The following is a 56911-nucleotide window of genomic DNA, read 5'->3' on the forward strand; positions in this document are numbered from 1 at the left end:
CGGCTTCCGCCTCGCGACCTATGCGATGTGGTGGATAAAGGCTTCGATCCAGGAATTCATCCTGCGCAGCTGGTCGCTCGTGAAAATGGGCACCACCGCCGCGCAAAAGAAGCTGTTCTTCAACCTGCGCCGGATGAAGAAGCAGCTCGAGGCCTACGAAGACACCGACCTGTCGCCCGAGGACGTGACCAAGATCGCGACCGATCTGGGCGTGCCGGAGCAGGAAGTCGTCAACATGAACCGCCGGATGATGATGGGCGGCGACGGCTCGCTCAACACGCCGATGCGCAATGGCGAGGAAGGCTCGGGCGAATGGCAGGACTGGCTGACCGATGACGGTCCGCTGCAGGATGAAATGGTTGCCGACGCCGAAGAGGCCGAAGTGCGCCACGACATGCTGGTCGAAGCGATGGATTCGCTCAACGACCGCGAGAAGCACATCCTGACCGAACGCCGCCTGACGGAAAAGCCGCAGACGCTCGAAGAGCTGTCGCAGGTCTATGACGTTTCGCGTGAGCGCATCCGCCAGATCGAAGTGCGCGCGTTCGAGAAGCTGCAAAAGGCGATGCAGCGCATCGCTGGCGAGCGGCTGTTGCCGGGCGTCGCATAACGCGAAACCATACATTGCGGCGAAAGCCACAGTTGAATAACCTCCCGTCGCGCTAACGCCGCTTCGGGAGGTTTTTCATATGTTCGCACGTTTTCGTCTGGCCGCTTTTGCGGCGCTGGTTGCCGTTGTCGGCGCCGGATCCCCTGTTGTGGCCCAAGGCGTGGTTGCCAACGCGCCCGACCCCTATGTGCATAAAGGCGTCGCGGTGGAATTCCCGGAAACGGCGGGCGAATTCGAACGCCACAAGGTCACCGAATTCAACGCAGATGGTACCGATGTCGGCATCGGATACAGCATTGCGGGACTTCCGGGTGAGATCACACTGTACCTCTACCCTGCGCGGGGGGTCTCGTGCCAGGATGAGTTCGACGGAGCAAAGACTGCGATCGAACGACGCAACGGCAAACTGGTGAAGAATGCGCCGGAACTGACGATCCCGGGCTTTCCTGGCGCGACCCAGAAATCCGCGCAGTTTTCAGTCAAACAGAACGGCTATGGTTTCGAGCACCCGAAACTGATCTCGTTCCTGTGGGTCGGATGCATGGCCGACGGCAAATGGCTCGCGAAATATCGCGGCTCGTTCTTCGACCGCGACACCGGGAAGCTCGACGGCGTGGCCGAGCGCCTGTTCTCGCAGATTGACTGGTCGGCGCTCACCGCGCAGCAGCCCTAAAGCTGCTGCTACGCCTCACTCGGTCGGAGCCAGATCCGTGACCGCCGCGATCATCGCGCGGGTGCCCAGCGTCACGCTTGGTTTTGGCGCAATCTTGAACAACGGGCTGTGGTGGCTCGGCACCGGCGGACCACCGTTCTCGGCTGCGTCGAAGGCCTCCTGCGGGGTACCGCCAACCGCGAAATAGTATCCCGGCACGTCGAGTTCCTCGGTCACGAAATAGGCGAAATCCTCCGCGCCCATGCCCTTCTGTTCGAACGGCATGAAGGCGTCTTCGCCCAGTTCGCGCTTCATCACGCCGTTCAGCCGCTTGGCGAGCCCGGGATCGTTGTTCGTGACCGGCGTACCCTCGCTCACGGTGACCTTGACCGGAAGCTCGTCGGGCAGGCCGTGGGCCTTGCCGATGCCGACCGCGATCCGCTCGATCGCCTCGAGCAGTTGCGCGCGGGTTCCTTCGTCGTTCGCGCGAACCGTCAGCTGCAGGTCGGCGCGGTCCGAAATGATGTTGTGCTTCGTCCCCGCCTGGAACGCGCCGACCGTGATCACGGCAGGCTTCAGCGGCATGACCTCGCGGCTGACGATCGATTGCAGCGCGGTGACGATCTGCGAGGCGATGTAGACCGGATCGCGGCCCGTATGCGGGCTCGCGCCGTGCGCGCCGACGCCGGGGACCATGATGTCGACGCTGTCCGCGCTCGAATACTGGATGCCCTCCGAGGCCGAGACCTTGCCGGTCGGGAATTGCGCAGCGACGTGAAACGCGAGCGCGTAATCGGGTTTGCCGAAGCGGTCGTAAAGCCCGTCCGCGATCATCGCCTTGGCCCCGCCGACGCGCTCCTCTGCGGGCTGGACGACAAACATTACGGTGCCCGACCACGCATCCTTGTTGCCTGCCAGCCAGCGCGCGGTGCCGACCATCGAAGTGATGTGCACATCGTGACCGCAGGCGTGCATCACCGGGTATTCCTTGCCGTCCTGCCCGACCTGCGTTGCGGTGGACGCATATTCGAGACCCGATTTCTCCGGCACAGGCAACCCGTCCATGTCCGCGCGCAACAGGATCAGCGGCCCTTCTCCATTGCGCAGCATCCCGACCACGCCGGTCCCGCCGACGCCTTCGGTGACCTCGACCCCGGCCTTGCGCAGTTCCGCGGCCATGCGCGCGGCGGTCTTCGTTTCGAGGAAGGAAAGCTCGGGGTTCTTGTGGAAGTGGACGAACAGGTCCGCGAGATAGCCTTCGTAATCGGCGGCGATCGCATGCGCGACGTCGTGATCGTCGGCAATGGCGGGTGCGGCAACGGTCGCTGCAGCCAGCGCGAGGGCGGCGGTGGCGGAACGGAACAGGCGCATCGGATTCTCCTCGTGGATGTTCTTGGCACGCTTCCAAGCACGCTGCGCCCTCTACCGCAAGACATGCGCGATTGCGCCCTCGCAAAAGCGGCAGTAAATGCGGGCTCGCAATGCGCCGCGCCCTTTCCCTCACAACCCGATTCCTGGCCAAGGCTATCCTGTGGTTCGTCGGGATCAGCCTGATCCTCGTGATCGTCTTCAAATGGGTGCCCGTGCCCGTCACAGCGACCATGCTGATGGACGAAAACGGCATCACCAAGGATTGGGAAAGGCTCGACAATATCGATCCCAACCTTGTCGCGGCGGTGATCGCGGCGGAGGATTCGAAATTCTGCGAGCACTGGGGGTTCGACACCGAGGCGATCGAACAGGCGATGGAAGAGAACGCGCGCGGCGGACGCATCCGCGGCGCTTCGACGATCAGCCAGCAGACCGCCAAGAACGTGTTCCTGTGGCAAGGCGGCGGCTATTTCCGCAAAGGGTTGGAAGCGTGGTTCACCTTCTGGATCGAAGCGGTCTGGGGCAAGGAACGGATCATGGAGGTCTATCTCAACGTCGCCGAGACCGGGATCGGGACCTACGGTGCCGAGGCCGGAGCGCAGCGCTATTTCGGCAAGTCCGCCGCGCGGCTTTCGCGCGACGAGGCAAGCCGCATGGCGGTCGCCCTGCCCAGCCCCAAGACCCGCTCGGTGGTCAATCCCGGCGGCTGGCTCGCTCGCCACGGCAATTCGGTCGAACGCCGGATCAACGTCGTGAAGGGTGACGGGCTCGATTCATGCGTTTATGACTGACCCCGGATGGGTCATTCGCACGCACATCATCATTCCCACGCGCCCGGTCGCGGCGACGGCGATACCGATTGTCACGGGCTGCACGACCATCACGGCCACCATCACGCACCCAAGGATTTCGGCCCCGCGTTCCTGATCGGCGTCGTGCTCAACACCGGCTTCGTCGTGGTCGAGGCCCTGTTCGGCTTCCTCTACGGCTCGATGGCCCTCGTGGCCGACGCAGGCCACAACCTCTCCGACGTGCTCGCACTCCTGCTTGCATGGGGTGCCAATATCGCGGCCAAACGCCCGCCAAGCGAGCGCTACACCTACGGCTTCAAGAGCTCGACCATCCTTGCCGCGATCGCCAACGCGTTGCTGCTGGCGGTGGCGATCGGAGCGATCCTGTTCGAGACAATGCACCGCCTGCTCGAACCGAGCGAGCCGCAAGGCGAGGTGATGATGATCGTCGCCGGGATCGGTGTCATCATCAACGCCGGCACCGCCATGCTGTTCTTGCGCGGGCAGGAAGATCTCAATATCCGCGGTGCCTATCTGCACATGGCCGCCGATGCGCTGGTTTCGGTCGGCGTCGTGGTGGCGGGTCTCGCGATCGTTGTCTCGGGCCTGTGGTGGATCGATCCGCTGGTCAGCCTAGCCATTGTCGCGATGATTGCATGGGGCACGTGGGGCCTCGCGAAAGACAGTATTCGCATGGGGTTACTTGCAGTTCCTGCAAGGATTGACGTGAGCGAAGTGCGCGGCCATCTGGCGGGTCTCGAAGGGGTGAAAGCGGTGCACGACCTGCATATCTGGCCGATGTCGACAACCGAGACGGCGCTGACCGCGCATCTCGTGATGCCCGGCGCCCCTTGCAGCGACCAATTCCTGCACGAGATCGCCCATTCGCTCGAAGACCGTTTCGGGATCAATCACGCGACGATCCAGGTCGAACGCGGCGAAAAAGACGATTGCGGGACCGGCTGCTGATGGCGAATTCGCCGACCCCGGCCTCGCCAGAGGCCCGCGAAGCGCTGCGCGCGGCCATGGTTCGGCTCGCCGAGGGTGACACCGCCGCATTGGAGCAGGTATACACCGCGACCCGAGTGAAACTCTTCGGCATTTGCTTCCGTATCTTGGGCGATAGGAAGGAGGCAGAAGACGCCTTGCAAGACGTCTACGTCAATCTGTGGCAGCGGGCCAACCGCTACGACCCCGAACGGGCGAGCCCGATTTCGTGGCTGGCGACGTTTGCGCGCAACCGCGCGATCGACCGCCTGCGCACCGGCAAGGTGCGGGGTGGCGCCGTCCCGGTCGAGGAAGCCGCTCCGCTGCCAGATGCCGCCCCGCTGGCCGACCAGTTGCTGATCGACGGCGAGCGGGCGGCACGCGTTCACACATGCCTCGAGACACTGGAAGAGAACGCGCGCGACAACATCCGCGCGGCATTCTTCGATGGAAAGACCTATGCCGAACTCGCCGAGGAGCGGGACGTCCCGCTCGGCACGATGAAAAGCTGGATCCGGCGCGGGCTCATGAAGCTGCGCACATGTCTGGAGGCGGGCGAATGAGCGGCGGGGACGATACCATGCGTGACGACGCGACGCTCGCGGCCGAATATGCGCTCGGGCTGCTCGAAGGCGAGGAGCTGCTGTCGGCGCGCGGACGCGAGGCAACCGACGTCGCGTTCGCAGCGCAAGTGGCGCAGTGGGAAGCGCATCTCGCTCCGCTGCTCGATGACGTGCGGCCGGTGGAGCCGACTGCCGACATCTGGCCCCAGATCGAAGCGCGCATCGATGGTTTGCGCGCAACCCAGGCCGAAGTCGAGCTCGCGGGCGGTGGAGGCTCCGCCGCCAATGTGATCGAGCTGCAGACGCAGGTGCGTCGCTGGCAATGGGCCGCGGGACTCACCTCCGCAGCGGCAGCCGTGGCGCTCGCTTTCCTGGCTTTCGGTGGCGGCGGCGGTTCACCCGTCCCCGGACCGACCGACGCGCCTGTGCTTGCGAGCGCGGAGCCGCTGGTCGCGACCGTGCCGATCGGCGACACCGGGCTGCGGCTCGACGTCACCTACATTCCCGAAAGCGACAGGATGCTCGTCGCCGCGATCGGCCTGACGCCGGATGGCTTGCACGATCACGAGCTTTGGCTGGTGCCCGCCGACGGCGGCGAATTGCAGTCGCTCGGCGTGGTCGCGCCGGGCGAAGTGAAAGCCATGGAATTGCCCGAGACCATTGCGCGCAACCTTGGCGACGGGGTGCAGATCCTGCTGACCCGCGAGCCGATCGGCGGGAAGCCCGAAGGCGTCGATGCCGGACCGGTCGTGGCCGAGGGCGCGTTCTCCAAGGTCTGAGCCTGGCGCGCTCGTCTCAGCGCCGAAACCCCGCCTTTCATCCATTGTTTCAAGATTTTGCGATTTTCCCGCATCCGGCTCGCCGCGCGCTGCGTAGCTGTGCATGCAAGATCTGGGAGGGGCTTGCAGGAAAAGGAGATACCAATGCCTGTAACCCCGAATTCATTCAAAGCCGCAGCCTTCGCTGCTCTCGCCGCAACCACCGGCTTCGCCGCTATCGGCGCGGCTCCGGCCATGGCCGGACACCACAAGGAAGCCGCAAAATCGGCTCCGAACATCGTCGAAACCGCGCAGAGCACCGGCGTGCACAATACGCTCGTGACCGCCGTAAAGGCCGCGGGCCTCGTCGATACGCTTTCGAGCCCCGGCCCGTTCACCGTTTTCGCGCCGACCGACACCGCCTTCGCCAAGCTGCCCGATGGCACCGTCTCGACGCTGGTGAAGCCTGCGAACAAGGGCACGCTGACCACCATCCTCACCTATCATGCCGTCACGGGTAACGTGACCAGCGGCGACCTGGTGAAGCTGATCAAGAAGCATGGCGGATCGGCGACGATCGACACCGTCGCGGGCGAGACACTGACCGCGCGCCTCTCGGGCGACACGATCGTGATCACCGACGGCAAGGGCCGCGCGACCGCCGTGACCCAGGCCGATGTAAGCACGTCGAACGGCACGATCCACGTGACCGACGGGGTGTTCCTCCCGGCCTGAGCGAAGCCTACAACTTAGCGCCGCTCCACCGTTCCCCACCCCTCCCATCCGGGGCGGCGCAAACAGCGACCCCGTCCGGCCACTCCAGTGCCGGGCGGGGTTTTGCATTTTCGGAGCTGGTAAGCCTATCGGCCCTGCGCGGATGCTTCGGAATGGAGCGCCCGGAAATCGCTCGCAGTCATACTGGAAATGGCGTCATAGGCGGGCTTCGTAAGCGCCTTGTCCCCCTTACCTTCGCCGTAGACCTTGTAAGTCCCGTCCTTGGGATAGACGAGAAAGTAGAATTGCAGGTCTGCGGGAGACTTGGGGCCGGTAAAGAAGACAAGGCTTGCTTCGTCTTCGCATGCAAAGACATACCACTGGACGTTGTCGAAGTACCGTTCCACCGGACCGCGTTCACACTTCATGGGTGCGGGCTGGGACCCGGCCGCGTCTTGCGCAGCGAGCGGTGAGGCCAGCGTCAGCGCTCCCGCGCCGAGCGCTGCGAGCGAACTCAAGCAGCCGCTTCCTTCTTGCCCTCGTCATCGTTGGCGACGACGCGGATCGGGTCTTTCTTGCCCGCCACCACTTCATCGTCGATCACGATCTCGCTGACATTCTCCATATCGGGCAGTTCGAACATCGTATCGAGCAGGATGCCTTCGACGATCGAACGCAGGCCGCGCGCCCCGGTCTTGCGCTTGATCGCGCGTTCGGCGATCGCCTTCAGCGCTTCCTCGGTGAAGGTCAGCTCGACGTCCTCAAGCTCGAACAGCTTGTGGTACTGCTTGACCAGCGCGTTCTTCGGCTCCTTGAGGATCGTCACCAGCGCATCGACGTTGAGATCGTGCAGGGTCGCGATCACCGGCAGGCGGCCGACGAATTCGGGGATCAGGCCGAACTTGAGAAGGTCCTCCGGCTCACTCTTTTCGAGCAACTCGCCGACCTTGCGCTTGTCGGGATCGGCGACGTGCGCGCCGAAGCCGATGCTGCGTTTCTGCAAGCGGTCGGCAATAATCTTGTCGAGACCCGCAAACGCGCCGCCACAGATGAACAGGATGTTGGTCGTATCGACCTGCAGGAATTCCTGCTGCGGATGCTTGCGTCCACCCTGCGGAGGGACGCTCGCCGTGGTCCCTTCCATCAGCTTGAGCAGCGCCTGCTGCACGCCCTCGCCCGACACGTCGCGGGTGATTGAGGGGTTTTCCGCCTTGCGGGTGATCTTGTCGATCTCGTCGATATAGACGATGCCGTGCTGCGCCTTCTCGACATTGTAGTCGGAAGACTGGAGCAGCTTGAGGATGATGTTCTCGACATCCTCGCCCACGTAACCGGCTTCGGTCAGCGTGGTGGCATCGGCCATCGTGAACGGCACGTCGAAGGTGCGCGCGAGCGTTTGTGCGAGCAGCGTCTTGCCGGTGCCGGTCGGACCGACCAGCAGGATGTTCGACTTGGCGAGCTCGACATCGCCCGCCTTGCCCGAGTGCTTCAGCCGCTTGTAGTGGTTGTGGACCGCGACCGAGAGGTTCCGCTTGGCGGAATTCTGGCCGATGACGTAATCGTTGAGCGTCTCGAAGATTTCGCGCGGCGTGGGGACTTCGCCTTCCTTCTTGCCGGCGATCCCCGCTTTCGTTTCCTCGCGGATGATATCGTTGCACAGCTCCACGCATTCATCGCAGATGAAGACGGTGGGCCCCGCGATAAGCTTGCGCACTTCGTGCTGCGACTTCCCGCAGAAGCTGCAGTAGAGTGTGCTTTTGCTGTCAGTTCCGCTCAATTTCGTCATCCTGTAGTCCTCGAATCTCCCGCAGTGCACACATCGTGCTCCCGCAGGGGATTCGCCGAATGTAACTTGGGCGCCGTATGAATCAACTCATAGGCACGCTTTTTAGGTCCGCACAGGTGACTAAAATCTGACCTGAGCGGCGCAAAACCGGGTTCGTTCTTGCCCCTGTCCCGCATCGGGGCGGGTCCGGGCGGGGAGATGAAGGCCTGTTGGACCGGTTACTCGGGCGCGCCGCCCGATCCCTCTTCATTGCCCGTTTCTTCGTTTTCCGGGCGCGTTTCGAACACCTTGTCGACGATGCCGAATTTCTTGGCTTCTTCGGCTTCGAGGAAGGTGTCGCGGTCCATCGCCTTTTCGATCTCGTCGAGGGTCTGGCCCGTGTATTTCACATAGAGGTCGTTCATCCGCGCCTTGATGCGCAGGATTTCGCGGGCCTGGATCTCGATGTCCGAGGCCATACCGCGCGCACCGCCAGAAGGCTGGTGGACCATGATTCGGGCGTTCGGCAGCGCGACGCGCATGCCCGGCTCGCCCGCAGCAAGAAGGAAACTGCCCATCGATGCGGCCTGCCCCATGCACACGGTCGAAACGCGCGGCTTGATGTATTGCATCGTGTCGTGGATCGCCATGCCCGCGGTCACCACGCCGCCCGGTGAGTTGATGTACATGCTGATCGGCTTCGAAGGGTTTTCGCTTTCGAGAAACAGCAGCTGCGCGGTGATGAGCGATGCCATCCCGTCCTCGACCTGTCCGGTCACGAACACGATGCGTTCGCGCAGCAGGCGCGAAAAAATGTCGAAGCTGCGCTCGCCGCGGCTGGTCTGCTCGACCACCACCGGCACGAGTGCGCCGGTAAGCGGATCGCGCGTGAACTGGCCCTGGGTGCCGTAGGTTTCGCCGTTATTGCCGAGCAGGTCGATCATGTGGGGTATTTCCTCTTTGATGTCGGATGGGCAATGTCGGAGCACCGCTGGCAGGATTCAAGGGGTTTAACCATTCGCCTTGGGGAAAGCTCCTTCGTCCTGTGGCCAGCCTCGGACGAATCCAGCATGCGCGCACTTGCGCTGTCGGCAAAATCGCGCAATCCGTCGCGCATGAAAATGAGCGCACTCGCTTCGACCACCGGCCTCGCAGCCCTGCTTGCTGCCGGTTCCATAGCCCTTGCCGACGATCATTCCAGCACCGGCTTCGACGCGGTGACGGATGTTGCCGAACGGATCGAGCGGATCGAAACCCATGACAGCGGCCCGCACGGTCTCAACGCCGTGATCGTCTATTCCAAAACCGCCGGGTTCAAAGCGCGCGAGCTGGCGGATGCGGGTATCCTAAAGGGCCGCAGCGTGCTGGTGAAAGACAATATCGAAACCGAGGAATGGGCGACGACGGCGGGCAGCTATGCGCTGCTCGAAAACTTCACCCGCCGCGACGCACCGCTGATCGCCAACCTGCGCGAGGCGGGCGGGCTGGTGCTCGGCAAGGCGAATCTGTCCGAATGGGCCAATATCCGCTCGAACGATTCGACCAGCGGATGGAGCGCCGTCGGCGGGCTGACCCGCAACCCGCACGCGACCGACCGCAATGCGTGCGGCTCGTCGTCGGGCAGCGGATCGGCGGTGGCGGCGGGTTTCGCATGGGCTGCGATCGGAACCGAGACCAACGGGTCGATCACCTGCCCTGCATCGATCAACGGCATCGTGGGTTTCAAGCCAAGCGTCGGCCTGGTCAGCCGCACGCATGTCGTGCCGATTTCGAGCACGCAGGACACCGCCGGGCCGATGACGCAGAACGTTCATGATGCCGCGCTGCTGCTGAGCGCGATTGCGGGCGAGGATCCGGCGGACGCTGCGACCCTCGGCGTGCCCCGCATCGAAGACTACACCGCAGGCCTCGATACATTCTCGCTCGAAGGCGTGCGGATCGGCGTGATGCGCAACCAGATCGGCAATCGCGCGGACGTGCGTGCTGTTTTCGAAACGGCGCTCGGCGATCTCGAACGCGCGGGCGCCGTACTGGTCGACATCGAATTCGAGCCGAACCGCGAGATGTATGGCGACAGCTTTACGGTGCTGATGTTCGAGCTGCGCGAGGAAATGGGCAAGTATCTGTCCTCGATCCCGGAGATGCCCGGCGGCAAGACCCCGCGCAGTCTCGCCGACCTGATCGCCTTCAATGAAGAAAACGCCGATATCGAGCTGCGCTTCTTCGGACAGGATCTCTTCGAGCAGGCGGAAGCAACTACCGATCGCGAGGCCTATGAACAGGCGCGCGAGAATGCGGTGCGGATCGCGGGCGAAGAGACGCTCGACACGCTGTTGGCCGACAACGACGTGCAGTTCCTCGTCGCTCCGACGCGCGGACCGTCATGGGTCAGCGATCTCGTCAACGGCGATAATTTCAACGGTTCGATCGGATTCGGCAGCCCGGCGGCGATTGCAGGCTATCCGCACCTCACCGTGCCAATGGGCGCGGTCGAGAAGCTGCCGGTGGGGATCAGCTTTTTCGGAGCGAAATGGGCCGACCACGATGTCCTGAAAGCCGGCGCTGCATATGAAAGGGCGCGGACAGCCACGCTGCCCGCGCCCACATTCGAACCCTGGTCACCCGCGGAATAAAATTCCGCTGCGCCGGTCGATTACTTCTTCGCCGGTGCCTTCTTCGCAGCAGGCTTCTTGGCGGGAGCCTTCTTTGCAGCCGTGCTCTTGGCAGCGGGCTTCTTGGCCGGAGCCTTCTTCGCGGGCGCCTTTTTCGCGGCGGGTTTCGCCTCGGCGTCTGCCTTCTTGGCCGGAGCTTTCTTCGCTGGGGCTTTCTTGGCCGGTGCCTTCTTAGCGGCAGGCTTCTTGGCAGCAGCCTTCTTCGCCGGAGCCTTCTTCTTCGGCGCAGCCTTGGCCTTTTCGGCTTCGGCCTCGTCCTCGGCTTCGATCGCCGCTTGCAGCTCTTCCTGCGTCACTTCACGCTCGGTGACTTCTGCCTGATCGAACAGGAAGTCGACGACCTTGTCCTCGTATAGCGGAGCGCGCAGCTGGGCAGCCGCCATCGGCTCCTGCTGGATGTACTGCATGAAGCGTTCGCGATCCTCTTCGCGATACTGCGAGGCGGCCTGCTGGATCAGCATCTGCATTTCCTGGCCGGAAACCTCGACGCCGTTGGCCTGGCCGATCTCGGACAGCAGCAGGCCGAGGCGCACGCGGCGTTCCGCGATCGCCTTGTAATCGTCCTTCTCGTCCTCGATCTGCTTCAGAGCCTCTTCGGGGTTCTCCTCGTTCGCGGCTTCCTGCTGAAGCTGCGCCCAGATCTGCTCGAATTCGGCATCGACCATCGATTCCGGCACGGCGAAGTCGTGGCCCGCAGCCAGCTGGTCGAGCAGCGAACGCTTCATCTGCGTCCGGGTGAGCCCGGCGGTCTGCTGTTCGAGCTGGCCCTTCAGGATTTCTTTGAGCTTGTCGATGCTATCGAGGCCGAGCTGCTTGGCGAACTCGTCGTCGATCTTGGTGTCGGTTTCGACCTTCACCGCCTTCACAGTGACGTCGAAGGTCGCTTCCTTGCCGGCGAGGTGCTCGGCCTGGTAATCTTTGGGGAACGTGACGGTGATGGTCTTCTCGTCGCCGGTCTTGACACCGACCAGCTGCTCCTCGAAGCCGGGAATGAAAGTGCCCGAACCCAGCACCAGCGGTGCATCCTCGGCCTTGCCGCCTTCGAACTCTTCGCCGTCGAGCTTGCCGACGAAATCGATGATCAGCTGGTCGCCCTCGGCGCCTTTCTTGGTCTTGGCGGCGTCCTTGTAGCTCTTGTTCTGGCCGGCGATATTCTTGATCGCCTCGTCGATCTGGTCGTCGGTGACCGGAACGACCAGCTTTTCGAGCTTCAGGCCTTCGACCTTCGGAGCCTCGATTTGCGGGAGCACTTCGAGCTCGACCGTAACCTCGGCATCCTTGCCTTCTTCATAGCCTTCGCCGAGCGAGATCTGCGGCTGCATCGCCGGGCGCAGTTCCTCGTCCTTGATCACCTTGTCGACCGATTCGCGGATCAGATCGTTGACGGTCTGCGCATGGAGCTGCTCGCCGTGCATCTTCTTGACGAGATTCGCGGGCACCTTGCCCGGGCGGAAGCCGGGCATCTTCACCTGCGGCGCGATCTTCTTGATCTCGCTGTCGACTTTCGCCGCCACTTCATCGGCGGTGATCGTGATCACATAGGCCCGCTTGAGCCCTTCGTTCGTGGTCTGCTTGGTTTGCATGGGGTTCTAACTGGAGCCTTCTTGAGCAATTCGTGTGTAGGGTATCCTCATCCGGGCTGCGACAGGGACGAGGAATTGGTGCGGGCGAAGGGACTCGAACCCCCACATCTTGCGATACCAGAACCTAAATCTGGCGCGTCTACCAATTTCGCCACGCCCGCATGCCCGAACGAAGCCGCGCGGGAAACCCGAAGGACCCCCGCGCGCATCTGCGCAGCGCCTCTATCCCGCCTCTGGCAAAAGGGCAAGCGTAACGCGCTTGTTTCTGCGCGAACACCCGACTAAAGGGCCGCGCATGTCAGACGATACCAAAAACGACGTTCCGCCCGATCACCTCTCGGTCAACCCGCGCAGCCCGGCATTCGACGCCGAAGTGCTGCAGCGCGGCGTGGGCATCCGGTTCAAAGACCGCGTGCGCACCGATATCGAGGAATATTCGATTTCCGAAGGCTGGGTGCGGGTGCAGGCAGGCAAGACTGTCGATCGCAAGGGCCAACCGCTGACGATCAAGCTGACCGGCCCGGTCGAGGCATGGTACGAGGATCTCGGCGACAATCCTCCGGTTGCCAAGAAAGGCTGATCCCGTCCGCTGCTTGCCATCGCGGCTCGCAGGGGCCACTTGGCATCCAGCATGAAGCCTCAGGTCATCATCATCGGTCGCCCCAATGTGGGCAAGTCGACGCTGTTCAACCGGCTCGTCGGCAAGAAGCTCGCGCTGGTCGACGATCAGCCGGGGGTCACGCGCGACCGTCGCATGGGCGACGCCGAGATCGCAGGGCTCCAGTTCACCATCGTCGATACCGCCGGGTGGGAGGACGAGGACGAACTCTCGCTCCCCGGACGGATGCGCAAGCAGACAGAAGCCAGCCTCGAAGGCGCGGATGCGGCGCTGTTCGTTATCGACGCGCGCGCGGGCCTGACCCCGCTCGACGAGGAAATCGCCCGCTACCTGCGCGAACATGACGTCCCTATCGTGCTGGTCGCCAACAAGGCCGAAGGTGCAGCGGGCGAGAGCGGCGTGCTCGAAAGCTATTCGCTCGGCCTCGGCGAGCCGGTGCCGCTTTCCGCCGAGCACGGCGAAGGCATCGCCGACCTGTTCGGCGGGCTCTGGCCGATCATCGGCGAAAAGGCCGAAGCAGCCGAGGCCGCCGCCGAATTCGCAGAAAGCGAAGACGAAGACGCTCCGCTCGGCCCGCTGAAGCTGGCGATCGTCGGGCGCCCCAATGCGGGCAAGTCCACCCTCATCAACCGGCTGCTGGGCGAAGACCGCCTCCTGACCGGACCGGAAGCGGGGATCACCCGCGATTCGATCGCGATCGACTGGAAATGGACCGATCCCAAGACCGGCGAGGAGCGCGACATCCGCCTGATCGATACCGCCGGCATGCGCAAGAAACGCAATGTGGTCGAGAAGCTCGAAAAGCTATCGGTCGCCGATGCCCGCCGCGCGGTTGATTTCGCCGAGGTGGTGGTCCTGCTGCTCGATGCGACGCAGGGCCTCGAACACCAGGACCTCAAGATCGCCAGCATGGTGCTCGAAGAGGGGCGCGCGCTGATGGTCGCGATCAACAAGTGGGACGTGGCCGAAGACGCCTCCGGCCTGTTCAACGGCATCCGCGCCGCGCTCGATGACGGGCTTGCACAGGTGCGCGGGCTCCCGCTGCTCGCGGTCTCGGCCAAGACCGGCAAAGGGCTCGACCCCATGCTCGGCGCGGCTTTCGAACTGCGCGAAAGCTGGTCGCGCCGTGTGCCGACCGCAGCACTCAACCGCTGGTTCGACGACGCGCTCGAAGCCAACCCGCCCCCTGCTCCCGGAGGTCGCCGGATCAAGCTGCGCTATATCACCCAGGCTAGCACCCGCCCGCCGCGCTTCGTGGTGTTCGGCACGCGGCTGGACGACTTGCCGAAAAGCTATGAGCGCTATCTCGTCAACGGCATCCGCGCAAAGCTCGGCTTCGAGGCTGTTCCGGTGCGTGTCGTGCTCAAAAGTCCCAAGAACCCCTACAACGCCAACAAGGGCGGCGGGGGAAACTATTCTGGCGGCAAGGACCGGTCGTGATTGTCGAATTCATTGCATCGACCAACATCGCCGAGGACTTGCTGCAGCGAACAGCATCAACCCTGCGCGTGCAGGAAATCGTTCGCCTCAGTCTCGCCCCGGCCTTCCTTCTTGCCGCAATCGGCGCGGTCATGAACGTCATGATGGCTCGCCTGATCTGGATCGCAAATCGCATCGAGCGGCTTGAGGAGAAAATGGCAGACGTGCGCACCGAAAAAGATACGCGCGAACTTGCCCGTCTTCGTCGGCGACGCAAGCTCTCGCAGCGTGCGGTCATGCTGAGCACGCTTGCGGCTTTGACGATCTGTGTGGTGATCGCGCTGCTCTTTATCAGTGCATTCATTACCCCGCAGATCGGAACCATCACCGCCATAGCGTGGATCCTGACAATGGTTTTCCTGATTTCGGGATTGGTCAATTTCGCAGCGGAGACTTACGTCGCGGCGAGCGGACAATCGAAAACCGGTGCCGAGGACGAAGGCAGCTGAGGAATCGAAAGGGGCGGAGCATTGCTGCCCCGCCCCGTCCAAACTCACCGCAAGCGCGATTACATCTTCATCTCAAGCTCGCGCAGGAGATAGGTGCCCTTGATCTTGCGGATCTTGTTGTAAAGCTCGCGCACCGTCTTGCTGCTGCTTTCCTGGTTGGCCTTGCCCCAGGCCTCCATGAACTTGTCGTATTCGGCCTTGTCGGCATTGAGCGCGGCCATGTTCGGATAGTTGACCCGCAGTACAAGGTTGACCTCGTTGCTGCCGAATGGAACGACATAGATGCCATAGTCGGTGATCTGACCGACCGATTTGGCCGCTTCATTGGCTTTGACCCAGGTGTCCCGCAGCCCTTCGAGATAGAAATCGAGCTGGCCTTCATCGACCTTCACATAGGTGAGTTCGATGACCGTTTCCTGCGGTTCGTAGTCTTCCCAGACCTGCAGTTGCGCCGTGGCCGGTGTCGCCATGGCCAGAACAGCTGCTGCAACGCCACCAGCGATCGTTTTTCCAATAAGTGTCATGTAGTACCCCCAATAGTCGAGTGGATATGCGACCCAATCGATTTGGAAGGCGTGCGACCCCTCAAAAGGCGCGACCGTGTTGTGATTAGCCCCTGATTTCCCCGCTCCCATGCAAAGGCTTGCTCCTGCAGGCGCGCAAAGTCAACGGCGCGAAGGAGGCAGCGATCTGCCGGCGCGACTGTCGATCAAATGGCGAGCGGCCCGCAAACGAGATTGCGGGCCGCTCCTGAATATTCGTTTGTGCGAGCCGGACACTGCCGGCCGGGCGGTCAGCCCTCGCCCTCGCCGGCCGCCTTGCTTTGCAGCTGGACGTAGTTCTGCAGGCCCATCTTCTCGATCATGTCGAACTGGGTTTCGAGGAAGTCGACGTGCTCTTCTTCGTTGTCGAGGATCATCGCGAACAGATCGCGGCTGACATAGTCGCGCACCTTCTCGCAGTATTCGATCGCATCGCGCAGCAGCGGGATCGCGTCTTCTTCCAGCGCCATGTCGGCCTTGAGGATTTCCTCGACCGTCTCGCCGACACGCAGATTGTGGATCGCCTGGAAGTTCGGCAGGCCGTTCAGGAACAGTACGCGCTCGGCGAGCTTGTCCGCATGCTCCATTTCTTCGATCGATTCCTTGCGCTCGTATTCGGCAAGCTTGGTCACGCCCCAGTCGTCGAGCACGCGGTAATGCAGCCAATACTGGTTGATCGCGGTCAGCTCGTTGGTGAGCGCCTTGTTGAGGAATTCGATGACTTTCGGATCGCCCTTCATGGCGGTTGGTTCCCTTGCTTTCGGGCCGCGGCAACGCGCGGCGAATGTGATGATGGAGCACGCACAATATGTGCGCCCTCGCCCCCGCAGGCAAGGTCTGTAGGGAATATTTTTCTTTAGGAATCAGCTATTTGCGAGGCATTCGCAGTAGCGGTCGCGCAATTTAGATTGCGACTTTTTCGCAAGAAGGAAGCCCCCCGGCGAGAGCGCGTTCCTGGTCGATGATTTCGCCCGCCTTTCCAAGGCATTGCCCGCAATTGGGCCGCTTGCCGAGAGTCGCATAGGTTGCCTCTGCATCGCCACCGGAGCCCAGGGCCGCCTTGCGAAGCTCGTCTTCGCGAATTGCATTGCAGATGCAGATGTACATGGCGCTTTCGAATCACTCCTGCGAAGCGTTTGCAAAAGCAATTTATGCGAACAATTCTCAATAGCAAGGAAATTAGCGCCTGATGGGAAACTTTTTCCCATAGGTCAGACAGCGCCATAACCATTCGAGCGGGCCGTACTTGAACCGATCGAGCCACGGCTTCGACCACAGCAGCATCACGATGCATCCACCCAGCGTTACGAGATAGAGCTGCGGGCGGCCGAGTTCGCCATAGAGGCCCAGCGCCCAGCCGTGGAACACGAACAGCATCAGGATCGAGGTGCCGAGATAGTTGGTGAAGGCCGCCCGGCCTGCGGCAGCCACTCGCTGGCCGAACCAGCCGGTCCACGAAGGCGAATAGACCACCATCAGCGCCGCCAGCCCGAGGATCATCGGCAGTCGCGGGAAGGCCGACCCCGCGATATATCCCAGCATCGCCGCCAGCACGTCGAAATCGGTCGAGCGGACCCACAACCCGATCGCCAGCGTGCCGAGCGCTCCGCCGATCACGCCGAGCCAGCCCCACAGCACCATCTTGCGGTGATCGAATTCGCCGCTGAAGAAGCCCATCCGCAGCAACGCCATTCCGATCAGCATCAGCCCGATCGTCTCGACCATCGCCTGCGACAGCGTGGAAACCGGCATGAGCAGGTTTTCGGTGAAATTGGCGCCGACGAAAGCGAAATAATCGCCCGACTGGATGGCGGCGGCCATCTGCGTATCCGCCTCCATCCCGGCCAGCATCTTCGACTGCATTTCGGCGGCTTCGCCTTCGCCCATCGCCCCGGAGCTCGCGAGCCAGTACAGCCCGCCGAACAAACCGGCGAAAATCAGCGCGCTGATGAAATACCCCAACAGGCCCAGGATCAGCTGGTTCACCGGCTTCAGTGTGTAGAACGCCAGCAGCGCCAGCCCGCTGACCGCGTAGAGGAACAGGATGTCGCCGATCCAGATGAAGTAGAAATGGATGAGGCCGAACATGCCGAGAAAGGCGAGCCGCCGCACGGCAAGGCCGGTCGTCGCTCCGCGCTCGGTCGCCTTTTCGATGAAGAGATACAGCCCCGCGCCGAACAGCACGGAGAACAGTCCGCGCATCTTTCCGTCAATCAGGACGAACTGCGCGATCCACCACCAGTGATCGGAATCGCCGTCGGCGGAGAGGAATGCAGGCGGATAGATCGTCGCCATCAGTGGCTGACCGAAAGCGATGATATTGGCCGCGAGGATGCCCATCACCGCGATCCCGCGAATGAAGTCGAGGCTCGCGATGCGAGCGCCCGCTGTTACGGGAGCCAGTTCGTCCGGCGTGCTTCCCTCTCCGAAGACCGCTTCCGCATCACCGGCGGGCGATTTGATAGCCATGCTTGTCCCTTGGTTCGACCACGTGCGGCAAGCCTAGCACCCGCACGGTCCAGGGGAAGCGGAAATTGTCGAGCGAAATCAGCCTTTGGTCACGAGGCAGCCCTGGCCCTGTCGCTTGAGCTGCGCGCAGGCGGATTGCGCCTCTGCCTTACTCGAAAAGCCTTCCGCCATAAGCCGGGTCACCTTGCCGGTCGGGACGAGCAACTTGCTGGTCCCGGAGAGAGCAGCATTGCCGGAAAGCCTGGCCCACAAGCGGTCGGCATTTCCGGCAACGCCGAAGGCTCCGAGCTGGACTTTCCAGTCGCTCCTGGCCTTCGGCTTGGTTTGCGACGCGGGAACGGGAACGGGCTGGATCGACTGCGGAACCTTGCGAGCCTCCGGAACGGCGGTTGCGACGCGCGCAGGCTGCACCGACGGTTGAGCAGCGTCTTCGACAGCCGGACGCGCACCGAGATCGATGGCCGCGAGTTCCGCGGCGCGGCGCTGCGTTGCCTCCGCCTCGAGCTTGCGGGCAAGCAGCTGCGCTTCCTGGCGCTGCTCGGTCGGAATGTATCCATCCATCTGGGCGATGGCATTGACCGCCTGAGGCAGCCCGGCCGACTGCGACAGCGTCAGCAGCGCATAGGCGCGCACCCAGTCCTTCTCGGCAAAGTCCCCGTTGAAGTGGGCGAGACCCAGGACGTATTGCGCGCGCGGATCGCCGCGGTCGGAGGCAGCGCGGATGAGCGGCATCGCCGATCGCTTCTCGCCCTGCTGGAACAGCAGCAGGCCGAAATTGTCGGCAGCCTTCACATGCCCTCGCTCCGCGGCCTGGGCATACAGCTCTTTCGCGCGCGCGATGTCGGCCTCGACCCCGCGCCCCAGACGATAGGCCTGGGCCAGATTGAACATTGCATCGGCATCGCCCGCCGCAGCGGGTCCCTGCCATTCGGCAACCGCGCGATCGTAATCACCCGCGCTCCACGCATCGACGCCGGATTTCACATCGGCCAATGCCGGGCCAGCCAGCCAGACCAGCGTCGCCGCTCCGGCAGCGAAGGCGCCACGAATCATTGCGTTTCGGTCGGTAGAACGATTTGCGACACGGGTGACCATTGGCATCAAACTCCTTCGCACGCAGGCCAAGCCCTTGAATGGCTAGGCAATAATTTTTCACCGCCGGGCTTATAGTGAACGAACGGTTAGGAAATCGTTGCCCGCACGGCGTCGCCAAGGCCGGAAACAGAATTCTGCCGCTTTCCGACCCTGTTAACCCAAAATTAGGGGTATCCTGCGATCCCATGGTCACCACGCCGCAATCGTGCGGCATCCAAAGGTTCAAACCAGGGGGACCAGGCGTTGCGTGTACTCGCTTTGGCATCGCAGAAAGGCGGATCGGGGAAAACGACCCTGTCCGGACACCTTGCCGTCCAGGCACAGCGCGCAGGCGCTGGCCCGGTCGTCTTGATCGACATCGACCCACAGGGATCGCTGGCCGATTGGTGGAACGAACGTGAGGCGGAATATCCCGCTTTCGCGCAGACCACCGTTTCGCGCCTCGCAAACGACCTTCAGGTCTTGCGTCAACAGGGCTTTAAGCTCGCGGTGATCGACACTCCGCCCGCAATCACCATGGCTATCCAGTCGGTGATCGGCGTTGCCGAGCTGATCGTGGTCCCGACCCGCCCCAGCCCGCACGACCTGCGTGCTGTCGGCGCAACGGTCGACCTGTGCGAGCGCGCCGGCAAGCCGCTGGTGTTCGTCGTCAACGCGGCAACCCCCAAAGCCAAGATCACTTCGGAAGCCGCCGTCGCGCTCTCGCAGCACGGCACGGTCGCTCCGATCACGCTTCATCACCGCACCGATTTTGCTGCCTCGATGATCGACGGTCGCACGGTCATGGAAGTCGAGCCCGAGGGTCGCAGCGCGGCGGAAATCACCGCGCTTTGGAAATATATCTCGGACCGCCTTGAAAAGAACTTCCGCCGCACCGTGTTCGCCGCTCCCGGCAGCCCGGCACAAGCAGTCGGTGGTGCTTCGCGTCCCGGTGGCGGCTTCGGTCGCCGCGTGGCCCAGTAAGGAGCTGAACGGGTGATGTCCGAAGCAAGCTTTGCCTCACTCAACCCGGCATTGCTCGCTCGCAAGGGCGGCGCAAAGCCCGCCATGCGTCCGCAGGTCGCGCCGATGCCGCAGGATGCTGCGGCGATGGCGGCGTTGGCCGACGAACAGCTCGAGGACCTCGGCTGGAACGACATGGGCTCGGACGACGAGACCGAAGGCGCCGAGATCGTTTCGATCACCGGCAAGGCTGCCAACGAGGACGCCTCCGAATCGGATAGCCCGATCGTACGCCGCCAGCAGAAAGACCTTTCGGAGCGTGTGCTAGCGGAAGCCGCAATGCCGGCAACGCACGATGCGGATGCACCGAAGAAGCAACACAAAAAGAAGAGCGCGGCAAAGGACGGCAAGCGCGCCGCCTTTACCCTGCGCCTCGACGCCGACCGCCATCTCAAGCTCCGGCTTGCATCGACCATGCAGGGCAAGAGCGCACAGGTCCTCGTGACCGAAGCGCTCGATGCCATGCTGGAACAATTCGACGAACTCGACGCGCTCGCCGAGCGCATGAAACGCGACTGAAATTCTTAGAGCGATACGAAACAGGGGATTTAGGACCATGGATCGCAGCACAAATAGCCGCATGAGCGCGCCGAAACTCGGCCTCATCATGACCACGGCGCTTGCCAGTGTCGCTCTTTCGGGCTGCACGACTTCGTCGGCAGCACCGGCGGAGACTTCCTTTGCGAAAGCGCAGGTCGCGCTGGAGAAGGGTCAAGTCGACAAGGCCATCACCCATGCCGAGGCTGCAGTTCTCGCCGAGCCGCGCAATGCAGGCTTCCGTGCCATGCTGGGCGCTGCCTATCTCGAATCGGGCCGGTTCAATTCGGCCGCCACGAGCTTTGGCGATGCCCTCGAACTGGGTGACGAAGATCCCCGCACCGTGCTGAGCTACGCGCTCGCCAAGGTCGCCACCGGCGACAGCGCAGCGGCGCGTGCGAAGCTCGGCGAATGGGAAGGCGCGATCAACCCCGCCGATCTTGGACTGGCCTATGCTCTCGCAGGCAATCCGGAGCGCGGGGTTCACATCCTGACCAACACGCTGCGCGGCGGCGAGAACACCGCCAAGGTTCGCCAGAACCTCGCCTACACTTATGCCCTGGCCGGCAACTGGCCTGCAGCCCGCGTCATGGTCGCAGAAGACGTACCGGCCGGACAGGTCGATGCTCGCCTTTCGGACTGGGCATCGATCGCGCGTCCGGAAGATTTCCAGGTTCGCGTCGCGTCGCTGCTCAACGTGACTCCGGTGAGCGATGGCGGCCAGCCGCAATATCTCGCTCTGACGAACTTCCCGAGTCAGCAGATGATGGTCGCCGAAGCCGAAGACCAGTCTCCCGAGGCGCTGGCCGTTGCCGCGCCGGAAGTCGAAACCGTTCCCAACACCGCTGCATCGATCGCGATCGGCCCGGACGGCGTTGAAAACGCCGAGTCCACCGATGCAAAGGTCGCTCGCATCGCAGCGGCAACGGGTGCCAAGCCCGCCGCGCCGAAGAGCGACACCGCAGCGGCCAAACCGGCTCCGAAAGCCGGATCCAAGCGTCCTGCCGGTGTCCGTTTCGTCTCGAACGAAGTGATCCAGAAGGTACCGGCAACGGCCAAACCGACCGCCAAGAAGGCTCCGACCCGTGTGGCCAGCGCATCTTCGCAGCGCCGCATGGCGGTCGCTTCGGGCGCCTCGGCCACCCATCTCGTCCAGCTCGGCAGCTTCGACAGCCGCGCTGTCGCCGAAACGAAGTGGGAAGAACTGCAGCGCAAGTTCCCCTCGCTCAAAGGTCGCGATGCCGTGATCACCGAAGCCGAGGTGAACGGGAAGACCTATTTCCGCGTCGCCGCGACCGGCTTTACCGGCAAGAGCGCGCGCTCGATGTGCTCGACCGCCAAGTCGAAGGGCACCGGCTGCTTCGCCTATGCCGCTTCGAGCCCGCCGGCTGGCGCGGTCAAGCGCGACGTCCGCGTCGCCGCGCGCACCCGCTAGGATTTCTCCACTCGCATAGAGTTTCAGCGAGACTGCCCCCGGAGCCCATCGCTCCGGGGGTTTTCTTATTGTCTGCGCAGCGCATCCGCGCCGCGATTTCCTCGCTCATGCGACCTGAAAGTCGGGTGGCCTGACGGCCATCTTCGCTACGCTTCGATTCCGCTGCGGGCGGGCGGTCGCCCTTGCGGCTTCTTCGCAGTCGACCAATCGAGCAAAGAGGCTAGGATTCTATCTTCACGCCGCCTTTGTAGAGCACCCTCACCCGGCCCTGGACGCCCTGACGATCGAACGGCGTGTTGTCGGCGGTGGCTTCCATCTTGGTCCGGTCGACGAACCAGGGGGCGTCTGGATCGACCAGGGCGATGTCGGCTTCGTGCCCCTCGACCAGTGCTCCGGCGTCGACGCCGAGCAACCGTGCTGGATTGGTCGCGAGCAGTTCGAAAGCCCGCTTGGTATCGATCACCCCGTCGCGCACCAGCCCCAGCGTCAACGCCAGCAACGTCTCCGCACCGGCCATCCCCGGCTCGGCATCGGCAAATGGCAGCCGTTTGCCTTCCGGTCCGCGCGGGTCGTGCCCGCTCGATGCGACATCGACCACGCCCTCCCCGATCGCCGCTATTGCCGCCTGACGGTCGCTCTCGCTGCGCAACGGCGGCGAAAGGCGGGTGAATGTGCGGAAATCGGCGGTGGCGAGATCGGACAGCATGAAATGCGCGGGCGTGATACCGCAGGTAACCGTGACGCCGCGCGCCTTCGCCTCGCGCACCAATTGGAACCCGCGCGCTGTCGTGACCTGCCGGAAGTGCACCCTCGCGCCGCTCATCTCTGCCAGCGCGATATCGCGCGCGAGCGCCAGCGTTTCGGCTTCGGCGGGCGCGCTCGGCAGGCCGAGCCGGGTTGCAATCTCGCCCGCGGTTGCAGCCGCTTCGCCCGCAATTCCGCCATCCTCGGCATGAACGACCACGACAAGGTCAAGCATCGCGGCATACTGCAGCAGCCGCAGCATCACGCCGCTGTCGGCGATCCACTTGCGCCCGGTCGCAATCCCGCGCGCCCCGGCTTCCTTCATCAGCGCGACTTCGGCGAGTTCTTCCCCGCCCAGCCCGCGTGTCGCAGCGGCCAGCGGGTGGACCCACAGGTCGGGCTTGCCGCTCTTGGCGATGTAGTTGATGCGGCTCGGGTAATCGAGCGGCGGCGACTGATCGGGCATGAGCGCCGCTCGGGTGATCCCGCCAAAGTGGAACGCGGGCTTGTCGACCGAGAAGACCCCGAGATCGACCAGGCCGGGGCCAACGAGCATACCCTTCGCATCGACCGTCTCGTCGCCATCCTGCGGCGCGACATCGCCACCGATTGCCGCAATGAGCCCGTTTTCGAGACGGATCGCGCCATCGATGACGCCTTCGGGCGTAACCAGCTTGCCGCCGGTGATGGTAAGGGCGCGCAACTGCTTCATTTCCAGCCCTCCACCCCGCGCGCGCTGCGCGTCAGGATGTCGAGCGCCGCCATGCGGATCGCGACACCCATTTCGACCTGCCTCGTGATGATCGAGCGGTCGAGCATGTCGGCGACTTCGCTGTCGATCTCGACGCCGCGGTTCATCGGGCCGGGATGCATGACGATGGCGTCGTCCGCGGCGAGCGCGAGGCGTTTCATCGTCAGCCCGTAAAGGAAGTGATACTCGCGTGCCGACGGGATGAACTGGCCCGCCATCCGCTCGGATTGCAGCCGCAGCATCATCACTACGTCCGCGCCATCCAGAGCTGCATCGAAGATCTGGAACGGTTCGACCCCGAGCTGTTCGATGCCCGACGGCATCAGCGCAGGCGGCGCGCACACACGCACTTTCGCCCCCAGTGCCTGAAGGCACAGGATGTTGGAGCGCGCAACGCGGCTGTGGAGGATGTCTCCGCAGATCGTCACGGTCAGCCCGGTGAAGTCCTCACCGCTGTCGCCGCGCTCGCGCAGCTTGTGCCGCAACGCCAGCGCATCGAGCAGCGCCTGCGTCGGGTGTTCATGACTGCCGTCGCCCGCGTTGAGCACCGGGCAATCGACCTTGTCGGCGATCAGCTGCGTCGCGCCGCTCGACCCGTGACGGATCACGATCGCATCGGCGCGCATGGCGTTGAGGGTGATCGCGGTATCGATCAGCGTCTCGCCCTTCTTCACCGAGCTTTGCGCCGCGTGCATGTTGACGACATCCGCGCCCAGCCGCTTGCCCGCGATTTCGAACGAAAGCAGCGTGCGCGTCGAATTCTCGAAGAAGGCATTGATGATCGTCAGCCCTTCGAGCAACCCTGCGTGCTTCGTGCGCTGGCGATTGAAATCGACCCATTCCTCGGCCTGGTCGAGCAGATAGAGGATTTCGTGCCGCTCAAGCTGGCCGATGCCGGTGATGTCGCGATGCGGGAATGCGAGGCGCCCCGCCGGAAAGCGGCCCGATCCCGAAGAAGTTTGCGTCGATGTCATTAAAGCAACGCCCTTAGTCGAGCGCTGTCGTCTGCTCAACCCATTGCTTGCGCGCTTCTCAATGGAAAATTCGTACCAGAGCCCCTAAATCGGGTGCAACAAGCGGGGTGCAGACCCACGCGCAGCAAGGACACACGGTTACATGAGTTTTATCGGCAAAGTCTGGAAGGTTCTGGTCGGGATCAAGGATGGTCTCGTCCTCGTCTTCATGCTGCTGTTCTTCGTTGCGCTGTTCAGCATCCTGTCGGCCAGCCCCAACCCCGGCCAGGTCCGCGAAGGCGCACTCTACATCGACATGTCGGGTTATGTGGTCGAAGAACGCTCGCGCGTCGATCCGATCGCAGTCCTGCTGAGCGGCGAGACGCCGCCGCTGGAGCACCAGGCTCGCGATCTCGTTCGCGCGCTCGATTCGGCTGCCGGGGACGACCGGATCAAGGCGGTGGTCATGGATCTCACCGCCTTCATCGGCGGCGGTCAGGTGCACATGCAGGAAATCGGCGAAGCGATGGACCGGGTGCGCAAGGCGGACAAGCCGGTGTTCACCTATGCGCTCGCCTATGGCGACGACCACATGCACCTTGCCGCGCACGCGAGCGAAGTCTGGGCCGATCCGCTCGGCGGTGCGGTGATTGCCGGACCAGGCGGCAGCAATCTCTATTATGCCGACCTGCTCGACCGCCTTAGCGTCAATGCCCGTATCTACAAGGTCGGCACCTACAAGGCCGCAGTCGAACCCTATTCGCGCAATTCGATGTCCGATGCCGCGCGCGAAAACATCTCTGCGCTCTACGGCGCGTTGTGGGAAGAATGGCAGGCCAACGTGAAGAAGGCGCGCCCTGCGATCGATCTCGACCGCGTGACCCGCGATCCGGTCGGTTGGGTGCAGGAAAGCGAAGGCGATCTCGCCCAGGCCGCGCTGGCGGCAGGGCTGGTCGACAAGCTCGGCGGCCGCGTGGAGTTCGGCGAGCGCGTGGCCGAAATCGCCGGTGAGGACGATTGGAGCAAGGCCCCCGGCGCCTACGCCAAGAGCGACTTCGCGCCCTATCTCGCCGATACCAGATCGAGCCTGAGGAGCCTCGGCGGCACCGACAACCAGATCGCGGTCGTGACGGTTGCCGGCACCATCGTCGATGGCGATGCCGGCCCCGGCACCGCAGGCGGAGAACGGATTGCAAAACTGCTCGACGACGGGCTCGGGGACGGATTCAAGGGCCTCGTCGTACGGGTGAATTCGCCCGGCGGATCGGTGCTCGCATCGGAAGAAATCCGCCGCGCGATCGAACGCTACCGAGCGAAAGACATTCCGGTGGCGATCTCCTTTGCGAATGTCGCTGCGAGCGGCGGCTACTGGGTCGCGACCGCCGGCGACCGGATCTTCGCCCAGCCCGAGACGATCACGGGTTCGATCGGCGTCTTCGCGGTGCTCCCGACCTTCGAGAACGCGACCCGCGAAATCGGCGTCAACGCCGATGGTTTTCGCACCACGCCGCTTTCGGGCCAGCCCGACATCATCGGCGGACTGACACCGGAAGTGGACGCGATCCTGCAAGCCTCGGTCGGCGATACCTATGCCGACTTCCTCGAGCGGGTGAGCACGTCGCGCGGCAAGTCTGCGGAAGAAATCGACGCCATCGGCCAGGGGCGCGTTTGGGATGGCGGCTCGGCGCGCCAGAACGGACTGGTCGACCAGTTCGGCGGGCTCGACGATGCACTCGCTTGGGTGGCGGGCGAAGCGGGCCTCGAGGACGACGACTGGCGGGCGACGTTCCTCGGTTCGCAGGCGCCCAACTATGACTCGCTGATCCGGCAATTGCTCGGCGGCTCCTCGGCACCGGCGGCCAAGAATGCAGACCTGTTCGCCATGGCTGCGACCAATCGCGAAGCGACGCTGTCGCGGCTCGCGGCCGATGCGGAACTTCTCGCCGGCACGCGCGGCATCCAGGCCTATTGCCTCGAATGTCCTGCGGAGCCGCGCCCGATCGGCGCGAGGCGGGCGGCGAGCCTGTTCGAGACGCTGCGGGCTGTGCTGGCAAAGTAGTAAGACCCTCCGCGAGAGCACTTGCAATGCGCCGAGGCCCGCAGTAGATGCGCGCCCCTGCCCTTGCGAGGATGCAACGGGGCGGGCGCGTAGCTCAGTGGTAGAGCACACCCTTCACACGGGTGGGGTCGCAAGTTCAATCCTTGCCGCGCCCACCATTTTTTCAATGACTTAGAAGAGATGGCGCTCTGATTGCGGGCGAAATTGCTGGAGCGATTGCGTCACGAAATTCGCAGTGGAGTGGAAGTGCCCGCACAAATCCGCGCGGCGGGCGCCAATCCGGGGTAACCCGAATGACCCAGAATTCCAGACGCTGCGCCAATTGCTCCCGGTCACTCGGAAGGTTTAGTCTCGGATCGGGCCGAGGCTGCTTTTCTCGGCGAGAGGTCACAGAAAACTGGGTCGCCGCAATACAATATTTTGACGCGGGAATTGGCAATTCCCCTGCAAAGCTGAGGCGGTTCCGGATGGCAAGGACAGGACAGAAAACAGGCCGCACCTCGCGTGTGTGGCGGCATCGCTCCGAAGTACCGCAGCGGGCAAGCGCATGAAGCCCGTCTTCCTCGCACTCGCGCCAATCGGAGCCATATCCATCGGCGCGACGGCGCTGGCGTCGACAGCGCACATCCAAGCCCTTTCTTCCCCTCTGCCGATGCTGACCATGCTCCTGCAGTCCTCGCTAATCGCGATCAGCACCCGGATCGAAGTCAAGCGCTGGGTTTCGGTAACCGCGAGTCCCGGCGGCGCGACAGTCGATCTCAAAGCTCCTGGATCGCTCGGAACGGTCGTGGGAGGACCGGTCACAACGGCTAGCCGTGTCTGGTGGAACGTCGATTTCGACGACGGAGCCGACGGATGGGTCCCAGACAGCCATATCGGTACCAGTACCCAGCCCGGGCCCACCCCGTCACCATCACCAACTCCGTCTCCCAGTCCGACGCCCACGCCTTCACCGACGCCGACGCCGACGCCGACACCCACACCAACTCCCACTCCTACTCCTACTCCTACTCCTACTCCCACACCGTCACCGTCACCGTCCTGTGCATCCTTTGCCGTAGCCTGTGATATCGAGGTGGCCAGTCATGTCTGGGTCCGGTCCAATCCGGGCGGAGCGCGGCTTGAACTCAAGGCTCCGGGGGCGACCGGGTCAATCACGGCAGGACCGTTCTCGCAGGATGGAAATACCTGGTGGCAGGTCGATTTTGCGACAGGCGCGGACGGTTGGGTGACGCAGAGCAACCTCATTCTTTCAGGGGCCGTGACACCGACGCCCACACCTACACCTACGCCTACGCCAACACCCACACCTACACCTACGCCCACACCAACGCCGACACCGACACCGACACCGACTCCAAGTCCCACTCCCAATCCTACTCCGACACCGACACCGGGTCCGACCCCCGGATCAGCGTTTTCCAATCCGGACGACGGGGATATTCCTGATTCTGCGCAGCATCCCCTGGCATTCCCGACCGCGATCGGGTTCGGTGCCCAAGCCTCGGTTCGTTCACCGAATGCGGTCGTGTACAAGATCAACAGTCTCGAGGATTCCGCCATCCCCGATGATGGCAAGATCACCTATCGTGAATGCGCCCTCGCACTCGAAGTCACCGCTCCCTACGCCATCCCCGCAGGGCGACCGAGATATTGCGTGTTCGAGGTGTCAGGTGCGATCACTCTGCAAAGTCCTGCCCAGATCAGCCAGCCGAAGATTTACATCGCTGGCCAGACATCGCCGGGCGGGATCGAGTTTCGTCTAGGTTCGCAGTACAGTCCGGTGGATTCGCTCATCGATACGCGCGGTGGAGGCGACCATGCCGTCGTCCGGCACATTCGCGCGAGGCTGGGAGAGCATCCTGGCCGGATGTCCGACAATGGGGATGCGGTTCGGACCAATGGCACGAGCTTCCAGATATTCGATCACGTGTCGGCGATGTTCGCCACCGATGAGAGCCTGAACCTTGCGGGATGCGTGAATTGCACTGTGCAATGGTCGATCATCGGGCCCAACATCTGTGAAGATGCTGGCCATAGCGAAGGCCAGCACTGCAATTCGCTCTTCATCAAGCCAGCCGACTACGTGACCGTCGCCTACAATCTGAGCCAACATGGCGAACGCCGCGGTCTCAACATTGCCCCCGGCGTGGAGGCTCCCGTGCGCGGAACCAGTTCGCAGGCCGACCTCATCGGCAACTTCCTCTACAATTTCGTGGAAGAAGGCGGTTTGCTCTCCAACGGCTCGGGAGCGGTCTATGCCAATTACATCTCGAATTCGTTCTTCGAGGGTCCGCGCTTCAACAACAACAACGGCAATTACCTGGGTGCGCTCTACATCCTGGAGGACCGGATCGGCTTCGGGTTCTCGATCCATGCACGCGACAATATCAGCCCCTGGAACAGCGATCCGGCCGATTTCCAATCGCCTTTCGGACTGTTCGGCGCGACGACGCCGTGGACGGTCTGCACGACCAGCCCATTCCTTGCCCGGGATTGTTCGACAACCGGCCTCGACTTGATCCAGAATAATACGCTGGTGACCGCGCCCGGCGCGCCGACCAATTGGCTCGAGAGCTGGATGATCGTTTCCGCCGAGCAAGCGCGTCGTAACGTCCTCTCTTTTGCCGGCGCCGACCTGTGCCGCGATGGCGCCTGCCGCGACAATGTCGACCGGATGTTTATCGAAGATGTCCAGACATGCGACGCGGCGCCGCGCCTCTTCGAGAATGCGTGGACCTCGACTGTCGCCGCGACCGGCGGCTATGCGCAACTGACAAGTACCGGACCGGCCTTGCTAGACAGCGACAATGACGGGATGCCTGATACTTGGGAGGCCCAGTACAGTGCGACCGATCCCAATGTCTGGGATGCCAACGATGATCCCGATGGCGACGGCTATCCCAATATCGAGGAATATCTCAACATGCTGTCGCTTGAGGATACTCGCTATCGCGGCATCTACACTGCAGGCGACGCGGCCTCGCCACCATACAATTGCGGACAACCCCAACGGTAGATCGGCATGAGGAGATGATCGCATGACTCTTGATCGTTGCATCTCCTGCATGGTTCTCCTCGCGCTGTGCGCATGCGGCCCCGACGAGACGCAATCCAGCCCTGCGGTAGCGATGTCGGCGGCCGACAGCGAGCCCGCACCTGCACAGGTATCGGTATCTCCGGTGGTTGATCCGTGTTTCGAGGACGCGGATGGCTTTCATGTGGATCACGACGGTTCCATCGTCGACGCCTCCGGCCAGAGGCTCATTCGAATGCCGCTGACCAGCGAAGCGGATGATCTTGCTGCGTCGAGCAAGGACTTTTGCGGGAAGTGGTCCAGCGAGACCCAGCTCGATACCGGATCGTACCACTATGTCTTCAGGACCAACGCGGACTGCCCACGCAGAGCCCTTCCCGGCCAATTCGTCCATCTTGGCTTCAATGCGGATTCGGTAGCACCATTGGAATTTGTGAGGAATTTCGTCACCTGCGACGAGACAAGCGACACGCCATTGTCGGGCGGAGTCAAACAGGAGGAAAGAGCCGACAACACGATCCTTGTTTTCGATCAATCGACACGCAATTGAGCAAATGTCCCAACCCTGACCTCTTGGCCGCTGCGCAGTCCCAGGACTGGGAATGTATCAAGTCGCCAATCTGATCATCTGTCGCTTCGGCAAGGTTGGCGATGTCCTGCAAAACTGGCGTATCCAGGATCAGGCTCGGCGAAAGAGAGATGGTGCCGAGTGACGTCAAGACGGCGAGGTGTTCGCTGGCACCATCTATTCGAGTGCCACATCGTGCGCGGCTTGATCTGGGTCGCGAGCGGAAGGCTTGGTTTCGGTCAGTAAGGCTGGGAATGGAACAGTTGGCTTTCTGGATGGGCTCCGGGCCCGTCTAGAGGCCACTTATGAGGTGGAAAAGCGACCTTTTCGCAGCGGGACCTTCTTCATCGAAAGCGCACAGTTCAATTGGGCCATTCGTGAACCGGAAGGCCGGACCTCTGGTTTGCGAGGTAATCGGCGGTCAGACGATGAAAATCGCCATGACGGTCAAACTGCTCGAGTTGCCAGTTTGCTCCGTTCTGGCGCGATTCGAGCCGCATCGACACGGTCGAGAGATATTTGTCGATCAGGCGCTCTGCCATCCCGAGCTTGCGAAGACCGCTTTCGGCCAGCGGGATGAGATCCTCCAGCACGCTGGCGACGGGGCGAACAGCCGACTTACCGAACCAATCGATATGCGCATTCAGGCCGTCCCTCGCCGCGGCGTAGAAATTGACTTGCATCGTTTCAAACGGGAGCTCCGCGACGGCAGTGTCAATATACCGGCTCATCTCTTCGACGGCTCCGAAGTACAGCGCGGCATTGGCCATCATGTCGAGCACACTGGGGCCTGCGGGCATGACGCGTTGCTCGATCCGGATGTGCGGTTTCCCGTCGGAGCTGTGCCCGATCAGCGGCCTGACCCAGCGCCACAAGGTTCCGTTGTGCAGCTTGATGCAGGCGAATTCGGCGTCGTCTTTGCTGTCGTCGCACATCGGCAGTAGCACCGGATAGTCCGAGAGGTTTTCCTCGAACAATTCGACCAGGTGATCCTTCGCGTAACCGGTGCCGAGCGTCACGCGTTGCAGCCCTGTTGGCTGCGCCAGCGCCTGCTCGAAGATCGGAATCCTCGTCTCGTGCCACAATGGCTTGCCGAACAGGAAGGGTGCATTGGCCGATATGGCGACGAGAGGCGCGCTCAGGATAAGCGAGGCGTTATAAGCGGCCACCATCTTCTCGTCGGCGAGTTGAAGGTGCAATTGCAGCGAGGTGGTTGCGGCCTCGGCCATGACGTTCTGGTAAGTTGCGGAAAAGCCGACGCCCCCGCGGCAGCTGTCAATCTCGAGCGAAATCGGCGCCCCGCCGCGTCTGCGCATTGCCTCCTGATTGAGCGCGGCGTAGCGATTGGAGGGTGTCATCATGTCGATCGAGAGGTCTCCTTCGCGCAGCGTCGGCAAAGTGCCGATGGCGATAACCGTATCGACATCCTCATTCGCATTGCTGGCGCAGCGTCGCATAGTCTCGCTCAAATGGTCGTGCATGCGCGCCAGCCCTTCGCCAGCGATTTCCTCGATGGGCGTGTTGATCTCGATATTGAAGCGAGAGAGTTCGGCCACGACACTCTCGCCAGAAAGCCGATCAAGAAAGCTCTGATTATGAGGCGCCGGAAAGAAGTTGTGATCGATTAGCCAGGCTTCGAGCTCAAGGCCGATGACAGGGCCTTCATCGGAAAGGCCGCCTTCGGATTGTATTTTGCGAAGCAAGGCCGTTTCGCGTGCGAGGTGTTCTCGAAACTTGAGAAAATCCGCTTCTGCGAAATGGTCCCTCGCAATTTCCTCTCCCATCACCACCCCGTCTTCTGCTGGTCGCACGCGGCATCCTTAGCAGCCGGCCTAGCGAATGCTCTAGCCCAATCGCCACGGAATCATCGATGGAACCCAACAGCTGCTTTCAAGTCGAAAGTTGTCGGTCTGTTCTTGGCTGATCGCAAGGGCGGCGGGATGGGTTTCTGAACTCTCGCTTTGCCCCGCGATTGCTGATACCTCCGCAGCGTCGGTATGCTCCGACAAACAGGGGGAAATCATGAAATACATCTTGAAGGGCGTAATTGGCGCCGCTGTTCTCGCGTGCGCGCTACCCATCGGTGGTGTGAGCGTGGCCGTGGCGCAGGAGCGTTCATGGAACGACGAGCAGACTGAAGTCTGGGGCGTAGTCGCCCAGAGCTGGGTTGACGATTCCGCCGAGAACGGGAAATGGCCCGCTGAATATTTGCACGAGGATGCGATTGGCTTCTCAGCAGAATGGCCAAATCCACGCGGTGCGGACTCGATCATTAAGTGGTCCCGCTTCGGTTATCAGGCCAACCAGACGCTGCAATATGAGCTGTTCCCGATGGCAATCAGCATCGCCGGAGACACCGCTGTAGTGCACTACAGCACTGTGATCGTCAGCAAGGAAGGCGACAAAGCGCCAGAGCGCAACGTCGGCTATATCAACGAAACGCTCGTAAAGGCCGACGGCGAATGGAAGTTTCTTTCGCTTTCTGGTTGGAACGCCGGCAGCGATTAAGGACAATGAATGAATGGGGCGACGTCTTCGTGGCGCCGCCCCAATTTGCTCGATGTAGCGAGCCTATCTTCTAATCCCGGTTAATGTCCGATCTTGGGTCGTAACAAGATTGGCGGCTGTTAGCTGCTGGAATGGCCAAGCTGCGATTGTGCAGTAGGTCGGTAGCTGGTGCGCTTCAAAATTACCGAGAAACCTGGGCCGTGACGCGAGTCTGGATGCCTAAAGCGGTATTGGGTCACCAGCATATGGATCGCGTCAGCACCCACCTGACCGGTGCCCCTGATAGCGATAAAAGACATCGAGAACTTCTTCGACATATGCGCCCGTGGCGATCGCTGCCGCAGGCATTCGCATTCGCATAGTCACATCGATCGAGTTGGCTTCGTAGGTGCCCTCGATCGCAGCATCCACAGGACCCGGAATTCGTTCGAAATTGCAGGAGAACGTTCCGGCGATCGCCCCACCGCGCATCTTGTAATCGCGGGTAGTGCAATTCGCTTCCGGTGCAATCGGAAACGCCACGCTCCCCGGTGCGCTGGCCATGGCCTCACTCAGGCAGAATTCTTGCTGGCCGGTTCGTCCGAAAGGCAATGAGTTCCGTGGTGTGAGAGGCATGGCCTGTCCCTGCCCGGCGAAACTCGTGATCTGCCAATCGAACAGCCAGCGCCCCGCATTGATCGGTGCGCCAGGCGTCGCGCTTCCACCGTATCTCCCGGTGGTGTTCCCATCCGAAGCCGAACCTGCGCGTAAAGCATCGGAGCGCTGGATCGCACGGTTCGGGCTTCCCTCGCGGTTCTCAGGCATGCCGCCGTCCCGCGTCCCTGCATTCGCTGCGTCCGCGATCCTGCCATAGGCACTCTGCCGGTTTTGCTGCTCGAACCAGTTTCCAACCAACCACACCAGTCCCGCAGCCATTATGGCACCGATGATCAACGCAGGCATGAGCCACTTGGATTGGGCCGCAGTTGGCGAATCACCCGAGGCGGGTTGCGATGATCTAGGTGGCGTCGCCCCTTCAGCCGCCGGTTCGTTCGCCACGCCGAGGTTTGCACCGCAAGAGCCGCAAAAGCGGTCCTCCAGTTCGACATTAGCCGAACAGTTGTGGCACTTCCGCATATCGCCCCCTCCGCTGACAAACACGGGAAAACTTGATATCAGATAGCAAGTTGAAGAGTCCAACGGGGGGCAGGACGCTGGCACAAACTTGCGCTCGCTGCGAAGTCGATAATCCCGCTGACAAGCGTTTCTGCCGCAATTGTGGTGAGGCGCTTTACGAGACTGCAACTGTGCTCCCTCCAACGAAGCAGCCATCGCGCACCGACATCGCTCGTAGCGTAATAGCAGCCGGATCGAAGGCTATGCTTTCCAGCCTCGCCATTGCTGCGCTGCTCATGGCACCGGGGTTTGTCCTGCTGTGGATGGGGCATCGCTTGGCGGGGATGGTTTGGCTGTTTGTCGCCGCCTTCGCGCTGATGCTTCGCACATACCGCAAACCCTGGCGGCTCGGGTTCATCAGTTGTCTGATACCGCCGGTCATGGCCGGGGCCTGCTATGCATTCCAAATGTGGTTGTTCGGAGAGGTCGCGCCGCTCGAACTTATCGCTCTTGCCGCTTCGATTGGCCTCGTGATCGGATATGTCCGGGCGAATTCGCACTCGATCCGGCAAGGCGACAAAGGCGCTCCGCTGGCCGACCGGACAGCGGGTTATCTCGTCATCTGGGTCGTTGCCTACGCCGCAACGCAGGCTTTCGCCTACCTTGCGGTCGACAGTTTCGGAACGAGAGCCGGTCTCGTGACCGGCGCTTTCAGCACCGCAATGCTCGCGGCTGTCAGCGTTGTGATTTGGTTGCGCTTCCGGGCGATGCGATCGCAGGTCGCGACGGCGGTGCTGATCGGGGCATTGCTCTTCACCGGCGTGACTCCCGTCGATCAGGTCCAAGCGCAGAGCAGCTTCACACGAGAATGCTATGACCGCGACGGCAACATCCGAACTCGCAATGTCACCGATATCGATCCCACCTGCCCGTTCGGGGAAACGCCGGTCAGGCCGCTCCCTTCCGAAGGCGTCGACGAGAACTGCGACACTGCAGTCGGTTGCCTCAATCGTCCCCCCACCCGCGCTGTCCCGGTCGGCCCCGGGGGTGGAGGCATGGTCGGTGAGAGCGGCCCGGATACGCTCACGAGCTCTGGCGACGCCTCGATCCCGATTGAAGATCCAGCGGCATCAGGCGAGGATGCGGGGGCCGGGTCACAATCGTTAGTCGACGCATTGGTCGAGCTTGTCGGCGATGCTCAGACCTTGCCCGAAGATCAGGACCAGATCGCCGCGGTCACCGCCGCCGCAACGGCCCTGATGATCGCCGCCGGTGTCGCCGTCAGTACGGCGCAGGCGGTGGCAGCCGCGATCGCCAATGCCATGCAGGCGGGCGCTCAGATGACCGCCGAAGAGATACAGGCCGCGATCGGTGATGCCTTGCGGGGCCGAACCGACCGGGAGGCGTCTGCGCCCGAAGGCCAAGAGAGACAGGAGGGAACCCAAGAGAAACCACCCCCCGAAAGCGAAGAAGAGCGCGCCGAAAGGGAATCCCGTGAACGTGCCGAGCGCGACCGCGAGGATTGGAAGCGCGACAAGGTGCGGCGCGAGCAGGAGGCTGCACGTCTCACCAGGATTCAGGATCTCGCACTGGAACTGGGCGACGAAGATCTCATTGAGCGCACGGTATCGCAGCGTATCTATCGCCCCGACGGCTCGATCGACACTGAATATCTTGATCGGTTGCAGGAGATAATCCGCGCCCGGCTTGGACGCAATGAAGCGACATCCGATCCCGATTTCGAGGATAACAGCTGGAGCCGGATCGTCCGCGAGACCCTCGACGAAACGCTCGACGAGGCCAGGGACAGTTTCATCGCCCGCGCCGGTCTCGGCGCGTTGACCGGCAACCGGAGCGAAATCATCTTCCAGGCGGACCTGATCATCGACAAGATCCGCGAAGCCGCCGAGCGCGCGGAGGACAAAGGCGAGGTCATGTCGCGCGCCGATGCGCTTCGCATAGTGTTTGCCGAGCTCGCCAACGAGAACCTCCCGGTTGCGACAGTCCAAGCGCTCGAACGGATGAGGCAGGGCGAGAATGTGGGCGGCGCGGAGTTGGGGATGAGCCTGTTTGCCGATGCGATGGCGATGGCGGATGTGGGCGAAGCGGGACAGAAAATCACGGGCGTTTCGCCGGGAGAGGCTTTCGATTCGGTGTCCAGGAAGGTGCTGCCGACCGATGTCTATCAACGTGGGCGTGCGAATGTCGGTGAAATCCGCGATGGGATTACCGGCTTGGCTGCTAAAGTGCAGGACCTTGAGGCGCGCGGTACCGAGTGGCTGAATCGGAAGACCGGTGGGCAAGGCGAGCACTTCGGCTTCGGAAATCCCGACCGGATGAGTCCGGCCCAGGCGCGCGCCCAGCTCGAAGAAGGCCGCGTCTCTCTCGATACCCAGGCCAAGATCGACGAGGTCCAGTCCACAGGTGTCACCGGGGACATGGACGAGGCCCATGCTTCTGGTCGGCAGCGGGGCGAACAGAAAGTCGACGAGTTCGAACAATCGCTCGCCCGACTGGAGGAGGCGCGCAAAGGCGGCGATGCCGCTGCCATCGCCGAGGCGCAGCAGGATGTCCGAGATAATCTGCTGCGCGTGCAAGGCGACAAGCACGGGATGAATGCGCTCAACGGGCGAAATGTGGATGGCACAGGCCACCGCACGATCGAAAGCTTCAACCGCGAGATGGGCGCGACGCACGGCCAGACGGACGAGGCAGTGCGACAGCGGCTCGCCGAGATGTACGGCGTCCGGCCTGAAGACGTACAGGTGGTGAACATCACCAACGAGGCGGGCGGAGGGCCTCGAGCAGATTGGGAATCGCCAGGTCGACCAGATGCCGGGCTCGCCTCGCGCAAGACACCGCAAGGCACGATCGAAAACGGTCGCGGCGCGCGCTCGGAACCCGGCACGATCGACGGGCCGGAAACAGGCCGACTGCCGGATCCCGAGCCGAGCCCGCCGCGCAGGGATAAGGCCGGCATGGACCGCGACCTGACCATGCGGGTGCGAACCGTGGTCGACGGCAAGGTCGTCTACCGCGACGTCCCCTCGACTGTAACCGGAAGGATATACAACGAGGAATTCTATCGCGCGGCGACCGGGCGCGAACCGCCGCCATTTGATCCGGACAGACATTCCTCGACCGACTTCATTCATACTCATCTCGATGAAGACGGCTTCCTCGCCGATCCGGCGGCGATAGACGATCCCCAAACCCTTGCGAGACGATCAGACCAGGCGACAACCGACCGAACCCATGCGGAAGCCTACGGAACCGGTCAGGGCGATCTCGATACTGCGACTAAGGACAGTTACCGTCATCGCGATCTTAGCGATGCCGCGGGCACCGCCAAGACGATTGAGTTCAAGGTCGATCACTGGATGCAGGATGCCGATCGTCTGCGCGAGATGGCAGCCAAGCCGGAGAACGCGGCCATCCGCGGCCAGTTGCTCGAACAGGCGAGCGCCCACATGGAGGAAGCCCAGCGCCAGCTGGTCAAGCAGTATGGCAACATGGTCGTCACTCGGACGGAGGCGATGCGAATGTTCGGCAACGCACCAGGAGCCCGCATTCCCTCCGGTATGGCCGACAAGGTCAACGTGCTCAGACAGGTACAGCAGGGCAGGATCACGCCCGCGCAGGGCGAGGAGGCGCTCAAACGGATGGGCTCCAGTACGCAACAGCTCGCCCGTCAAATGAGCGCCTATGTCGAAGGCCTTCAAACTCTGCGCGCACCGGGCGGATACAGGCCGAAGACCGGTGGCTCCCCGTTTCCGGTTCAGGGCTGGCAAGACGAATTTCGCGAGGAGAAAAAATGAGCGAGGAGAGCCGCCGTTTCATCTTGCGGCCGAGCGATGTGTCCGCTTGCTTCGCCGCTATCGGCAGGAGCCCGCCACTCCTCACTCTCTTTTCTGACCTCCCTCCGGCCCCTTTGGAGCCACCTGCATTCGTACTTGATGCTGCGGGGGACCTGCTTCTGCCAGTCAAACTGATTTTCGAAGTCTTATCCGAGGCGAACATGATGTTTCGGCTGGATAATATCACGTCGCATTCGAGTCTCGCCGCCCAGTCAGCTTTTCTGGCCGAGACACCGGAAGGCCCGTATGTTGCAGTTTCAAAAAACGAACTCGCGTGGGACCTTGCCTTGCTAGGCAAGCGCGATGCGCTCCTGGCCGCGCTCAACGAAACGCTCGGACTCGCGCAGTACAAGACAACGGGCGATCGGTTCGCGGTCGATCTTTCGCTGGAGGCGCTTGCTGTAATTGCTGCGATGGCCGATATGGTGACGCACGAGCAAGCGCGCGCTGTGCTCGAGCGAAGGCCCGTGAATCCCGGCGTAATATCGGAGCCCGTATCGGTGGAACGGCTCGCTCAGGCGATCCGTACGGAGCGCGACCACCCGGATGTTCGCTCCGCGATAACCCGGATCAATCTGCTCACTGGTGGCATGATCAATCATGAGAATGCGAGCGATCTTGTGCGTCAAGGCCTGCTGTTCCTTCGCCAAGAAGGTCTCGTCGATGAATACGACGCGCCCGATCCGTCAGTTCTTGGCCTCGTCGCGCTTTTCCAGCAATCGTCGGCGCAGAGCGGGCTCACCTATATCGCCAAGATTGGAGACAAAGTCGTCATCGATGCACAGATAATCTTCCATCTCGGGGATTATAGCTTGCTGGGCCTTTGGCAATTCGACGCAGACGGGCGCCCGAAATATATTCGGTTGGCGTCGATAGACGGCGCCGGCATACTGGACTCAATCGATACAGTGATCGCAGGCCTGGTAAAAACTGGCAGCGATGATCCCTCGAAAGCAGGCTTCTGCCCTGATTGCGGTACCAAGCACGCTAAAGACCAGAGGTTCTGTCGGGCCTGCGGAAGGGATTTGACCTAAGATCTCTTGAACCATCCCCGCTACCGGCATCTGCGTCGTTTCCTTTGACCGCATTTGTCAGCTCATTGGGTGGAAAGCGGACTTTGGGCACTAACATCAGAGCTACATAGCTCTAATCTCAGTCAAGCGAGGGGGTTTCGTCGAGAAAGACAAATTGAAACAACATCTAACCGATGCGCATCTATCAGCGCGGGCAATCGATTCGATCCCACAACTAACCCAGTCGGATAAGATCGCTATTGGGATCATATCGGGACAATTTTTCGATGCGCTTCTTCAACACGAAGCGTGTCAATAAAGCTTTCAAAGCTTGATAGTAACTCACGTCTGAATCGATCACTGACTGAGCTAACCAATCCTTGGCATACAAATGACCAGCGTCAGCAGCAAGCTCCAGATATGACGTTGCAAGGTTCAGATCTTTCTCGGTGAAAGTTCCCCGCATATAGCTTACCCCCAATACGAAAGCAGCTGGAGCGTATTTCACCTCACAGAGGGCCACATATATGCTCTTCGCTTGCTTGTTGGCCTTCTGGGTTTCGAGATGACGGGCAAGGCGAAATGATGCTTCTACAGAACCGAGTTTCGAAGCTTTTTTGAGCAGTCTTTCACCAGACTTTTCGTCTTTCTCCAGTCCGTCACGCCCCATTAGATACGCATCGCCCAAGATCATATTGGCCATTGGCGAACCTCGTTCCGCTACCGCAGCTAATGTCTCGTAAGCCTTCGAGGGGTCATTATTCCGAAGAGTAAGTGCCTCCTTTACAGTCGCAGAGAATGGGTCGGCGTGGATCTCCGACTCGTAATTATTCACTTCGAAGTTGCTCCAAAAAACAAGAGGGTCGGCTTTTCCTGAGATCCCGTTCGAACGCATGGGATCGACAAGTGAGGGTCTGAAGACGAAAGCTCCGTGCAGCGTGCGATCACGGCTGCTTCGTCAGCTGCTCCAAGTGACAACAAGAAGAGATTTTCTTGCATGACTCGTATCCTGTCAGCCTTCGCTAACGTCCGCAATTGAGTCGTAAGCGGTCGGTCCGATTTTCGGTTCGAAGACACTAAAAGCAGTCATTCTGCTTCCGTCCCGGTTGCGGAAGTCAGCGTTCGATTTCCACCAACAGCTTCTTGTCTTCGCGCTCGCCGATGCGGAAGCGGGTGCCGGTGAAGCGTTCGATAAGGTCCATCGCGGTCCGCGTGTGCTGACTCAGCTTTACGCTGGTGAAGGCCCCGCCGCGCGCGAGCGCGAAGGGCAGCAGCAGCTGGTCCTGCAGGTACGGCCCGGCAAAGGCGCCGCTCGCAAGGTAGCCGGCCATCCGCTTGGCGGTGGTCTTGCCGATCTTCTCAGCCCGAAGTCCGAGTTTGCCAAAGCCCGACATCACCTCGGTCACGTGCTCGAAGCGCGCGGTGGCGAGAAGTGCGTTGCCAGGGCCCTCGTTGGCGGAAAGCTGGCGCGAGGTGAACGCCTCTTCCGGCCAATCGGCAAGCACCTTGCGCATTGCACCCAGCTCGCGCTCGGCAACGTCGAAGGGGACCCCGGCGATGATCGCCTCGACCTCGCCTGAAAGGTATTCTCCGCGCTCGGTCAGCTCGACCGCGCGCAGAGGCGCGGGCTCGAACTCGACCAAGATCCGCCCCCCGCCGCGCGGGAAGAAGCCGTGGCGCTCGAGCTTCGCCGAGACGCGCGGACCCATCTTCTCGATCACTGGGAGGAGCGTGTGCGCGAGGAATTCGAACGGCGGCGCGGCCATTGCGTGCGTTCCGCCCTCGATCACGACTCGCGAAGGCGCAGCTGAAAGCATCAGCGGAACGAGCACCGCCTGCAGCACGAGACAGGTGCTGCCTGCCGTGCCCACGGCGAAGTGGTACTCGCCCGGGGCGATCGAACCGGGACGGAAGGTGAGCGCGTCCGAGCCGACGGAAAGCCCGCTGACCTCGGCATTGCCGATCGCGCTCGCTGCCTCCAGCGCTGTAAGGTGCTGGCGCATCAGGCCGGGCTTCGCCCGCCCTCCGCGAATGTTTTCGATGGAGAATGGCTCCCCCGTAATCAGTGAGAGCGCCGCCGCATAACGCAGCACCTGCCCCCCGCCTTCCCCCTCGGAGCCGTCGATTGTAATCATTGTCTTTCAACCAATTCAAGAAAGAGACATTCCGCCTCTTGTTCAAATCCTTCGGCATCGGTCCGCTCTGGGACGTCGCCTGCCAATTCAAGCTCTTGCATGACGAGCCGTTCAATCTCGGGCATGCGCACGGCGTTTCCCGCCTCGTTCGTTTCGGACTTCAGCGCGATCAGGTCATTGACCTGGCCCACCAACGCATCGTCGATTCCGGCCGCCATCATCAGGTCCTGCATATCCATCGGCGGACGGCATTTGGGATCGGACCGCAAGGCGCGGATCGAAAGCGCCGGTCTCAAGGCGTAGAAATATCGCTTCACCGGAATCTGGTCGCCATTCTCGAACCACCGGCTGACCGCGCCCTTGCCAAGGCTGCCATAGTGCTTTGCAAACCCCCGAGGGTTGAAGTGACGATCGGCCAGACTTGCGACCTCGTCCATGACGGGATCGTGTTCGATGTAGCGGATCGGACTCTCCAGCCACTCGGAGACGACCGCATTGTGCTTGAGCATGAGGCCCAGCGTCTTGCGGATATCCCAGCCGTTGAGGTCGATCTCGTCGACGATCGGGCGTTCGATCACATCACGCGGAGTCTTCAGCGCGAGATAATCGCGCCGCTGGCGCGCGTAGATAAAGCGCACGTCGTAATCGCTGTCGGGCGAAGGAAAGCCCCATGCCCGCGAACCGGATTCGACCGCGAGCAACAGGCGCACGCCCTCCTCTTCGGCTAGGGTCGACAGACGGCGATCAATTTCACTGCGAATGGCAGGTTTGATGGGTAGTGTCTCGGACATCTTGCTTGCTTCGATTTCGTGTGAGGTGAGGCAGGTGATGCCAGCGAAAGGTTACCCCTTCACGCACACCACCTGCTTCAGTGTATGGACGATCTCGACGAGGTCGGACTGCGCCGACATCACCGCCTCGATCGGCTTGTAGGCTTTGGGCGTTTCATCGATCACGCCCTCGTCCTTCCGGCATTCGACACCGGCGGTATCGGCGATGTGCTCATCGAGCGACACCAGCTTCTTCGCCTGCGTCCGGCTCATCACCCGGCCCGCGCCGTGCGAGCAGCTTTCAAAGCTCTCCGCGTTGCCGAGGCCGCGCACGATGAAGCTCTTCGCTCCCATCGAGCCCGGGATGATGCCGAACGTGCCCTTTGCTGCCCGCACTGCGCCCTTCCGGGTGACCAGCACGTTCTCGCCGAAGTGGTTTTCCCGCGTCACGTAGTTGTGATGGCAGTTCACCGCTTCGCATGTCGCGTCGAAGGGCTTGGCGATCTGGGTCCGCAGCGCATCGAGCGCATGGGTCATCATCACCCGCCGGTTGAGCGCAGCAAAATCCTGCGCCCACTCGACCGCCTCGACATAATCGTCGAAATGCTCGGTCCCTTCCGGGAAGTAGGCGAGATCCTCGTCAGGCAGGTTGATGTGCCACTTGCGCATGTCCTGCTTGGCGAGTTCGATGAAGAACCGTCCGATCGCGTTGCCGACGCCCCGCGAACCCGAATGGAGCATCACCCACACCCGCTGGTCCTGGTCGAGGCACAGCTCGAGGAAGTGGTTGCCCGTGCCGAGCGTGCCGAGATGCACGACGGTGTTCGAGTTCTTGAGCTTCGGATACTTGGCGACGATGTTGCCGAACCGAACCGCGAGGGCGGCCCAGGCGTCGACAACGCCCTGAGGCGGATCGCCCCACGAGCCCTTGTCCCGCCGCCGACCCGACGACCGGCCATGCGGCACCGCGCTTTCGAAGGCGGACCGGATACCGGCGAGGTTATCGGGCAGGTCGCTCGCGACGAGCGAGGTCCGCGCCGCCATCATGCCGCAGCCGATATCGACGCCGACCGCCGCCGGGATCACCGCGCCCTTGGTCGGGATCACCGAACCAACGGTCGCGCCGATCCCGACATGGACGTCGGGCATTGCGGCCACGTGCTTGAAGATGAACGGCATCTGCGCCGCCTTTGCGAGCTGCGCCTTGGCCTTGTCATCGACCGGAACGCCGCGCGTCCAGGACTTGATCGGAGCGCCGCCTTCCACCTGTGTAAATTCGTAATTCGTCTCGGTCATGGCGACCTCCTTTCTTGCATTTTTGGTGCTGGCGACAAGGGTTTGGCGAGACGATTTATCCTGAGCTACTCCGGTTTCCCGGGGGTGGGCTCGAACCACCGACCTCCTGCTGATGCAGGCGCTCTTACCCATGTAGTCCCGCCAGCATTCGCCAGCATTGATTGTATTCTTGCGCTACCGCTTCGCTGCTTGAGCGCCAGTGCCGGCGGCGAGGATTGGTGAGACGTCCTGAGTTTCCTCAGGGGTGGATTCGAACCACCCTTATCCAATGTAGTCCCACCGGTATCCGCCAGCGTTGTTCGTTGCGTTTGCCAAGCCGCCCGCTCCCTCCACCCTTTCGCCCGGATCGTAACCCGGTGTGATAATCCGGGTGGAAAGGTGGAGGGCGCGGGTGGCCCCGGCCACAAAAGTCAGGTCCACGGCGACAAGTTTGGTGCAAAAGACGTTTCCCGCTTTTCCATTTAAGCTACAGCCCCGCATTCTGATGGAGCTGACGGGGATCGAACCCGCATCTGGCGTTTCTGAACGATGTAGTCCTTCGCGGCATTCGCCGTGGATTTGAAAAAACAGTCGCGGCGACAAGAAATGTCAGAGACGTCGGCCCTTAAGCTACTTCCACATGCGGGATTTGAACCCGATCTCTCCGGACCGCTCGCGCGACGCCGGAGCGCTTTTCCCGACGGGGCCTTCTTCGTGGTGGATGTAGTCCCAAACTGCATTCGCCACGCCTGTTTTCCAAAAGAGTTTCTTTTCGTTCGAAGGTCACGGCGACCAGCGTTTGGACAAGACGACCCCCTCGGGGGCTTCCGCTCTACCCACTGAGCTACTGCCGGTTACCCGGCAGGCAGGATTTGAACCTGCGACAAGATGTAGTCCCGCCCGGCATTCGCCGTGACCTTCATTCTTCCTTTTTACGCTACCGCTTCGCTGCTTGAGCGCGTTTACAGTTCAACTTCGTCGACGATCTCGACCCAGTCGCGTGCCTCGCCATTCGCGAAGCGTGCCATCGCGCCGAAGACCGCGTCGGTGAAACCACCGACATTCATGATGTCCTTGCGGTCCTTCGCTTGCGTCGAACCGTAAGGTTGGATGTCGATGCAGATCAGCTTCGCACCCGGGTTGCGGGCCTTCAGCTTCTTCCACTCGGTCATCACCTGCGTCGGGCCGTAATAGTTGCTATCGATCCAGGACTGGTTGTCCGAAACGATCACAACGCAATCGACCACGGCACGCTCGCGGTTGAGCTTGGCCAGCGGCGCCGAGACATTCGTCCCGCCACCCCAGATCCCTGCGAGCTTCTCGGCATTCACCGCGAGCCGGGCATAGGGATCGAGCTTCACATCAACCACGCGCTCCGCGAACGGAAACACGCGCGCCTGCCGGTTGGTGCGCAGCACTGCTGCTGCGACCAGAGCCGCCACGTCGATACAGCGTACGACCGAAGTCGCACCCGTGCGCATGCCCGTCGCCGGGGACTGCATCGAACCCGAAACGTCGGGGCAGACGACGACATTGCCTTTCAGCTTCGGCACTTTCGAAACCGAGGCCTCGAGCGCCTTTTCGAGCGCGGCCTGCACCTCCAGCGGAACGCCGTCGCCGACCTGCGTCAGCGCCGTCATCAGCTGGTAGGGCGCGGGCTTCACGCGTGCCATCGCCTGCACATCGCCGAGCCGGTCTGCGACCGTCTTGGTGACACCCTTCATGCGAAACGCACCGCTGCGTGCGAGCGTGTTGAGGTTCATGCGCAGCGCCTGCCAGCCGATACGGCCAGCGAGCACACCCCACTGCTTCGCGGTCAGATCGAACGACGTAAGCCATTCGAACGGAACCTCGGGCAGCGGACGCGACTTGTCCTTCTTCCACGCTTCGAACGCTGCGATCTCTGCCGGCAGCGCTTCGACATCGTACGGCTTGCCGATCAGCCAGCCATAGAATGCCCTGCGCGTCGGATCCTTCGGAGCCGGGTGGACCATCTTCACGATGTCCGCCAGGCTCGGGTCCTTACCCGTAGCCGCCTGCATCAGCTGGCGGTACGAAGCCTGCTCCAGCCATTCGCGCACCAGCCGCTTCGGACGCGAGCCGAGCGAGGTCCGCCCGGTCTGGCCCGACCGCATGATCTGCACAAAGTTGCGCAGCATCCGCCCGTTATCGATCACGCGCTTGAACACCGGGACCGAAAGGTCCGGGTCAGCGGTCGTCAGCCAAGCTGCAAGCAGCGCCGGCATGTCCTTCATCGCGCCCGACCGGCGGGCATAGATTGCGCACTTCGCGACCCATTCGGCATCGACCTTGTTCGCGGCATCGAGCACGTCGGCAAGCTGCGCCTGCGCTCCCGAATAGAAGCCATCGCCAAGCGTGCCGGTTGCGGCAAGCTGTGCGAGCTTGGCTTCGGGGCCATAGGCATAGGCGATCCCGCCCGCCTGGTTGACCGTATCGGTGCGCGGCATGATCTTCGCCATCGCGCTGGAAAACAGGTTCTTGTTGGCCATAGTCCAACTCCACTTCGAATTTCTCTGGCCGGGCCTTTGGGCGGCCGGCCCATTCCGACCGCCCTTTTCCCGGCTTTGTCGTCAGGAGTTCGACGATCCTGACGCCCAATACACAGCACGGGGCGTGCCAAACTCGCCTCGGATCAGGGTAGACCGACTCAACCCTCTGATATTATGAATATTTTAACGGATCTGAGTGCACTCGCGTTGTCGGGCCGAAAACGCCAGCATCAATCCTCTTGTATAATATATTATCCAGATTTATACGATCTGTATGAAACCCGTCACCGTCATCGGATTTCTCGGCTCCACGCTCGATGCCGCCAAGTTCGGGCCGAGCCGCTGGAACAAGTGGCGGCCCACGGTCAGCATCTGCATGCAGGAGGACCTGCGCGTCGATCGCTTCGTCCTGATCCACGGCCAGCAGCACCAACGCCTCGCCGATTTCGTCATGCAGGATATCCGCGACGTCTCGCCCGAAACCGAGGTCTCGCCGCAGATCCTTGATTTCGACGATCCTTGGGACTTCGAGGAGGTCTACACCAAGCTCCTCGATTTCGCGCGCGACTTCCCCTTCGATCCCGACACGCACGACTACCTGATCCACATCACCACCGGCACGCACGTCGCGCAGATCTGCCTGTTCCTGCTGACCGAGGCACGCTTCCTGCCGGGCAAGCTGCTACAAACCCAGCCGCGCCGCGGGCAGCCGCAACCGATAGGAACGTGGAACTCGATCGATCTCGACCTGTCGCGCTACGATTCCATCGCCACCCGCTTCGCCGAGGCGAGCGCGGAGAGCACGAGTTTCCTCAAGAGCGGGATCGAGACCCGCAACGCCGCCTTCAACCGGATGATCGAGGAGATCGAGCAGGTCGCAATCCGCAGCCGCGCGCCGATCCTCCTCATGGGTCCGACCGGCGCGGGCAAGAGCCAGCTTGCGCGCAAGATCTACGAGCTGAAGAAACTGCGCCACCAAGTCAAAGGCCCCTTCGTCGAGGTCAATTGCGCGACGCTGAAAGGCGACAGCGCGATGTCGGCGCTGTTCGGCCACAAGAAGGGCGCCTTCACCGGCGCGGCGCAGGACCGTGCGGGCCTGCTGAAGAGCGCGGACACGGGCGTGCTGTTCCTCGACGAGATCGGCGAGCTCGGCCTCGACGAACAGGCGATGATCCTGCGCGCGATCGAGGAAGGGCGCTTCCTGCCTGTCGGCGCAGACAGCGAAGCGGTAAGCGACTTCCAGCTGATCGCCGGGACCAATCGCGACCTCGTCGGTGAAGTCGCGAACGGCACCTTTCGCGAGGACCTGTTCGCGCGCCTCAACCTGTGGACCTTCGCGCTGCCCGGCCTCGCCGACCGCCGCGAGGATATCGCCCCCAACCTCGACTACGAACTCGAACGCTTTGCCGAACGCGAGGGCGCGCAGGTGACATTCAACAAGGAGGCGCGCGAGGCCTATCTCGACTTCGCCGAGGGGCCGACCGCCGCCTGGCAGGGCAATTTCCGCGACCTTGCCGCGAGCGTCACGCGCATGGCGACCCTGTGCCCGAGCGGCCGGATCGACCGGCAGGCGGTCGAGGCCGAACTCACCCGGCTGAAGAGCCTTTGGTCGGGTGCGCCATCGCATGCGGGACGCCGCGAGGCTTTGCTCGAGGACCTGCTCGGCAGCGAACGGCTGGACGCAATCGACCCGTTCGACCGAGTTCAGCTCGAATTCGTGGTCGCAACCTGCCGCAAGAGCCGCAGCCTGTCGGAGGCAGGGCGCGTCCTGTTCGAGAAGTCGCGCCAGCAACGCAAGTCGACCAACGATGCCGATCGCCTGCGTAAATACCTCGCGCGGTTCGACGTCTGCTGGGCCGACACACAGGCCTGATCCTCTCGCGATCTCGCTCGCGCAGCCGGAGAAATCGCAGGCGCGCCAGTCATTTGGCGATTGCAAAAAGGCCTTGGCGCGCGCAATGCTGCGAGCGGGGTCATGGACATTCTCATCCTCTTGCTGCTTGGCGGTGCCGTCGCGTTTTCGTGGCACCGGATCGACAAGCTCGAACGCCGCGTCGCGGACCTTACCGGCCTGCTCGACGACCTGCGCGACACCTACTTCCTCAACCCGCCCGCCGCCCCGGTGAGCGCGGCAGAAGCGGAGCCCGCCCTTCCCCCGGAACCCGGCAGCGACGAACCAGAGACTGCGCCCGCCGAGGAACTCTCGCCGGAAGAGGAACCGCGCCAACCGCCAGAGCACGAGCCCGAACCTGAGGCCGAACCGGAACCCGAACCGGAGCCGGTCGCCGCCGTGCGCGCCTATGCCGACGAGAGCGCCGCTGAAGACACGCAGACCTACGAGCCAGGCAAGGGCTTCTCTTTCGACTTCGAGGACATCTTCGGTCGCCGCCTGCCGATCTGGGGCGGCGGTTTCGCGCTCGCGATCGCGGGCATCTTCCTCGTCCGTTTCTCGATCGAAGCGGGCCTCCTCACCCCGATGGTGCGGGTCGGGCTCAGCTTCCTGTTCGGACTCGCCCTGTTGGCGGGCGCGGAAGGCGCCTTCCGCTTCGAGGAGCGCCTGCACGATCCGCGCGTGCGCCAATCGCTCGCGGGCGCGGGGCTCGCGACGCTCTATGGTGCGTTCTATCTCGCCGGCACCGCCTATGGCCTTATCGGCGCCGGGGCTGCGTTCATCGGCCTCGCGGCGGTCACCGCCGCGGCCATCGCGCTCTCCTTCCGCTTCGGCCTGCCGAGCGCGGTGATCGGCCTCGTCGGAGGGTTCGCGGCGCCGCTGCTGGTGGACAGCGACAGCGCCAACGTGCCGCTGCTTTTCTTCTATCTCGCGCTCATCACCGGCGGCCTTGCCTGGACCGGCGAGGCGCAGGGGCGCAGGTGGCTCGGCTATGCCGCGCTCGCCGCCGGCCTCGCCTGGGGCGCGCTGATGATGTTCGCGGGCGTCTCGAGCAGTTCGGACTTCGCAGCGCTCGGCATCTATCTCGTCGTGCTCGGCACCGTGCTGCCCGCATTCCTGCACGCAAAGGGCGGGCCGAGCCTGCCAGAGCTTGCCGCGGGCGCGATCGCGACGCTGCAAATGGCGGTGCTGGTGAGCGATGCCGGCTTCGCGCCGCTCACCTGGGGGCTCTACCTGCTGATCGGCGCGGCACTCTCGGCGCTGGGCTGGCGTTATCCCGCGCTGCGGCTCGGCACGCTGGTCGCCGCCGGTCTCGGCCTGTGGCTGCTCGTCATCTGGCCCGAGCCGGAGGATCAATTCTTCGCGCTCATCGCCGCCGCGCAGGTCGTGATCTTCGCCGGCATTCCCTTCGCCTATCACTGGCTGGGACGCGCACGGCTGCTCGATATCGCGCAACTGAGCGCGGTGAGCCTCGTGATGGGGATCGTGATCTACACCCGCTTCGGAAGCTGGGGCGAGCTCGACAGTGAACCCGTGCTCGCGGCGAGCATGGCGGGCCTCGCGTTGCTGCCGGCCCTCGGCTTCGTGCTGATGTGGCAACGCGGAGAAGAGGGCGAGACGCGCAAGGCGCTGGCCCTGCTTGCGCCCGCCGCGCTCCTGTCGTTCGCGGCGCTCCTGCTGCTCACGCCAGCATGGCTCGCTCCGGTGATGGCAATGCTGGTGAGCGCGCCGCTGATCTGGTGCTATTGGAAACGCGATGCGCTGGCGCTGCATGTAGCCGGCTGGAGCAGCGCCGCGGTGACGGTGATCGCGCTCACCGTGACGCCGGGCTTCGAGAGCGAGGCCTCCCAGCTGGGCATTATGCCGCAAAGCGTCGACATGATGCGGTCGTTGCTGCGCTGGACGGCAACCGCCTTGCCCTTCGCCTGCATGGCGATCATCGGCCGCAACCCAATCGCCCTTGGCTTTGGCGAAGCGATCACGGTGGCACTGTTTTACGGTGTGATCGCTCAGGTGGTGCCAAGCGCGCCGCTCGCCTGGATCGCCGCCCTCGCCGCCATCGGGCTGTTCGTGCTCCAGCGAATGCGTAAGGCGGCATGGGCGACCGCGCTGGCCATTGCCAGCCTGTGGGCCTTTGTCCCGCTAGCGGAGTGGGGTGAAGCGGGCACGTTTGCGATCCTTGGCACGCCGTTCCAAGTGGAATCGGCCATCGGCCCGGCCGATCTCGCCGTGCGCATTCTGCCGCTTGTCGCCACCTTCGCTGTGCTGCTTTGGAAGGGGCGGGACAGGCGCACAGATTTCAAGGCCGCGCTCCTGCTTGCGCTTGGCGTGGTAGCGGGGATCGCACTGCACAGCCTCTACAAGCAGGTCTTTGCGATCACTTCACTGTTGCGCTTTGAGCAATACGGCATGGGCGAGCGCACGATATGGCAGGCCGCCCTGCTGCTCGCCGCCTATGGTGCGCGACAATACATGCCCGATGGGTTCCGCCGCCCGGTCAGCCTCGGCCTCATCGCGATTTCGCTGGCACATTTCGTGTGGTTCACGCTCGTGCTGCACAATCCGCTGCTCACGGTGCAGCATGTCGGGCCTACCCCGATCGCGAACTGGCTGACACTCGCCTACCTGACCGCGATCGGCGGCCTGTGGCTGGCTCTGATACAATGGGAAGACGCCCCCGCCCCCATTCGCATCGGCGTCGATACGGCGACGATGGCGCTGATTGCGCTGCTCGCCTATTCGCTGCTGCGGCAGGTGTTTGCGGGATCGATCCTCACCTCGCGCGCAATCGAGCAGACTGAGAGCCTGCTGATCTCGCTGCTCGGCATCGTTCTTGCACTCGGCTTCCTGTGGTGGGGTTCGTGGCGCGGCGAGCGCAGCTGGCGCATTGGGTCGTTGGTGCTGATGCTGGTCGCGGTGATCAAGGTGTTCCTGATCGATGCTGCCGGGCTCGAGGGTCTGCTGCGGATCGCGAGCTTCATGGCGCTGGGCTTTAGCCTGATCGGGATCGGCTGGGTCTATTCGCGGCAACTGTCTCGGCTTGCTGCATCGGAAACATAAGCGATTGCTCTACCATCGCAGATCGCGATTGGCGGCCTGAACTGCACAACGCCATGAAGTGTCGGATACTGGGTCGTTATCAGCCGGTCTGCTTTTGACAGATCAAGTGGCAAAGCGGCCCGTCAGCTTTCAGGATGACGCGCTAGTTCGCGCCAGGGCTGCTTTTGGGTGGAAAGCGGACGTTATTGAAATCGTCGTCGCTTGAACGCTTTGACATCGGCTGCGTCCAATCGAAACCACTCCCCCTTGGCTCGCCTTTCCGCAAACCGCCGGTGCCAATAGTTTTCGATACCGGGCGGATCATCTGTCCGGATGGTGTGCTCCAAATCAACATTTTCGGGCATCGCAATGCTGATTTGTTTGACGCGACGTTCAATTTCATCGCTGCGGCCAATCTTGTAAAAGTCGCCAGATTTCAGAAGGTAGACAAATCCTTCCTTTGATGAACCAGACGAACGCGGTCCTTGGCTTGGCTTTGGCTCCGGGATCATATCCAATACATCAGCATACTCTGGACGTTTCTGGGCCCAGTCTTTCAGAGCCGCCAGAAGACCCGTCCTGTTGCCGAAGTGGTTCAAGAAGGTCGTATGTGCTGGAAAATCGTCCCGCTCACGGGAATACATCCGAATATCTATCGATGCGGGCACACGGCCGAAATGGCGAACGGCTTCCGCATATTTTCTCAATAGGTCATCTGGACTGAGTTTACCTTGTAGTCGGTTGGCTTTGAAGCCCGCTTCGGCAAGCGCATCTCCCTAGGCTCTCCAATAGACCCCGTGCCAATCAGCCTGTCGTATGCCGGTCTCCTTCTCAAAGAGCTCCCTCCCGGGAGGTCGGCCATGCTTCTCGGCAATGGTCTTGATCTGTAGAACAATTTCCTGACGCTTGGGCACAGCCGAACCTCGTCTTTGATGTCAATAATCGTTCGATAGCACGAAATTGAAATACACTTTTCCAACATTGTTTGCTCATGTCCGCAATTGGGTCGAGAGCGGAAGGTCTGGTTTCGGCTTGTCACGCAGCGAAGCGGCCAGTCGGCTTTTAGGAGGCTCTCCGAGCCTGTCTAAAGACTGCTCATGGGTGAAAATCGGACGAGGATGGTTGCTGATTAGGCGGGTGTTGTCCGGCTACGAACTAAGATATCGGAGCGGACTATCTGCGCTACAGGTTCCATTCGTTTTTGTGTTACAACGAAACCAGTTTACTCACCAATCAAGCGCAATTTCTCAGGTAGTGCTGTCCAGTTCAATCAGCCTTTGCCATATCTCGGCCTGCACCTGCCCAATTTCCTTGCCGCGTTTTCTTATCGCGTAAAGCTCGGTAATCCGCGGTGGAAATCCTTCGACATTAAGCGCCACCAATCTTCCTTGAGAAAGATCGTCCCTGACAAGATGCAGCGGCATTCCGCCCCATCCCTGTACCGAAAGCAGAACTGCTCTCTTGGTACTGAAATCGGATACGGTCCACCCTTGGCCTCCGGGCGTGACATCCCTGCTCTGCTCGAAGTCTCCGCCTACGGTATCGGCGACGACAATCTGCAACTCGTTTTGCATTTCTGCAATCGAGCGCACCCCCTCCATCGAGGCTAAATGGTGTTGCGCACTACAGACCGGTTGGATCGTAATCTTCCCTAGCGGTGTCGCATCTACTTCGTCGATCGGCACACCAGCCAGTGACGCAATGATCAGGTCAGCCTCATTGTTCATCAATCTCGAGAGCGGGCCACCCATCATATCAGAATAGACCCGAATGTGCGTCGCGGGGAAGAGTTCTCCAACGGTTTTCAAAGGCTCCAGCAGAAGATCGATGGGCATAGTGGCGGTGACAGAAATGCTCACCCTGGCTTCTTGCTCACCTCTCAAACCAGACGCTGTCGCTTGGAGGCTGCGCACGTGATGGAGAACACGCGTCGCTTGAGTGTACACGGCCCTGCCTCTCTCGGTGAGGACAGGGCGATATGCCTCACGGGAAAAAATTTCGAAGCCCAGTTCATCTTCGAGCTTTCGGACCTGATGGCTTACGGCCGACTGCGCCTTGTTCAGTCTGTCAGCCGCTGCACGGAAGGTTCCCGTCGCAACTACGGCTTCAACAGCGATGATTTGATCGAGGGTCATAGCGCTTAAACGATCATAAATTCAGATCATGAGTGGGAAAAATCAATATTATCTAAAGATCATGTTTCCGCATACCTAATGGCTCACGCAAAGCCAACAAAGGAAATGCAATGAAACTGTATTACATCCCAGGTGCCTGCTCAGCAGCCAGTCACATTATGCTGCGCGAGACGGGACAGGACTTTGAGCTTGAGCCGGTATCACCGGAAACCGGGAGAACCGGTACCGGCAAGAACTTTCGCGATATCAACCCAAAGGGTCATGTTCCCGCGCTCGAGCTTGAGAGCGGCGACATCTTTACTGAGGGCGCAGCCGTGCTCCAATTCATCGCAGACTCCGCTGCGGATAAGGCGTTTTCGCCGAAGCCGGGATCGGTCGAGCGAACGCGGCTTCAGGAACACCTCAACTACACCTCTTCCGAGCTGCACAAGGCGTTCACACCTCTCTTCAAGGGAGCTGAGGGTGAAGCCGCCGAGCAGGCCAAAGCCAATATCAAAGAAAGGTTCTCGTACATCGAAGGCCTACTCAGCGATGGGCGAGAGTTTCTTGTAGGCGACACCTTTTCGGCGGCGGACGCCTATCTCTTTGTGGTCGCAAACTGGGCGAACGTCCAGGACATCGACCTCACTGCTTGGCCAAAACTCTCAGCCTTAATTGACAGGGTTTTGAGCCGACCAAGCGTCCAGATGGCCCTCAAAGCCGAAGGTCTGATCTAATGTCTGCTCTCGTAAAAGATCGGGTCGAAGATGAAGTCTTGGATGTAATGAGCCGTTACTTCGTTGGATTGCGGCGCGCAGATCCGGAAATCCTGCGATCCGTGTTTCATGACGAGCTCAATTACGTGAACGCTACGAAAGGCGCCTTCGTGTCAAAAGGGCTTGGAGAATATCTCTGGGACGTGGCCCAACGACAACCCGAGGACCAACGCGGTAGCTCGGTCAATCCCAAGATCAAGGCAATTAGCCACGTGAACGACAGGATCATCGTCATCCTGGCCTCCATGAGGCTGATGGGGCGCATCTATCGAGACGCGCTCACACTCATCCTGGATGGTGGGCAGTGGAAGATAATCTCAAAGGTATTCACTCACTCCTCAGAAAGAAAAGTCTGATGCCATACGTCAATATAAAAGTGACGAAGGAAGGCGGACCTAACGGCGATGGTCCGACCTGCGACGAGAAGCTCGAACTGATCGCGGGTGTCACAACTCTCCTCCACGATGTTCTCGGGAAAAACCCGTCGACAACATTTGTTGTCATCGACGAGGTCCCTCTCTCCTCCTGGGGCATCGGTGGACGCTCTGTTCAGAAGATCAGAGCGAAAAAGTAGCCGGTAGCCATCTATCCCCAACCCCCGAACGCTACTCGGCTGCATCCTCCCCCTCGTATTGCAACACGAGGGGGAGGAAACCCTTCAAAAGGCTGACTGCCCATGCCCTCTATGGCCCACACAATCTACGCCGCCCTGTTTCTTGCAGGGTTCGGAATTCCCATAATGGCCGCGTTGAACGCTTCCCTGGGAACAAGGCTCGACAGCCCACTAGCTGCGGTTTTGGTACTATCGGTAGTCGCAGCGCTTTGCAGCCTTACTTTGCTGACCATTACCGGGCACCCGAATTGGGGGCAGTTGCGATCGGTACACCCGGCGCAGCTGATGGCAGGGACAATTTTCGTCTTCTATCTAGGCACGATTACCTTCGGTGCGCCCCGGATTGGTCTGGGCAATGCGGTCATTTTGATCCTGTTCGGCCAAATCGTTTGCTCGACCGCAATTGATCACTTCGCATTCCTAGGAGCGATCAAACATCCGATCTCCCCGCAAAGAATTATTGGCGTGCTCATGCTCGGAATGGGCGTGGCGCTGGCGCGGAGCTAGCCGAGCAAGGATCTTCGTGCCCCCTCTTTACGGAGAACCAATATGAATCTGATTAAAATGACAGGCCTTGAATTGATGCAGATGGGGGCGAATCTGCCCGGCAATATGGGTGATCGAGGTATCGCCAGCGTTATACCGATGAAGATCACCGAAGCCGAACAAGGACGTGTGTCGTTCACAGCGAGGGCGGACGAGAGGCACACCAATCCTATGGGCGCCATTCATGGTGGTTTTGCTGCGACAGTGCTCGATGCGGCGACCGGCTGCGCCGTCCATACCCTGCTTCCAGCGGGGATCGGCTTTGGCACGGTGGACCTCAACGTGAAGATGGTTCGGCCCGTCCCGATCAATGAAGAACTCTTCGCTGTTGGTGAGGTGATCGATCGCACCCGAACTTCCGCAATCTCCCAAGCCATGCTGAAGGATGGTGACGGCAAGATCTATGCACACGCGACAGCTACGTGCCGGATACTGGGCCGAGCTTGATCCCTGGTCTGGCCATGGTTTTGTGCCCGTCTCAAACTTAGAAGGATCAAGTCGGGAACGCACCCCATGATTGGCCATTGAAACCCGGTGCGTTTAGCCACACCAAGCGGGTCACACTGACTGACCGTCGGTGGCACATATTTGGCTTCGCAAAAGCGTCCTCAATTGGGTCGGTTTCAGCCTGCAACGCAGCAAAGCGGCCAGTCAGCTTTCAGGATGAGCTCCGAGCCTACAAAGTCAGTTCATGGGTCGGAAGCGGAAAGTCCGCTTTTCGTCCAGCCGTAGGTTAAGCCGACGCTCAGTTAGCCTCAACGCGTCCTAGAGCGCCAACGAAGCAAGCGCTTCCTCGGCATCATCGCGCACTAGGTGGCCGTAGTGCTTTTCGATCATCGCTACGCTCGTGCCCGATAGTTGCGCGACGGTCAGGATCGGCAAGCGTGAGCGGATCAGGTCCGTAATGACGCTATGTCGAAGCGTGTAGGCCGAAGCGGCAGCGGGCAATCCAGCCCCCTTAACCGCTTCCTTGATCGGGTATTTCCAAGCGTCCTTGTGCCATGCCTCACCGCAAGAGCGGGCGAAGATCGGCGCGGCTGGCAGTTTGGACTTCACCTGGGCAGCAAAGAAATCCGCAATCACTGGCGGCAAGGAAATCTGGCGCGGATTGCCGTTCTTGTCCTTGCCAATCGTGAGCGAGCGGGTGCGCTTGTCGAAGTCGCGCACGGTCAGACCTGCGAGCGCGCCGGGGCGAAGCGGCAAGAGGCAAAGCGCCTTCACGAAAGCCCGCGCCTCCTCGCCGGTCGCATCGATCAGCTTCCGGCGCTCATCCCGGTCGAGATACAGCTCGCGGCGCTTATCAGCTCCCTTGAAAGGGCGAAGCGCCTCTTGCCATGCCGCATCAGTATTTGGCGCAACGGGCTTTAGGACCATGCCTAATGCGGCGCGCAAGGGCACCATGTCGCGATTGACTGTCGATTTGGCGCGCTCTTTCCAGCGCTTTTCGCACTTCTTGCTGCGCGTGAGCAAGGCCGGTGCCTCTTCCAGCCGCTTGCGCCATGTCTTCAGATGATGGCGCCTCAGCTTGTCTAGCTTCACCTTGGCGAGTGGATCGGAATAGACGTGGCGGCGAAAGACGCCTTCGGCAATCGATCCGGGCTTTTGCTCGAGATAGGCTTCGCAGGCATCCCTGACCGTCACCATGTTGCGGGCACGCTCGCCCCCGCTTTCGACCGTCTCGGCCCAGCTTTCGGCATCGGCCTTAGCCTGCTTGAAGACATCATGACCGGTGAGGGTGCAATAGTCGCCCAGCCGCTTGCGAGAATTTCGATTGGCTTCGGAGTCATAGAAGCGCGCAAACCATGTGCCGCCCGCCTTCTTCTTCGAAGGCCGATAACCGAGATAGACCCCTTGGCGAAGCCGCTGCCAATGGGGTTCATCCCCCGCCTTTGGCTTCAGCTTCTCGCGCTCTCCAATGCGGCTAAGATCGGGCATTTTCGCGGCACTCCAAAATCCATGAAAAAAACATGAAAAACATAGGCGGACACGTCCGAACGCCTGTGACTGTTTTTATTGGATTTTATTGTCCGCGTGAAGGCGCGAACGCCCGTTTTCCCACCTTTCACACGGGTGGGGTCGCAAGTTCAATCCTTGCCGCGCCCACCATTCCTGTTCGAGGCCGAATGATCGATCCGGTGCAGACCGGGATCAGTTCGCCCCCGCCGTCCTCGCAGCCATGGCTTTCAAGGCGACCGAAGCCCTCCAGTAGGCGAAGATCGCGAGCGGGGTGAGCGAGGCGATGACCAGCAGCGAATAGCGCAGCGATTCCTCGCCATACCGCTCGACGAACAGGTCGGAAATCACTCCCACCATCGTCGGCCCTGCGCCCAGTCCGATCAGGTTGATGACGAGCAGCGTGATCGCCGCCCAGACCGCACGCATCTTGAGCGGCGCAAGCGTCTGGATCAAAGCGAAGGTCGGGCCGAGGTAGCAGGACTGGAACAGCAGCGCGAGGAAGTACACCCCGACCGCCCAGAACGCATCCTCGGCGAGGTAGAACCAAATCAGGAACGGCAGCGCGATGGTCTTGAGCACCGCAATCATCAGAGGTTGCGCGTGCAGGC

50 protein-coding genes and 2 tRNA genes (2 of these 52 cut by a window edge) are annotated in these 56911 nt (G+C 61.9%); 28 read left to right on the plus strand and 24 right to left on the minus strand.

The genetic code is table 11. The annotated features are described in order from the left end of the window. Positions 1-610: the 3' portion of an RNA polymerase sigma factor RpoH gene (gene rpoH / locus ACI5KX_RS13275; protein ID WP_406811133.1), read on the plus strand. Its footprint begins 350 nt before the window's first position; 610 of the gene's 960 nt are visible here — the last part of the coding sequence; its start codon lies off the left edge, out of view; it ends in the stop codon at positions 608-610. Between the two features lie 79 nt (positions 611-689). Further along, positions 690-1283 carry a hypothetical protein gene (locus ACI5KX_RS13280; protein WP_406811134.1) on the plus strand — a complete coding sequence of 198 codons (594 nt, stop codon included), beginning with the start codon at positions 690-692 and terminating at the stop codon, positions 1281-1283. A 15-nt stretch (positions 1284-1298) separates the two neighbouring features. On the opposite strand, the gene ACI5KX_RS13285 is transcribed toward ACI5KX_RS13280, so the two are convergent. Next, on the minus strand, positions 1299-2633 hold the full coding sequence (locus ACI5KX_RS13285; RefSeq protein ID WP_406811135.1) for an amidohydrolase: 1335 nt from the start codon (positions 2631-2633) through the stop codon (positions 1299-1301). 110 nt (positions 2634-2743) lie between these two features. Here ACI5KX_RS13285 and mtgA point away from each other — a divergent pair, with 110 nt between their 5' ends. From mtgA to ACI5KX_RS13310, 5 genes are all read left to right on the plus strand, one after another. Beyond that, positions 2744-3424, plus strand: coding sequence for a monofunctional biosynthetic peptidoglycan transglycosylase (gene mtgA / locus ACI5KX_RS13290; protein WP_406811136.1), 681 nt, complete (start codon positions 2744-2746; stop codon positions 3422-3424). A 6-nt stretch (positions 3425-3430) separates the two neighbouring features. Beyond that, on the plus strand, positions 3431-4393 hold the full coding sequence (locus ACI5KX_RS13295) for a cation diffusion facilitator family transporter (protein ID WP_406811137.1): 963 nt from the start codon (positions 3431-3433) through the stop codon (positions 4391-4393). After that, positions 4393-4974, plus strand: coding sequence for a sigma-70 family RNA polymerase sigma factor (locus ACI5KX_RS13300; RefSeq protein WP_406811138.1), 582 nt, complete (start codon positions 4393-4395; stop codon positions 4972-4974). Before ACI5KX_RS13295 ends, ACI5KX_RS13300 begins: the two co-directional genes overlap by 1 nt. Further along, complete coding sequence (locus ACI5KX_RS13305) at positions 4971-5753, plus strand: anti-sigma factor domain-containing protein (protein ID WP_406811139.1); 783 nt, start codon at positions 4971-4973, stop codon at positions 5751-5753. The genes ACI5KX_RS13300 and ACI5KX_RS13305 overlap by 4 nt, the downstream gene beginning before the upstream one ends. 144 nt (positions 5754-5897) lie before the next feature. After that, a complete protein-coding gene (locus ACI5KX_RS13310) occupies positions 5898-6467 on the plus strand; it encodes a fasciclin domain-containing protein (protein WP_406811140.1) in 570 nt (189 codons plus the stop codon). Between the two features lie 125 nt (positions 6468-6592). Here the strand turns inward: ACI5KX_RS13310 and ACI5KX_RS13315 are convergent, their stop codons facing one another. The 3 genes from ACI5KX_RS13315 to ACI5KX_RS13325 form a co-directional block, all read right to left on the minus strand. Continuing rightward, positions 6593-6964, minus strand: coding sequence for a hypothetical protein (locus ACI5KX_RS13315; protein ID WP_406811141.1), 372 nt, complete (start codon positions 6962-6964; stop codon positions 6593-6595). Continuing rightward, positions 6961-8232 carry an ATP-dependent Clp protease ATP-binding subunit ClpX gene (gene clpX / locus ACI5KX_RS13320; protein ID WP_406811142.1) on the minus strand — a complete coding sequence of 424 codons (1272 nt, stop codon included), beginning with the start codon at positions 8230-8232 and terminating at the stop codon, positions 6961-6963. Before clpX ends, ACI5KX_RS13315 begins: the two co-directional genes overlap by 4 nt. Before the next feature lie 218 nt (positions 8233-8450). Beyond that, positions 8451-9155: an ATP-dependent Clp protease proteolytic subunit gene (locus ACI5KX_RS13325; RefSeq protein WP_406811143.1), complete on the minus strand. Its 705-nt coding sequence runs from the start codon at positions 9153-9155 to the stop codon at positions 8451-8453. 177 nt (positions 9156-9332) lie between these two features. On the opposite strand from ACI5KX_RS13325, the gene ACI5KX_RS13330 reads away from it, so the two are divergent. Further along, positions 9333-10844 carry an amidase gene (locus tag ACI5KX_RS13330; protein WP_406811379.1) on the plus strand — a complete coding sequence of 504 codons (1512 nt, stop codon included), beginning with the start codon at positions 9333-9335 and terminating at the stop codon, positions 10842-10844. A gap of 20 nt (positions 10845-10864) precedes the next feature. On the opposite strand, the gene tig is transcribed toward ACI5KX_RS13330, so the two are convergent. Both tig and ACI5KX_RS13340 read right to left on the minus strand, forming a co-directional pair. Continuing rightward, complete coding sequence (tig, locus tag ACI5KX_RS13335) at positions 10865-12466, minus strand: trigger factor (protein ID WP_406811144.1); 1602 nt, start codon at positions 12464-12466, stop codon at positions 10865-10867. A 76-nt stretch (positions 12467-12542) separates the two neighbouring features. Then, positions 12543-12627: transfer RNA gene (locus ACI5KX_RS13340), tRNA-Leu, on the minus strand. A gap of 134 nt (positions 12628-12761) precedes the next feature. Between ACI5KX_RS13340 and ACI5KX_RS13345 the strand changes: the two genes are divergently transcribed. Genes ACI5KX_RS13345 through ACI5KX_RS13355 form a run of 3 tightly spaced genes read left to right on the plus strand, consistent with a single transcriptional unit; the run spans position 12762 to position 15013 of the window. Beyond that, positions 12762-13046, plus strand: a complete 285-nt coding sequence (locus ACI5KX_RS13345) for a DUF3297 family protein (RefSeq protein WP_406811145.1) — start codon at positions 12762-12764, stop codon at positions 13044-13046. Between the two features lie 51 nt (positions 13047-13097). Continuing rightward, on the plus strand, positions 13098-14525 hold the full coding sequence (der, locus tag ACI5KX_RS13350) for a ribosome biogenesis GTPase Der (protein ID WP_406811146.1): 1428 nt from the start codon (positions 13098-13100) through the stop codon (positions 14523-14525). Then, positions 14522-15013, plus strand: coding sequence for a DUF2721 domain-containing protein (locus tag ACI5KX_RS13355; RefSeq protein WP_406811147.1), 492 nt, complete (start codon positions 14522-14524; stop codon positions 15011-15013). Before der ends, ACI5KX_RS13355 begins: the two co-directional genes overlap by 4 nt. A 59-nt stretch (positions 15014-15072) precedes the next feature. Here ACI5KX_RS13355 and ACI5KX_RS13360 read toward each other — a convergent pair whose 3' ends face one another. The 5 genes from ACI5KX_RS13360 to ACI5KX_RS13380 form a co-directional block, all read right to left on the minus strand. Beyond that, positions 15073-15537 carry a hypothetical protein gene (locus ACI5KX_RS13360; protein ID WP_406811148.1) on the minus strand — a complete coding sequence of 155 codons (465 nt, stop codon included), beginning with the start codon at positions 15535-15537 and terminating at the stop codon, positions 15073-15075. A gap of 269 nt (positions 15538-15806) precedes the next feature. Further along, positions 15807-16295: a bacterioferritin gene (gene bfr, locus ACI5KX_RS13365; RefSeq protein WP_406811149.1), complete on the minus strand. Its 489-nt coding sequence runs from the start codon at positions 16293-16295 to the stop codon at positions 15807-15809. Between the two features lie 163 nt (positions 16296-16458). After that, positions 16459-16662, minus strand: a complete 204-nt coding sequence (locus tag ACI5KX_RS13370) for a bacterioferritin-associated ferredoxin (RefSeq protein WP_406811150.1) — start codon at positions 16660-16662, stop codon at positions 16459-16461. 72 nt (positions 16663-16734) lie between these two features. Then, on the minus strand, positions 16735-18024 hold the full coding sequence (locus tag ACI5KX_RS13375; RefSeq protein ID WP_406811151.1) for a DUF418 domain-containing protein: 1290 nt from the start codon (positions 18022-18024) through the stop codon (positions 16735-16737). Between the two features lie 78 nt (positions 18025-18102). Beyond that, positions 18103-19077, minus strand: coding sequence for an SPOR domain-containing protein (locus ACI5KX_RS13380; protein ID WP_406811152.1), 975 nt, complete (start codon positions 19075-19077; stop codon positions 18103-18105). A 285-nt stretch (positions 19078-19362) separates the two neighbouring features. Between ACI5KX_RS13380 and ACI5KX_RS13385 the strand changes: the two genes are divergently transcribed. From ACI5KX_RS13385 to ACI5KX_RS13395, 3 genes are read left to right on the plus strand one after another with little or no spacing between them, the layout of a single operon-like run. Continuing rightward, on the plus strand, positions 19363-20082 hold the full coding sequence (locus ACI5KX_RS13385; RefSeq protein WP_406811153.1) for an AAA family ATPase: 720 nt from the start codon (positions 19363-19365) through the stop codon (positions 20080-20082). 15 nt (positions 20083-20097) lie between these two features. Further along, positions 20098-20640: a hypothetical protein gene (locus ACI5KX_RS13390; RefSeq protein ID WP_406811154.1), complete on the plus strand. Its 543-nt coding sequence runs from the start codon at positions 20098-20100 to the stop codon at positions 20638-20640. A 37-nt stretch (positions 20641-20677) separates the two neighbouring features. Then, positions 20678-22093: a tetratricopeptide repeat protein gene (locus ACI5KX_RS13395; RefSeq protein ID WP_406811155.1), complete on the plus strand. Its 1416-nt coding sequence runs from the start codon at positions 20678-20680 to the stop codon at positions 22091-22093. A 220-nt stretch (positions 22094-22313) separates the two neighbouring features. On the opposite strand, the gene ACI5KX_RS13400 is transcribed toward ACI5KX_RS13395, so the two are convergent. Beyond that, the gene (locus tag ACI5KX_RS13400) at positions 22314-23549 is read right to left on the minus strand and encodes a dihydroorotase (protein WP_406811156.1); all 1236 of its coding nucleotides are present in this window, start codon (positions 23547-23549) and stop codon (positions 22314-22316) included. Then, positions 23546-24562 carry an aspartate carbamoyltransferase catalytic subunit gene (locus ACI5KX_RS13405; RefSeq protein WP_406811157.1) on the minus strand — a complete coding sequence of 339 codons (1017 nt, stop codon included), beginning with the start codon at positions 24560-24562 and terminating at the stop codon, positions 23546-23548. Before ACI5KX_RS13405 ends, ACI5KX_RS13400 begins: the two co-directional genes overlap by 4 nt. A gap of 142 nt (positions 24563-24704) precedes the next feature. On the opposite strand from ACI5KX_RS13405, the gene sppA reads away from it, so the two are divergent. From sppA to ACI5KX_RS13425, 4 genes are all read left to right on the plus strand, one after another. After that, on the plus strand, positions 24705-26600 hold the full coding sequence (sppA, locus tag ACI5KX_RS13410; RefSeq protein WP_406811158.1) for a signal peptide peptidase SppA: 1896 nt from the start codon (positions 24705-24707) through the stop codon (positions 26598-26600). Between the two features lie 83 nt (positions 26601-26683). Then, positions 26684-26758, plus strand: a tRNA-Val gene (locus ACI5KX_RS13415). A 1370-nt stretch (positions 26759-28128) separates the two neighbouring features. Further along, entirely contained in the window at positions 28129-29619 is a 1491-nt protein-coding gene (locus ACI5KX_RS13420) for a hypothetical protein (RefSeq protein ID WP_406811159.1), read from the plus strand. Between the two features lie 49 nt (positions 29620-29668). Then, the gene (locus ACI5KX_RS13425; RefSeq protein WP_406811160.1) at positions 29669-30187 is read left to right on the plus strand and encodes a hypothetical protein; all 519 of its coding nucleotides are present in this window, start codon (positions 29669-29671) and stop codon (positions 30185-30187) included. A gap of 380 nt (positions 30188-30567) precedes the next feature. On the opposite strand, the gene ACI5KX_RS13430 is transcribed toward ACI5KX_RS13425, so the two are convergent. Beyond that, entirely contained in the window at positions 30568-32016 is a 1449-nt protein-coding gene (locus ACI5KX_RS13430) for a glutamate-cysteine ligase family protein (RefSeq protein WP_406811161.1), read from the minus strand. 211 nt (positions 32017-32227) lie between these two features. Here ACI5KX_RS13430 and ACI5KX_RS13435 point away from each other — a divergent pair, with 211 nt between their 5' ends. Further along, positions 32228-32713 (plus strand): nuclear transport factor 2 family protein, encoded by a 486-nt coding sequence (locus ACI5KX_RS13435; protein ID WP_406811162.1) that lies wholly within the window; start codon positions 32228-32230, stop codon positions 32711-32713. A 255-nt stretch (positions 32714-32968) separates the two neighbouring features. Here ACI5KX_RS13435 and ACI5KX_RS13440 read toward each other — a convergent pair whose 3' ends face one another. Continuing rightward, a complete protein-coding gene (locus tag ACI5KX_RS13440; protein ID WP_406811163.1) occupies positions 32969-33655 on the minus strand; it encodes a DUF3617 domain-containing protein in 687 nt (228 codons plus the stop codon). Positions 33656-34071: 416 nt separating this feature from the next. On the opposite strand from ACI5KX_RS13440, the gene ACI5KX_RS13445 reads away from it, so the two are divergent. Both ACI5KX_RS13445 and ACI5KX_RS13450 read left to right on the plus strand, forming a co-directional pair. Beyond that, positions 34072-37626 (plus strand): hypothetical protein, encoded by a 3555-nt coding sequence (locus ACI5KX_RS13445; RefSeq protein ID WP_406811164.1) that lies wholly within the window; start codon positions 34072-34074, stop codon positions 37624-37626. Next, positions 37623-38699, plus strand: a complete 1077-nt coding sequence (locus tag ACI5KX_RS13450) for a zinc ribbon domain-containing protein (protein ID WP_406811165.1) — start codon at positions 37623-37625, stop codon at positions 38697-38699. Before ACI5KX_RS13445 ends, ACI5KX_RS13450 begins: the two co-directional genes overlap by 4 nt. Positions 38700-38913: 214 nt before the next feature. Here ACI5KX_RS13450 and ACI5KX_RS13455 read toward each other — a convergent pair whose 3' ends face one another. From ACI5KX_RS13455 to ACI5KX_RS13475, 5 genes are all read right to left on the minus strand, one after another. Then, positions 38914-39381, minus strand: a complete 468-nt coding sequence (locus tag ACI5KX_RS13455; protein ID WP_406811166.1) for a tetratricopeptide repeat protein — start codon at positions 39379-39381, stop codon at positions 38914-38916. A 412-nt stretch (positions 39382-39793) separates the two neighbouring features. After that, a complete protein-coding gene (gene rtcA / locus ACI5KX_RS13460; RefSeq protein WP_406811167.1) occupies positions 39794-40813 on the minus strand; it encodes an RNA 3'-terminal phosphate cyclase in 1020 nt (339 codons plus the stop codon). Continuing rightward, entirely contained in the window at positions 40810-41604 is a 795-nt protein-coding gene (locus ACI5KX_RS13465; protein WP_406811168.1) for a DNA polymerase beta superfamily protein, read from the minus strand. Before ACI5KX_RS13465 ends, rtcA begins: the two co-directional genes overlap by 4 nt. Before the next feature lie 51 nt (positions 41605-41655). Further along, the gene (locus ACI5KX_RS13470) at positions 41656-42879 is read right to left on the minus strand and encodes an RtcB family protein (protein WP_406811169.1); all 1224 of its coding nucleotides are present in this window, start codon (positions 42877-42879) and stop codon (positions 41656-41658) included. Between the two features lie 941 nt (positions 42880-43820). Beyond that, complete coding sequence (locus ACI5KX_RS13475) at positions 43821-45368, minus strand: vWA domain-containing protein (protein ID WP_406811170.1); 1548 nt, start codon at positions 45366-45368, stop codon at positions 43821-43823. A 274-nt stretch (positions 45369-45642) separates the two neighbouring features. Between ACI5KX_RS13475 and rtcR the strand changes: the two genes are divergently transcribed. Further along, entirely contained in the window at positions 45643-47241 is a 1599-nt protein-coding gene (gene rtcR, locus ACI5KX_RS13480) for an RNA repair transcriptional activator RtcR (protein WP_406811171.1), read from the plus strand. 102 nt (positions 47242-47343) lie between these two features. Next, positions 47344-50319 carry a DUF2339 domain-containing protein gene (locus ACI5KX_RS13485; RefSeq protein WP_406811172.1) on the plus strand — a complete coding sequence of 992 codons (2976 nt, stop codon included), beginning with the start codon at positions 47344-47346 and terminating at the stop codon, positions 50317-50319. Between the two features lie 182 nt (positions 50320-50501). Here the strand turns inward: ACI5KX_RS13485 and ACI5KX_RS13490 are convergent, their stop codons facing one another. Then, a complete protein-coding gene (locus ACI5KX_RS13490) occupies positions 50502-50966 on the minus strand; it encodes a GIY-YIG nuclease family protein (protein WP_406811173.1) in 465 nt (154 codons plus the stop codon). Between the two features lie 579 nt (positions 50967-51545). After that, positions 51546-52433, minus strand: a complete 888-nt coding sequence (locus tag ACI5KX_RS13495) for a LysR family transcriptional regulator (protein ID WP_406811174.1) — start codon at positions 52431-52433, stop codon at positions 51546-51548. A 110-nt stretch (positions 52434-52543) separates the two neighbouring features. On the opposite strand from ACI5KX_RS13495, the gene gstA reads away from it, so the two are divergent. The 5 genes from gstA (at position 52544) to ACI5KX_RS13520 (ending at position 54794) form a co-directional block, all read left to right on the plus strand. Then, positions 52544-53149 (plus strand): glutathione transferase GstA, encoded by a 606-nt coding sequence (gene gstA / locus ACI5KX_RS13500; protein WP_406811175.1) that lies wholly within the window; start codon positions 52544-52546, stop codon positions 53147-53149. Beyond that, positions 53149-53544: a nuclear transport factor 2 family protein gene (locus ACI5KX_RS13505; RefSeq protein ID WP_406811176.1), complete on the plus strand. Its 396-nt coding sequence runs from the start codon at positions 53149-53151 to the stop codon at positions 53542-53544. Before gstA ends, ACI5KX_RS13505 begins: the two co-directional genes overlap by 1 nt. Further along, positions 53544-53762: a 4-oxalocrotonate tautomerase family protein gene (locus tag ACI5KX_RS13510; RefSeq protein ID WP_406811177.1), complete on the plus strand. Its 219-nt coding sequence runs from the start codon at positions 53544-53546 to the stop codon at positions 53760-53762. Before ACI5KX_RS13505 ends, ACI5KX_RS13510 begins: the two co-directional genes overlap by 1 nt. A 111-nt stretch (positions 53763-53873) precedes the next feature. Beyond that, entirely contained in the window at positions 53874-54308 is a 435-nt protein-coding gene (locus ACI5KX_RS13515) for a DMT family transporter (protein WP_406811178.1), read from the plus strand. A 42-nt stretch (positions 54309-54350) separates the two neighbouring features. After that, positions 54351-54794, plus strand: a complete 444-nt coding sequence (locus ACI5KX_RS13520) for a PaaI family thioesterase (RefSeq protein WP_406811179.1) — start codon at positions 54351-54353, stop codon at positions 54792-54794. A gap of 318 nt (positions 54795-55112) precedes the next feature. Here the strand turns inward: ACI5KX_RS13520 and ACI5KX_RS13525 are convergent, their stop codons facing one another. Further along, positions 55113-56282, minus strand: coding sequence for a tyrosine-type recombinase/integrase (locus ACI5KX_RS13525; protein WP_406811180.1), 1170 nt, complete (start codon positions 56280-56282; stop codon positions 55113-55115). A 213-nt stretch (positions 56283-56495) separates the two neighbouring features. After that, positions 56496-56911, minus strand: partial view of a spinster family MFS transporter gene (locus ACI5KX_RS13530; protein ID WP_406811181.1) — the 3' end only. It continues 904 nt past the right edge of the window; only the last 416 of its 1320 coding nucleotides appear in the window; its start codon lies off the right edge, out of view; it ends in the stop codon at positions 56496-56498.

Source organism: Erythrobacter sp. GH1-10, assembly GCF_045363165.1.
In the GTDB taxonomy this organism is placed as follows: Bacteria; Pseudomonadota; Alphaproteobacteria; order Sphingomonadales; family Sphingomonadaceae; genus Erythrobacter.

Bases quoted from the DNA above. Each gene is read 5' to 3' on its own strand.
- ACI5KX_RS13280 (WP_406811134.1), top strand. From the start codon at position 690: ATGTTCGCACGTTTTCGTCTGGCCGCTTTTGCGGCGCTGGTTGCCGTT.
- ACI5KX_RS13285 (WP_406811135.1), bottom strand. From the start codon at position 2,633: ATGCGCCTGTTCCGTTCCGCCACCGCCGCCCTCGCGCTGGCTGCAGCG.
- mtgA (WP_406811136.1), top strand. From the start codon at position 2,744: ATGCGCCGCGCCCTTTCCCTCACAACCCGATTCCTGGCCAAGGCTATC.
- ACI5KX_RS13295 (WP_406811137.1), top strand. From the start codon at position 3,431: ATGGGTCATTCGCACGCACATCATCATTCCCACGCGCCCGGTCGCGGC.
- ACI5KX_RS13300 (WP_406811138.1), top strand. From the start codon at position 4,393: ATGGCGAATTCGCCGACCCCGGCCTCGCCAGAGGCCCGCGAAGCGCTG.
- ACI5KX_RS13305 (WP_406811139.1), top strand. From the start codon at position 4,971: ATGAGCGGCGGGGACGATACCATGCGTGACGACGCGACGCTCGCGGCC.
- ACI5KX_RS13310 (WP_406811140.1), top strand. From the start codon at position 5,898: ATGCCTGTAACCCCGAATTCATTCAAAGCCGCAGCCTTCGCTGCTCTC.
- clpX (WP_406811142.1), bottom strand. From the start codon at position 8,232: ATGACGAAATTGAGCGGAACTGACAGCAAAAGCACACTCTACTGCAGC.
- ACI5KX_RS13325 (WP_406811143.1), bottom strand. From the start codon at position 9,155: ATGATCGACCTGCTCGGCAATAACGGCGAAACCTACGGCACCCAGGGC.
- ACI5KX_RS13330 (WP_406811379.1), top strand. From the start codon at position 9,333: ATGAGCGCACTCGCTTCGACCACCGGCCTCGCAGCCCTGCTTGCTGCC.
- tig (WP_406811144.1), bottom strand. From the start codon at position 12,466: ATGCAAACCAAGCAGACCACGAACGAAGGGCTCAAGCGGGCCTATGTG.
- ACI5KX_RS13345 (WP_406811145.1), top strand. From the start codon at position 12,762: ATGTCAGACGATACCAAAAACGACGTTCCGCCCGATCACCTCTCGGTC.
- der (WP_406811146.1), top strand. From the start codon at position 13,098: ATGAAGCCTCAGGTCATCATCATCGGTCGCCCCAATGTGGGCAAGTCG.
- ACI5KX_RS13360 (WP_406811148.1), bottom strand. From the start codon at position 15,537: ATGACACTTATTGGAAAAACGATCGCTGGTGGCGTTGCAGCAGCTGTT.
- bfr (WP_406811149.1), bottom strand. From the start codon at position 16,295: ATGAAGGGCGATCCGAAAGTCATCGAATTCCTCAACAAGGCGCTCACC.
- ACI5KX_RS13370 (WP_406811150.1), bottom strand. From the start codon at position 16,662: ATGTACATCTGCATCTGCAATGCAATTCGCGAAGACGAGCTTCGCAAG.
- ACI5KX_RS13375 (WP_406811151.1), bottom strand. From the start codon at position 18,024: ATGGCTATCAAATCGCCCGCCGGTGATGCGGAAGCGGTCTTCGGAGAG.
- ACI5KX_RS13380 (WP_406811152.1), bottom strand. From the start codon at position 19,077: ATGATTCGTGGCGCCTTCGCTGCCGGAGCGGCGACGCTGGTCTGGCTG.
- ACI5KX_RS13390 (WP_406811154.1), top strand. From the start codon at position 20,098: ATGTCCGAAGCAAGCTTTGCCTCACTCAACCCGGCATTGCTCGCTCGC.
- ACI5KX_RS13395 (WP_406811155.1), top strand. From the start codon at position 20,678: ATGGATCGCAGCACAAATAGCCGCATGAGCGCGCCGAAACTCGGCCTC.
- ACI5KX_RS13400 (WP_406811156.1), bottom strand. From the start codon at position 23,549: ATGAAGCAGTTGCGCGCCCTTACCATCACCGGCGGCAAGCTGGTTACG.
- ACI5KX_RS13405 (WP_406811157.1), bottom strand. From the start codon at position 24,562: ATGACATCGACGCAAACTTCTTCGGGATCGGGCCGCTTTCCGGCGGGG.
- sppA (WP_406811158.1), top strand. From the start codon at position 24,705: ATGAGTTTTATCGGCAAAGTCTGGAAGGTTCTGGTCGGGATCAAGGAT.
- ACI5KX_RS13425 (WP_406811160.1), top strand. From the start codon at position 29,669: ATGGTTCTCCTCGCGCTGTGCGCATGCGGCCCCGACGAGACGCAATCC.
- ACI5KX_RS13435 (WP_406811162.1), top strand. From the start codon at position 32,228: ATGAAATACATCTTGAAGGGCGTAATTGGCGCCGCTGTTCTCGCGTGC.
- ACI5KX_RS13440 (WP_406811163.1), bottom strand. From the start codon at position 33,655: ATGCCTGCGTTGATCATCGGTGCCATAATGGCTGCGGGACTGGTGTGG.
- ACI5KX_RS13445 (WP_406811164.1), top strand. From the start codon at position 34,072: ATGCTTTCCAGCCTCGCCATTGCTGCGCTGCTCATGGCACCGGGGTTT.
- ACI5KX_RS13450 (WP_406811165.1), top strand. From the start codon at position 37,623: ATGAGCGAGGAGAGCCGCCGTTTCATCTTGCGGCCGAGCGATGTGTCC.
- ACI5KX_RS13455 (WP_406811166.1), bottom strand. From the start codon at position 39,381: ATGGCCAATATGATCTTGGGCGATGCGTATCTAATGGGGCGTGACGGA.
- rtcA (WP_406811167.1), bottom strand. From the start codon at position 40,813: ATGATTACAATCGACGGCTCCGAGGGGGAAGGCGGGGGGCAGGTGCTG.
- ACI5KX_RS13465 (WP_406811168.1), bottom strand. From the start codon at position 41,604: ATGTCCGAGACACTACCCATCAAACCTGCCATTCGCAGTGAAATTGAT.
- ACI5KX_RS13470 (WP_406811169.1), bottom strand. From the start codon at position 42,879: ATGACCGAGACGAATTACGAATTTACACAGGTGGAAGGCGGCGCTCCG.
- ACI5KX_RS13475 (WP_406811170.1), bottom strand. From the start codon at position 45,368: ATGGCCAACAAGAACCTGTTTTCCAGCGCGATGGCGAAGATCATGCCG.
- rtcR (WP_406811171.1), top strand. From the start codon at position 45,643: ATGAAACCCGTCACCGTCATCGGATTTCTCGGCTCCACGCTCGATGCC.
- ACI5KX_RS13485 (WP_406811172.1), top strand. From the start codon at position 47,344: ATGGACATTCTCATCCTCTTGCTGCTTGGCGGTGCCGTCGCGTTTTCG.
- ACI5KX_RS13495 (WP_406811174.1), bottom strand. From the start codon at position 52,433: ATGACCCTCGATCAAATCATCGCTGTTGAAGCCGTAGTTGCGACGGGA.
- gstA (WP_406811175.1), top strand. From the start codon at position 52,544: ATGAAACTGTATTACATCCCAGGTGCCTGCTCAGCAGCCAGTCACATT.
- ACI5KX_RS13505 (WP_406811176.1), top strand. From the start codon at position 53,149: ATGTCTGCTCTCGTAAAAGATCGGGTCGAAGATGAAGTCTTGGATGTA.
- ACI5KX_RS13510 (WP_406811177.1), top strand. From the start codon at position 53,544: ATGCCATACGTCAATATAAAAGTGACGAAGGAAGGCGGACCTAACGGC.
- ACI5KX_RS13515 (WP_406811178.1), top strand. From the start codon at position 53,874: ATGGCCCACACAATCTACGCCGCCCTGTTTCTTGCAGGGTTCGGAATT.
- ACI5KX_RS13520 (WP_406811179.1), top strand. From the start codon at position 54,351: ATGAATCTGATTAAAATGACAGGCCTTGAATTGATGCAGATGGGGGCG.
- ACI5KX_RS13525 (WP_406811180.1), bottom strand. From the start codon at position 56,282: ATGCCCGATCTTAGCCGCATTGGAGAGCGCGAGAAGCTGAAGCCAAAG.